Source organism: Acinetobacter halotolerans (genome assembly GCF_004208515.1).
In the GTDB taxonomy this organism is placed as follows: Bacteria; Pseudomonadota; Gammaproteobacteria; order Pseudomonadales; family Moraxellaceae; genus Acinetobacter; species Acinetobacter halotolerans.
Genome location: NZ_SGIM01000002.1, coordinates 230,687 through 288,357, shown reverse-complemented (window position 1 = coordinate 288,357; position 57,671 = coordinate 230,687). Strand labels below are relative to the sequence as shown.

The window sequence follows — 57,671 nt, the reverse complement described above, 5'->3', positions numbered from 1 at the left end:
ATAATATAGTCTACTATGTAAAAAATTTATATCATTGTCGACTAAATGGTTGTAACAAGAGTTATAAGTATTATAGTTTTTTTACTTTAAACGCTAAGTAATTGATATATGCTATTTATTTAGCATTTTCAAACATATTTTTTAACCATTAGGCTACAAAGCAGCTAGAAAGATTTCAAGACAACTCAAAAAGTACACTATTCCATAAAATATCAATATCCAACAACACCCTTCTTTTTAAATATCCCAAGCTTAGAACATGATTTTTCATAAATATAACGTTTAAAATTAAAACAAAGTATAAATTCTTATTAATTGAGTTTGTTGATGCGCACACATATCAGCAACACTTAAATCTGAATTATATTTATTTTTAGAATAACCCTATTAAAAACTTACTTATCAAATAGCATTAATTCTATAAATTTAATTTATATTCAACCATCACTCACTACGCAATAAATACAAATACAACCAATCTAAATATAGTCTTTACTCAAAATAACATTTTTTTAAAAGATTATAGAATGTATCTATTTTAAGGACGCGCAAAGATGAACAATACATCCCATGAATATCCTGCTTCAGCTCCCGCACAAGAGCAACAGCATCAACCTGGTAAACAAACACTGATGCACCCTATCCCAGAGGTTATCAAAACAACACATCAGGGAAGTAATAAGCTTAAAGACAAGGTCGCTTTAATTAGCGGTGGAGATAGTGGCATAGGTCGCTCTATTGCTGTTTTATTTGCAAGAGAAGGTGCAGACGTTGCTATTGTTTACTTAGAGGAACAAGAGGATGCAGATGAGACAAAGCAGTTAGTAGAAAAAGAAGGTCAACAATGTTTGTTAATTAAAGCGGATATCACCGATCCAAATGTTGCCACTGATAGTGTCGACAAAGTGATCAATGAGTTCGGTAAAATAAATATTTTAATCAATAATGCGGCGGTACAATTTCAACAAAGCAATATAGTGAATATCAGCGATGAACAACTAGAAACAACTTTTAGAACCAATATTTTTTCCATGTTTTATTTCACCAAAGCAGTACTTCCTCATTTAAATGAAGGAGATAGCATCATTAACACCACCAGTATTACCAGTTATCAGGGTCATGATGAATTAATTGATTACGCCAGCACCAAAGGCGCGATTACAACCTTTACTCGGAGCTTATCCAATAACTTGATGAAACAGAAAAAAGGAATTCGCGTAAATGGGGTTGCACCTGGTCCGATTTGGACACCATTGATCCCGAGTAGTTTTGACTCAGAAACTGTGGCAGAGTTTGGTAAAAATACGCCAATGGGAAGAATGGGACAACCCAGTGAAGTCGCCCCTGCTTTTCTATTTCTAGCTTCAGATGATGCCAGCTATATTACGGGACAAGTGATCCACGTCAATGGTGGTGAAATCGTCAATGGTTAAGTAAACAATCAACCTCGGCTCAGAAATTTTTATAAAAATAAGAGACCTACAATGAAACAACACCTTGATACATCGCTTCTCCAGCAACATGCTTTGCTCTTTTTATTAAAATTTTTAAAAGAGCAAAATTATCGATTTACAGTAATTACTCCACTAACCCACGAACGTATTATAAAAAGAAAGGAAGGTTTATCATCAAGGTTTACAACACTTAGAGATATTTTTGGATGGAATCTGCCTTTCGCTCCTGAAGATTTAGACCCTCAACTCTTTGTCCTCTTGGAAAAAGCAGATCTTATCCGCATTGAGAACAACCAATGTTTCAGTAAAATCCGTGTTGCATCATTAGAGGATGAATTATTTATTCATTCTGCTTTTCCAACCGTAGAAAATGATGCCGTGTTTTTTGGCCCCGACACCTATCGATTTTATTATCATCTTAAGCAATATTTACTCACTCAATCTCCATCCTGCCAACGAGCTGTAGAGTTATGCTGTGGGACATCAGCTGTCGCGATTTCAATTGCCAAACGCTTTCCCTCAATTTCTGAGATATTTACTGCGGACATTAACCCTAAGGCCTTGTTTTATAGTCAGGTAAACCAACAATTTAATGGCTTAGAAAATATTTATCCTATTCATAGCAATTTATTTTCTAATTTAGAGGGGAGTTTTGATCTTATATTTGCCAATCCCCCTTATTTGATGGATATCCAAGAACGGCAGTATCGGCATGGTGGAAACAATTTAGATGGTACAGAATTGTCCTTCAACATTCTAAGAGAGGCCGTAAAAAGACTTGCCCCGAATGGTAGCATTTTTCTATATACAGGAATTTCAATCAGCCAATACGGCAATAAATTTTTGGAAGCCATTCAAAGTTGGATCATCAATTATCCAACTTTGAAATGTACCTATGAGGAAATCGATCCTGATGTATTTGGCGAAGAGTTAGAACAACCGAACTACCAACACATCGAAAGGATTGCAGTCGTTCTAGTCAAAATAACTGCAATCTAGTGTTTATCATCATACCAAATCAACTAAGCTGGAATCGCCTCTATCAGCGCTTCTCTTGACCAAATTCGGTGATGTCGTAGAAGATGTTTTAGTTTTTCTGCGACATGACGAAAATCGTCCTGTATAAGCGTTCCTTCATCAGGGCTTAACTCAAGTTGATCCAACAATGCTGATTTATCTCCTAAAAAGACCATAGGCTTTAAATGCTTATAAGCTTCAAGTAAATAATGTTTGGTCACACCATCTGCGGAAACCATATTCGAATTATCACCATCTACGATAATGACAGCATCATATGCAATCGAAGGTTCGGCTTTCTGCATCCCATCAGATGTGATTTCTTCATCTCGCATACCTTTTACTGGAGCGGGCATTGGGGTTAGTAAATGAGCAATCACCTTCTCTTTCATCACCCAATTCTGAATCGTACGCACGCTTTCAGCATTGACGTTATCATGAATTAATACCGCTATTTTTCTGCCTTTAATATCTTCGGGGATAAAAGCTTGCATAGAAAGTCGTTCGGACTTTTCGATCATGGCATGTTTGAAATTCTCGGCCAAATCAGGCACTTTTATTCCTAAATTTTTGCCGACTTGTTGCGCTAAATCTGTATCAATATTGGCCAAAATAGATTGCACTTCTCTTTCTCTAATGTGTTGACGTTTAACCTTACTTAATTCAAAGGTATAAGCGTCCACCACGTGTTTCTGTTCATGTGGCGCTAAACTTTGATAATACAAACGTGCTTGAGAAAAATGATCGGAAAATGATTCACTACGCTGACGAATTTTATGACCATCAACACGTTCCTGATAACTCTCGAAACCACCATTCTGAGTAGCAACAGGAACTTCAATCGGCCAATTATTGTCAATTGAGTTAGGTTGATAAGATGCCTGCCCCTTATGAATTTCAGATTGATGCATTGCATCTCGTTGATGATTGTGAAAAGGACATACAGGCTTATTAATCGGAATTTGATGGAAGTTCGGTCCACCTAAACGACTCAGCTGCGTATCGGTATAAGAAAACAAACGAGCTTGTAAAAGTGGGTCATTGCTAAAATCTATACCAGGTACAATATGACCTGGACAGAATGCAATTTGTTCTGTTTCAGCAAAAAAATTGTCAACATTACGATTAAGTACGAATTTTCCGAGCGGTGTTATCGGCACTAATTCTTCTGGAATAAGTTTAGTAGGGTCAAGCAAATCAAAGTCAAAGCTCATTTCATCTTCTTCTTCGATGATCTGCACGCCTAACTCCCATTCAGGATAAATGCCCTGCTCAATAGCTTCATATAAGTCCCTGCGATGAAAATCAGGATCTTTGCCTGCTAATTTTTGTGCTTCATCCCAAACAAGTGCATGCACGCCTTGTTTTGGAGTCCAATGAAATTTAACAAATCTTGCTTTTTCATGTGCATCGATCAATCGGAAAGTATGCACACCAAAACCTTGGATCGAACGTAAATTACGTGGAATAGCCCGATCGGACATTGCCCACATCACCGCATGAGCAGATTCGGGTACCAATGATACAAAATCCCAAAAAGTATCATGTGCACTCCCGCCTGTTGGAACTTCTGTATGTGGTTCTGGTTTGACTGCATGAACAAAATCAGGAAATTTAATGCCATCTTGAATGAAAAAAACAGGCGCATTATTACCAACTAAATCAAAATTACCCTCTTGGGTATAAAATTTGATGGCAAAACCTCGGATATCACGAACGGTATCCGCAGAACCACGTGGGCCTTGTACGGTCGAACACCGTACAAAAATAGGTGTTTGAATCGTCGGATCAGTTAAAAATCCTGCCTTTGTAAAACGTTCATTCCCTTCATATGCCTGAAAATAGCCATGTGCACCGACACCTCGAGCATGCACAATCCGTTCAGGAATACGTTCATGATCAAAATGAGTGATTTTTTCTCTTAAAATAAAATCTTCGAGTAGTGTTGAACCTCGAACGCCAGCCTTAAGACTATTTTGATTATCGGAAATTTTCACACCTTGATTAGTCGTCAATGCTTCATTGGTTGCATCTGTACGGACCTGATCAAGTTGAGCTGTTTTCTCTGTCGTATTGCACTTATCTGGAGTTTGACCTGCTAAGGCACTTTTCGTTTCAGTGTTTTTAGTGTTGTCATTCATGTGGCGACCTATTTACAGTTAGCTAGAAAATAAAAAGTTTTGATGAATCGTTATCGGTTAAGTGAGCTGGTTAAATAAGGGAATAAAAGTTCCGTATATTTTTGCGTACTCCATAACCCTATAGTTTTGTGATGAGTATCTGGAGCTAAAAAAGGTGTCAACTTTGAAAGCTTAAGGGCCAGATTACTGGTCTGACTAACTCTTGTTTGCAAGCTTTCCAGTTCCCCATCTGAGATATAACTAAATAAAAAATCATGGATCGGCTGTTCTCTATCAACGTGTTGGTGATAAGAAAGAAAAGTAGATGCGTACTGTTCTCCCGCAATCCAATCATGAATAATTTGCTTTTCTGTGGGATTAAATACCCCATACATCTTTCCATCTTGATGGCTAATCAATTTCCAGAACAAACTTTCTTCAGGGGCTTTATTAAGTTTGATCCATTTTTTTTCTATCAATTGATTGATAAAACTTCCAATTTCATCAGGATTGGAAAGCCATTGATTGATAGATTTACAGCCGATTTGCTGCTTGTCGTTATGTACTAACTGCCCAATTAAAGCTTTCCGCTTTAAAATTTTATGAACGAAATCTTCTAAGTTGAGATTGTTAATAATTTGCAGTGAGGTAATTCCATGTTGATTTAATGCATAACCACGTTTTAGTTTATTGATAAAAACCGCTTTATCCTTAAATTTTTTATAAAAATTTTCTAAAGTTTTTAAAGACTTATGAGCATGACCATTATCAAGATTATCAATCGTAATATGTAAGTTAAAATATTTTGAATCAATCCCTAATTCTTTAAGCTCATAATTAGTGATCAGAAGATGCAAAGGCAATTTCTCATAACCGAAGTTAAATCCTACGATTTCTGGAATAAATTCTGGGGGTGCATACCCTAAAGCCAATTGAATTGCGGCATGGTGGTAGTATTCATCATCGAGAAAAAGCTCAAAATCATCTAAACCAAGAACTCTTAAAAGATCATCATAAATACATACATGATTGGATTTAGCTGAACCTAGTCCCAATTCCTCCAAATAAATCAAAATAAGATCATGAAATGCAGGATCATTCCAATAATTCACAATACTATATAACCAAGAGCCATCAACTTTTTTTATTGGTGAGACTTTAATCAGAAATTCAAAGGCTTGACCTATATTTTTAAAATATTCTCGCTGTCCACCTAATTGTCTTCGGCTTATATAATCTTGATAGGCATTACCTGTTTTTTTATTTTCCTCTAGATACCAGTGCTTTATATCACCGATTTGATCGGGAAAATGAACATCATCTAAACATACTTGTTCAAATTCCATTTTTAATAAATTGACAGACTTCTTCTCTTTTTCAATGTTAGCAATATTCCCGTCAAGGAAAAAAGAAACTAACTCATAATAATTTTGATGATCATCCTGTATCAAATCAAGTAACCTTTTTTTGACGACAACTGGCATTTTCACTCTCCAAGTTGAAAACATAAAAACAAGCTTACGGCTTACTATCTTTATTCATACCGATTTTTTGTTAAAGCACGTTAACAGGAAAACATATTATTTTAAAAAAAGCTTTTTATTCAGACATATATAAAATAGTAGAATTACAATCCAATATTTTGAATTATTTAAAATGGAAACAAATAAAATAAATGCTCAATAATTTAATCAATCGTTAAAAAGGTGATCAAATAATGTTAAAGACAACATGTAACATATTGGCGAAGAAAAAATTAACAATATTTTTCTTTGAGAGTGCTTCTGCCGGTTATTTGTCTTACCAATTCTCACTCAACCCACTTTCGGGAAATATCTTAATCGGTAGCTTGGTCTGCTATGATTTAAGTGTTAAAGAAGACTTACTTAAAATTTCATCCAAATTAATTCAAAGGCATACCGCTGAATCAATGCAAGTCACTAAAGAAATGATTAAAAAAGGGAAGAAAAAAATTAAAGCCGATATTTATGTTTCATGTACAGGATTATTGAAAAAAGGTGGATCTGAATCAAAGGAAAAACCTGTAGGAACATTCTTCTATTGCATTGATTATAAAAACAAGATTTATAGTTTTCGAACTGAATATAAAGGAAAACCAGAAATAAAACTACAGAACCTATTGATAGATATATGTAAAAAAATTGAAGAAATCATAAGCTGAGAATATAATTTTTTGATTTGTTTCATCCTGTAGTACAAACATGAACTTATATTAAATAATGTTTTTGTTTCTAAGACTGTTATATCTACAAGTCTCTATTAATTAATTAGTTAATATAAAAAAACAATTACATTTAAATATAGTGAAACATGCTCACCCACTTCAAAATAAAAAAATATGTTTTACTAAAACCATCTGATGTACTCAGATAATTTTATTATAGTTAAATGAGGTATACGATCATGAGTAATACAAATAATCAACCGAATGAAGAACGTAACAATCAGCAAAGAAAACAACCAAATGATGATAATCGCCAGCAACAACATCAGCAACAGCAACAAGACAAGCGCGATTCTCAACAACAAGGTTCAAACCAAAAAGACGCTAATCGTCAAGGATCGAATCAAAATAATCAACAAAAGTAATATTTGATTATTTTTAGATCTGAAGAGATTTAGGAGAATAGTTAAATATTCTCCTAAATTTTATATTCATTCGATTAGTGATTCGGAGAATTCTAATGAAAGAAGTAGATATTACAAATCAACATCAGCAAAATCCACGTGTTACTATTGATCCAAATGATCATTGGCGTAATAGCTATGTCACTCGTCCCTATTATCAAGAAGCTCAACTTGATACACCAGATTTAGATTATGACCGAGATTTTTCAAAAGCTTATGAGCTTGGTAATCGAGCACGCTCTGAATACGACCGTGATACTCAATTCGAAGATGTCGAAGGTAGTTTAGAGAAATCATGGGAAGAGCTAAAAGCTGAATCTAGGCTAAAATGGGAACATGCTAAACAAGCGGTTAAAGATGCTTGGGATAAAATATAAATCTGACATGTTGTAAAAAATGAGCTTATTTTTTAATAAGCTCATTTTATTTATGTAATATAATAATATCTATAATAAAAATGGTAGTAAAAAATGGAAATACTAGACATCTTTATACATGATACAACATGGGATTTTATCCTAGAAATAATTATCCGTTGTTTTTTCATGTTTATTTTTATCCTCTTCTTCTTAAGACTATCTGGTAAACGAGGCATCCGACAACTCTCTATATTTGAACTAGCTATCATTTTAAGTCTCGGATCAGCGGCTGGTGATCCGATGTTTATGGATGACATACCGCTTATCCAAGCATTTGTAGTCATGAGTACAATTATTATTCTTTATCGACTAGTGACTTGGGCGATGATGAAAAACGAAAAAATTGAAATACTCTTAGAAGGAGAATCACTCTGTATCATTGAAGATGGCATGATGGTGATACACGATATAAAGAAAGGAAAGTATTCTCATGATGAGTTTTTTGCTGAGATGCGTCAACAGAGTGTAGAACATTTAGGTCAAATAAAAGTTGCTGTTTTGGAAACAGATGGTTCCCTGAGTATTTTATTTTATACAGAGAAAGAAACCAAATGGGGCTTACCTTTGTTTCCAAAAGATTATAAAAAATCTGAATATTTGAGTCCAGAAACCTTCTATTCTTGTATGAATTGTGGCGCAACGCAGCATTTACTGCATTTAGAACAGGAATGTCCACGTTGCCAAGCGAAGAGCTGGGCTAAGTCCTTATCTACACCCCATCTTCATTAATCCATTTTATGTTGTAGTTTCTTTATATTGAAAATATAAAACTATTGCATCTTCATCTGTTTTTGTTTTATCTACAATATTCCCTAAATCATCATAGCAATAGCTAGGTTGAATAACTTTATCCTTTATTGGTTGTTTTATTTTTTTAGTGGGAATCGTGACTTTTTCTACAAAACTCGCAAGCCACAATATATATTCATCTTTATTTTTACTCTTTGGTAAAATACTTATATCAATATTAATAGGTACATTTTGTGAGTTCATCAATAATTCTTCAAAATCTATATAATGATGAAGCATCTTAAAATTTGTATCTTTTACTGTATTTCTTAACTCAATCATCAAATTATTAAGATCCTCAACTGGATCATCAGAGAATCCTTTTGATACTTTTAAATTACTATAAATTTTCTCTGCTAATTTTAAGTACTGAGGCATTTGTTAATTCCTTTATTTTATCCTTCATGAATTTTCGCAGGAATTAAAGTAACCCATTGTTAATATTGTTTTAATTTATGAAATAAAATCTCGTAGAAGAAACATAGAAAGTACACTGAAAGAGCTCTAGGTATCGCAAATAAAGATTATTGTGACCAACATCACATATCGTAAATTTATATAAAGATATTGAATTACTTTTTAACACCAAAAATAGAAATCTTAAATTAATTGTGGTTAAAAACTTCATAGAAAATTCTTAACCACAACATCCTTAGAATTGTTAGTTTTTAATTAGAAGGAGTTCTACTTGATAAGTTCGTTTGAGTATTATCATTTGTTAAACCTGCTTCATCACTTTCATTCATCACAGGAGCAGAACTACCATGTTGTAAATCATCATGTAACTGAGCTTCCCTAGAATGATCCATTTCAACTGGTTCCGTTTCTAAAGCATGGGGAGTCGTTGTCTCCTCTCGACTCATCGTATCAGCGTCTTTATTTTTTTCGCATCCAGCTAAACTGAATACAAAACATAATGCTAAACTTTTTAATAATAGATTATTCATCACTTTGTACCTCTATTTTGTCTTTGTTAATAGATAATAGGTTCTATACTTCTATAACCCTGACTATTTTCCATAAGCTAATATATTCCTTTACTCCATAAATAAAATTTTAGCCACTTATTTAAGTCTATCTTATTCTAGAATCACTTTTATCATCTACCATCACCTCCAACTCTTGCCAACAAGGTTCCTTGTCATTAGTAATTTAAGAATATGTTTTTGAAGGTTCTTGACCTATGCTTTATGAAATAAACTATCTTTGGGTTCTGTTACTTCATATAACTTTAAAAAGTATATATCTATATCATAAAAATCACTGAGATAGGAATTCATTAAAAAAGAAGCTTGGTTTAAGCTTCTTTTTTAATCTAAATTTATTTCATAAATTTACTCAAAACTTTTTTCCCTTTGACCTCTTCATTTAAATCATGAGCATCACTTTTTTTATCATCAGACAATCTACTCTTATCCTTGTGAGATTTATAATAACAACCCAAAGCGACACCTGTTCCCAAAGTAAGAATCGTTTTTAACATGAGATACCTCTTTAATGCATTTGAAGACTTATATTAGTAGCATTTTTATTGTAATCTTTAAGCCCCTCTTCTATAGCTTTTCTTTAAAGAATGAAAACTTATGTAAAAAACATCATTATGGAAAACAAATATCAATACAAATCAAAACTTTAAATTTAACACAAATTTATTTCCAAACATTACTAAACATCTTTATTTAATATAAAAACAATTTTATAAATAAAAAACATCACAAAAAAAAATTTAACTGTCTAATCTATTTATCAGATAGCAGATAAGAAAGTGAGTAATAAATGTCTAAAATAAAGTCTTTTGAAGAAAAATCAATTCAAGATTTAGAAAATTCCATTAATAAATGGTTAAGGGAAGAATTTTCTAACCATAATCTCAAGGTAAATATTAAAAATATAAGCCATTGTCATACTTACAATAATTCAGAAATACTCGTTACTGCTCTCATTGCTTATGAATATAAATAGTTTATTTTAAATTAGATACTTATCAGCTCATGAAACATTAATACAACATTATATTCTATAATTATATAATATTTACAATCCTTTTTTTTATGTAAACAATTCCTTCTAATCGATACTTTTAATAAATATAAAAAACAACATGATAGCAAAAAAAACTCTATTCATTATTGTCTGCTTACAACTTTCGTTTCACAAAATCATCATTACTCACACGAGTCATCATAACAAATACAATCAGTAACCTAAAAACCTTCATAATTTCTAAATGATATGGACTTGGCAGGAGCAAGAAATGCCACAATTTTTACGTATAGCTGAAAAAGTCTATAGAAACTTGCAGGAAAAGAAAGATACGAACAATGATCCCATAGAAAACCTCAATACATTGATCATCGAAATTCGTAAAGAAATTAAAGGAACTAAATTAAAACTACTTTACAACTTTATTGATTTTGAGGAGTGTTTAAATAAGCCTAATCAAGAATGTAAGGTTCAGTTAGATATCAGTTTAATTCCTAAAATTAAAAATGAAGATGAATTCATTTTATGGTTGGCAGGTTTTATTGAAAGAATCACTACGGATGGTAAGAGAAAAGCACCTCCTCCTCTCAGAAGTGATATCCCGCCAGAATTTCAATTCAACGCTACACAAAAAAAAGATAAACCCCTTTTAAACATTAGGGAGTACTCAAAAAGTGTCGAACAAATTGATACTTATTTTAAATCGGAAGAATATACAACTGGATTAAACAAAGAACAATAATTCAATTACTAGAAGTGTGCCCTTGACCGATCACACTTCTTTTTTTTGACTAAATTTTAAATTGATCTACTTAGTTTTAATTAAAAAGCTACTCAGCTACTCAGCTACTCAGCTACTCAGCTACTCAGCTACTCAGCTACTCAGCTACTCAGCTACTCAGCTACTCAGCTACTCAGCTACTCAGCTTGTTATAAAGCAAAATATTCTAGATAGTTACTCCAACCATTAATCTTACGTTATATTTTAATATCTAAAAAAGTAGATACATTATAAAGCATCTGAATAATTAGTTATAATTTTATACTACCCACTCAAACCTAATATAATCTTATTATTCGTTGTTAAAATTACATCTAAAATTTAAATTAAAAAAAATATTTTATCATCCACACAACTTTAATAAAATTTTTTTATCACTATAATAACAAGCACTTGAAAAATTAATCATAATTGTAAGAAAAATTTACTATGTATCATAAAAATTACTAATGTAAATTATGTTTTTCTTGTGTTTGTTTATTGACAAATCAACTATTTTGTTAAAGACAAACCCGTATAATAAGCATAAGTTTATTAATAGAGATAATAAAATTGATTTATAAATCAAAGAAAAACGAATCAAGCTCGGATAATTTAGAGAATTTACGCGCTGATTTAGCTCTGGATCATAGAAAAAAATGTCTATTTTTAGATATAGATGGGACTTTATGTGATTTCAAAATAAATCCAAATGATTGTTTTATTCCATCTAATACTTTGTTTATTCTAGATAAGATTTTGTCTTATAACATTCCTGTAATTGCTGTGACTGGTAGGGACTTTCAGTCTGCCCATAAACTATTTAAGTATATTAATCTTCCAATTGCAGCACTGCATGGATCAGAAATATATCTAAGCCACGAGAAAAAAATCATTAATTCAAAAAAATCTCTTGAAATCTCTCATATCTATAAATTGCTTGTTGATTCCTGTAGTCCTTATCCACACTTTTTTATTGAAAATAAAACTACTTCTATAGCTTTACATTATAGAAAATGTCCAGAACTTCATGAAAATGCAAAAAAAATAATATTGGAAATTCATGAGCTTTTTCCTCATTTAAAGTTAATTGAAGGAAAATTTGTTTTTGAATTAATTTCCGCTGAAGCAAATAAAGGATTAGCTATAGGAAAAATTTTAGCTCTTTTGAATCAAACCGAAATTTTTACTCCAATTTTTATTGGTGATGATCAGACAGATGAGGATGGATTCTATTTTGTGAATCACTACAAAAATGGAATCTCGATTAAAGTTGGCGATGGTCTTACACATGCCAAACATCGTCTTAGAGATATTAATCAAGTATATGATTTTTTCAGCATATTTTTAGAACACATACAAAATGATGGCAAAAACAATTTAAGTAGTAATAACTTAAGTGGAGAAAAAACATGTCTAAATTAATTATCTTATCCAATCGTGTGAGCATTCCTAATGCACAAAAACCTTCAGCAGGTGGATTAGCTGTGGCGATACAAGATGCTTTAGATGATGTAGGCGGTATATGGCTAGGATGGAATGGAGAGACTGTCCATACGAAAGAACAAATAAATTTTGATGTGCATCGTAAAGGTCGGATTGATTATGTCACCTGTCCTTTAACTGAAAATCAATACGCAAGCTATTATGCGGGATTTGCAAATAATGCTTTGTGGCCAGCTATGCACCATCGTTCAGACCTGATTGAATACAAACTTTCGGACTATGAGGGATATCAGCAAGTAAATTATTTATTTGCTAAGAAGCTTGCTGAAATTTCTGAACCCGATGATACGATTTGGGTTCATGATTATCATTTTTTAAGTGTAGCAAAATATTGTCGTGAATTAGGGATGCAAAATAAAATTGGTTTCTTCCTTCACATCCCTTTTGCTCCTTTATTTATTTGGCAAAAAATTCCGTCTGCTCCGCAATTAATTGAGAACTTATGCCAATATGATGTGGTAGGTTTGCAAACTGAAAAAGATCAGAAAATTTGTATGCAAGTCTGTACATCGTTATTGAAAGCACAAAAAATTCAGCGCGATTTATTGAGTTTCCATCAACGATTAACAACTATAAAGTGCTATCCGATCGGCGTAAATCCTGCCGCTATTCAAAGAGCTGCTCAACAGTTTGTCGATACAAAAGATTTTCTAACCCGCACTATTGAAGTTAACTCACCCAAAACGATTATTGGTGTAGATCGTATTGATTATTCAAAAGGATTACTGGAACGCTTTATCTCTTATGCCGAGTTTTTAGAAAAATATCCTGAATACAAGCAACATATACAACATTTGCAAATTGCCTGCCCTTGTCGGTTAGAAGTCCCCGCATATCAACGTTTATTTGAGCGTTTTAAGATTAAAATAGATCTTATTAATCAGGAATTTGCACAAAATGGATGGCAACCAATTGAATGTTCTTACGATGCTATAAAACATCATCACTTGATGCAAATATATCGTCAAGCAGATGTTTGTTGGATTAGCTCAATACGGGATGGAATGAATCTCGTTGCTAAAGAGTTTGTGGCTGCTCAAGATCCTGCAAACCCTGGTGTATTAATTTTATCCAAATATGCTGGAGCAGCGGAACGGATGGCAAAAGCCATTCTGGTAGATCCAACAGATAAGTTAGCTATGGTAAACGCTTTAAAAACAGCTTTAGAAATGCCAAAGCAAGAACGTATTTCACGTTATAAGCAACTTATTAAAGGTTTAAAAGATTTTGATATTAATGATTGGCGGAATGCATTTTTAAATGATTTACAATACGAAACCTCTTTACAAGATTTCAAACAAATGGGCCTACGTAACGTTAATTCTATTTATCAAAACTTGTAAACACTGCATCATTCAATGAACTGGCAATATCGTCCTATTGCCAGTTCATGATCTTTTATCGAATGTAAGTAAATCGATTCAAATATAAAGTCATTACGAGTAAAGCTGACAATCCCATAAAAACAGTACTTAAACCAATTAATTCTCCAATCATCCCAATAAAAGCAGGCCCTACTAAAATGCCGGTGTAAGCTAAAGTAGAAACACAAGATAATGCTGCTGTTTTGGACATTAACGTTTGACGACCCGCACGTGAAAACATGATAGGTACAATGTTAGAGCATCCCGCACCGACCATCGTATAACCAATCAATACCAACCACCAATGAGAGGCGACACTAACCAAACTTAAGCCAACAGTTGAAAAAATAGCACTGTAGGCCAGCAGTTTTTTCTCTCCAAAATATTGAATCAAAGCGTGCCCAGAGAAACGACCTATAGTCATTGCAATTGCAAAGAAGGTGTAAGCTAAACCTGCAAAAGCAGTATTGACTCCATACTCTTGAGTTAAATAAATCCCACTCCAGTCCATCGCTGCGCCTTCAGTCATAAAAATGATAAAGCAAACAAAACCTATTAGTATAATTAAGGGTTTTGGCAAGCGTTGGCGAATCGTCATTTTGTCTACAGATGTTTTTTCAGATTCAGTATTTTCAATTTCTTTGAGGCTCAAAGGTACAGCAAGTAAAGCAATGAACATCAGTAATACACTTATAACAATGGCACTCAAAAATGGTGAAATTTTAAATGTGAGCAAAGCTGTGATCGTTAACACACCTGCTAAACCACCTAAACTACACATTCCATGAAAGCCAGACATGAGCGATTTTAAGCTATTTTTTTCAACAACGACGGCTTGAATGTTTAAAGCTACCCCCAAACTTCCTGCTGCTGAACCAAATAGAAATAACGACACCGCCATCATCAACGGCATGTTCCATAAGCTTAAACTTGGTAATAATAAAGCAAGTAATAATAAAGCGATTCCTATCGGTACCCGACAACCAATAAGCTGCACAATCTTACCTGTTGCTGGCATCGCAATCATTGCTCCTAAGCCACTACATAGCAACAATAAGCCAAAATCAGCATGATTAAAATTCAAACGCTGTTGAGCAAAAGGAATTAAAGGTGCCCATGCAGCTGTGGCAAAACCTAAACTGAAAAAACTAATACGAGTTGAAAGACGTTGAGCACTTAATTGGATTTCAGGATCAATAAGAGCAGTTCTGGGAAAAAGGATCATTTAATACCATCCATACAAATTAACTCAGTTCTTCCATCACAGATAAATCTCCATAGAAAAACCCCTGCTAATCTATAGAGGACATCTATAAATTCACAGAGGCTTTTGTGGCGAAATTATACACAACTTAATTTTTAAAACATCTTTTTTTACAAAAAATATATCTATAAATATTAACCACTTATAACAACTTAAAAAATATCTCTTTTATCTTGATCTGAATGGTTACTTAAGTTTTTCTTAAACAACATGAAAATTTTTTCAGTCATATAACTGATGCAAGAGAGATACAAAATACATAACCTTAATAACGCGAATTTGGTCAATATTAAAAAACATATAACACTTTAAAATATAGAGGTTACTATGTCTGCAAACTACAAACCTATCCGTAAAGATCGGGTTCAATTTTTAAACTTAGATGAGCCGAATTTCGATTATAAATCTGAGCTTTATCCTGCAAATGACACCCCTATTTTAATCTCATCCAAAGGTAAAATAGAATGGAAATTAGCACGCTTTGGTCTTATTCCGTTTAAAGCTGAAGACTTTAATGAAGTCAAAAATATATATAATGTAGATGCTGAAATTGTTGTAAAAGAAGTGAACTTGCAACACGCGTGGAATAAAAATCAGTTCGCCTTGATTCCAGTAGAGGTTATATTTGAACCCAAATATATAGATGATAAGGCTCATAGCTACGGAATTTATCGTCAAGATAACATGCCCTTTACTATAGCCGCTATCTATGAATACGCCACAATTGGTGACAAAGAAATCTTATCGATGAGTATATTAACAATTAATGCGGATACCCATCCATTGATGAAACAATTTCGCGCTTCCGAAGATGAGAAAAGATCTTTCGTTGTCATACCTGAAGGACATCGCTTAGATTGGCTTAACTGTGATCATGAACAAGCGCTGGAGTTTATAATTGAATTCTCACCTGATGAATTCACTGCTGCGCCTAAATCAGAAATGCATAAGTACAGACCAGACCTTTATTGATACATGTAAGCTTCTAACTTTTAATCACTTTTATAATTTTAAAGTATTTTTTAATATCCATTCTAAAGCTCATTGAGAAAATGAGATAAGCCCTGCGGCGCTCGAGCGATTAGACGGCTACTCGTCGTAACACGAACCAAATTACTCCAAGTAATATGACAATACTGTTTGATAAATTTTTGAATGAGTAAAACATCTTCATGGCAAGGCGTTGGCTCAAAACCACCTGCTTGAATATAGGCATCGACTGTAAAACTTAGGTTAGCACCATGAATATGTTGATGATTCATTTGATCTTGATAATGTGATAAATATCGCTGCTTTTTTAACATGGATAAATGACTAAAATCATCTAACATCACAATCCCACAAATCGCATCAGTTGGTTGATGTTGCATTTGGCACACTAACCAGTCTGGATTCACATGACTGTCAGCATCCGTACAAGCAATCCAAGTTACCCCTTGGGTGATCAAATAACGTATACCTAGATCCCTTGCTTTACCTACGCATGCATAATTACACTCAATCCAATTTACTTGATACTCTTGCACTATAGATCGTGACTGATCCATACAACTATCTAAAACAACTAAAACCTCTACATGATAATCCCTCAACTCTTGAATCGCACGTTGAACTGATTGTAAACATGTAGGTAAATATTGCTCTTCATTATGAGCAGGAATCACGATACCTATTTTCATATCAAACCCTCCTGCTGCGCTAATGTGGAAGGATTAACTGTCCAAAGGTCTACCATAAAATCTGGATCGCTCAAGCTCAAATAATGTTGAAATGGCAAATTCTGTTTACAATACTGATGAACCCGAAAAGCATCAAGTTCAAACCCCTGAATTTCATGCCGCCAATGACAACATAAAATTTCTCCTGCCTCGCTTAAACTACATTTCAATTTTTCGATGAGCTGATGTAATTCAGATAAAGATAAGTAATAAGCCACCTCACTTATAATAATCAAATCAAAAACTTCGTTTGGAAAAGCCTGCGGTATGCGTCTGTTTTCTATTTTCACGTGTTTTAATCCGTTCAAACGCTGTGAGGCTAGCTGAACAGCGTAATCAGAAGCATCAAGGCATAAAAGCTGATCAGCCCTCTCTGCCAAATGCATACTTAAATGACCATTTGAGCACCCTATTTCTAAAACTTTTGGATAATGTTGTCTGGTCAATAATGCAAGGCAAATCTGTCTTTTCCGAGCTTCATACCAATGAAAGTCATATCCCCAAGGATCATCATTGTTACGATATAGCGCTTCAAAATACTGATTAGAATGAGTCACTGAGATAGACCTCATATGGCATCAAAAGACGATTAATTACTTCTGGAGACAACACTGCACCTCTCCCCGTACTTTCATCTGCTTCTAATTGAGTTTTAAACTGTAATATAGCCTGATGCTTTTTTGTTAATTGTTCCTCAGTAAGTTGATACGTTCTCGCCTGCTCCCAATCAATACGTGGATCAAACGGCGCCGCCCAGTGCCAAGCCCATATTAATACTTGTAAATAAAATAATCCTTGTGCTTTTGCAAAAGCATGGGTCGTTCTACCAACAGCTTCATGGTCTGGATGCCCATCAAGCATATAACTGCAAATAAGAATGTCATTTGGTTGAACGATTTTGCTTAGGCCATGTGATAGGTCTTGAGTTTGCAAATGAAGGTGCCCATCAGATAAATTTAACGCAATACGCTGGCAATAATCTGTAACTCCTAAGCAATTCAATGCAGCTAAAGTTTCTTGCGGGCGAATAATATCTAATTCATCTGGACTATATTTTTTAGACTGCGGATGACTTTGCGTTCCATTGCTCACTGCTAAAATCAAAATAGTGCAATTTTGTGCTCTGAGTTGCTGTATTAAGCCCCCGCAACCCAATATTTCATCATCAGGATGCGGTGCTACTATTATGATTCTTTTAGAATAAAATGATTCAAAATTAAGCTTTGGCAAAGGTTGCTTTTCAAATGCGCGTAACCACTGTGATTTGGATGTTCCATGACCAACAATGATACGATCGTCTACCAGTAGATGTGCTAAAGTTCCCATACACTCAACTCCCTCAAAGTCAGTTCAGCAATTTGTTCATAATCAAAAGCGGCATGACTTTGTCGAATAAATACTGGTAGATCCGCCATTAAATTTGCAAAAATGTGGTTTTCACAGAATGGGCGAGCTCCTAAAGCTTTTCCGACCAGCTCTATCACCCTCAAACAGCATTCCTCTGTTTGTGCTCGAAGTATTCTTATCTCACGTTCATGACTATGAGTCGGTTTATCATCAATACGATCGGCGATATAATGAAAATATTGCTTCGTCACAGCAAGTTTTTGAGATAATTCGCCTAAATACATTTTCTTAAATGAATTTGGACTCTCCTGACAGTTTTGTTGTAGAAAGCTCATTAAACGAGCAGCCGCACCATACCAGCAAGCAGCAACTCCTGCTGCTCCATGCCAAAATCCCGCTCGATCTAGATAACTATTGGGTTCACCAATAAGCCGAATGGGAGTGTTTTCAAAATATACTCGTCCCGTTTCAGTTGCTTGCATACCAATTGCTTTCCATTGAGTTAAATCTACATGAATAGACGGTTGATTTAATTCAACAACACCAAGTTGAGCTTGTCCTTCTTTATTTTTATAACTAATCAAAGCCTTTTGAACAAATTGGGCTCCAGAACACCAATATTTTAAGCCATTACAAAGATCATTTTTTACTTGTAAGGGCGTTGGTCCTTCAGCAGCCCATACTGCCCATATTTCTTTCGCCCCATCTTCAAATGAACCCAACTCATGCAAAATACTAAGTGCATCACAATGTGATTCAAAAAGTTTTGCTAGACTTAAATCAAAACCTGCAATTTGAGCGAAAGTCTGCCAACGTTGGTAAGTTTGTCCGGAAGTGGGATGCGGTAACCTATCCGTTAAACTTACTAAATGTCGGAGTGCTTCAAGACGTTGCTTACTTTTATCTTCAGATACGTTATTTTCGAGTTGATTCAATATATTCATGACTGAGATATTTATAGGTATTTTGATGTTCATTTGAAATAATTATTCACAAGTATTAATTCCAACATAAACGAAAGATCATGTTTATTTAAATATATAAATTGTAATAAAAAGTTATTATTAAGATTGTATTTTTCATTTCAATTTTTTATTAGAGAAGAATTTAAAGTGTTTTAGCCATGCATTTCAAAAAAACATTTTTTATATTTGAGATAATAAAATCTCTCAACAAAAACCATTATTTACTTTATAATTACGCATACATAATCATATATTTAAAAAATAATTAAAAAATATTATATTTATTTTACGGTTTATTCATATCTAATTTTAAGTTATTTCTAAAATTCTGATTCAGGGAGCTAAACCTGAATATTCTAGAATACAAAATGTACACCACTACCAATACATTGATTGAAGATAAATTGATTGGAAAACTTTTTTTTAATTCTTTATCCATTTTAGGATGCCTTTTTCTCAATCAGCTTAAATTTATTGTAATGGCAAACCTGAGAAAATCAGTGACTATTCATCCACGCCAAAAACTTTTTCACTTTTATTAATTTTTCATAATTCTATAAATTAAACAATTCACTACAAATTGCATATTTTTCTTTATTAGTGACTTCGTGTACCAACAATCCTTCAACCGTAAAAACAGCAATTTTTACTCTAGCCTCAATTCTCTCCTCTGCAACGCCAGACTGTCTTAACTCTTGGCGTAATAGATTTTCAACAAGAATATGAAAACGCTCATGCCAAATATAAATTTCTGGAGAAAAATGCAATCGTGCATGTACCGTATTGACAAGTTGTTTTACCAATTTAAACTGATCAATTACCCACACTATGCGCTCAACAATATCTTTTGTTTGAAGTTCAATATATGCAGAAAATCGATCGATAAGTTCAGTATTTAGAATATTAACCAATAATTCATCTTTATCTTTGAAATACCAATAAATTGTGTTTGGTGCAACTCCTGCAATAGCAGCAATTCGGCTCATAGACGTAGCTTCATAACCCTCATTTAAAAATAAGGTACGTGCCGCACTAATGATTTCTTTTTGTTTCTCTTCGCGGTCTTGTAGGCGTTTATTACGAGCCATCACTATCTCCAATTTCTTAACTTAAAAAATTTATAGCTAAGAAGACCATTTATCGGTTTTATTTTACACCATCTTGAATGTCATTCAAGAAATGTTTAAATTCAACTTAATCTTGAATGGCATTCAAGAAAGAAGGGAGAAAGAAATATGAAGAAATATTTTACAGAAGAAGATTTGCTACTACTTTCACTACATGAACTTCTCGATTTGTTTCAGACACTTGATTCACCAAGTATAGAAGAGATGAATGGTGAATACGCTGCATGTCTATTAGCACAACCCAATTGGGTAGCAGACACGATGGGGCAAATCACTTTAAACAACCCTTTTCGTCGATGGCTTAGTAAGGCTTTTCGACCTATAGATGCCACTACAGGTCGCGGTTATAACACTTTTTTACAAGGACATCGCATTGTTCAGTGTTATCCAATGCTGACAATGATAGCCCCCTCTCGCTTCGACAACCAACCCGCGTATCAACTTATTTATCGACAATTTCACTCCATCTGCGGCAGTATCAATATGGTAGATGAAATCAGAAAGGTTACACCTGATTTATATCTTGGCATTGGTACGTATGGATTTACAAATAATCAACGTCTTATTCCTTATCCGTTTTTGTTAAAAGGACCTCATACACCCTATAGAGGTGATATTGGTCGTAAGCGGAATGGCTTTAAGATTAGTTCACGTGAAATTCCAAAACTAGCCTCTCATTAACATAGGTAAGTAAAATGACCATAAAAAATCGTACCGCACTCATTACAGGTGCTTCTGCTGGAATTGGCAAAGCATTTGCACATCATTTAGCAAAAGAAAGATATTCTTTATTATTAGTCGCACGTCGTGAGGAACGCTTACATGAACTAGCGGATGAATTAGTAAAAAAATACAATATCAAGTGCAATATTTTTGCTGCGGATTTAAATGATCCATCCGCACCAGCTGCGATTATGTCTTATGCAGAAAGTTTGGGAATCACAATAGATATTCTAATTAATAATGCAGGTCTGTCGGGCAAAACTGCATTTGCAGAAACGCCTTGGTCAAAACTAGCAGCAGAAATCCAATTGATGATCACGAGCGTGACAGAACTTTGCCATAGAGTATTACCCCAAATGCAAAAAAATGGTTGGGGACGAATTATTAACCTTTCCTCACTCGCAGCATTTTCGCCACCTGGAGCAAGCCTTCTATACACTGGAATCAAGCATTATATCTTAGATATTTCTCAATCACTGGATATGGAGTTGAAACCTCAGGGGATTCATGTCACAGCACTTTGTCCTGGATTCACACATAGTGAATTCCACGATGTGATGGGTACTCGTGATGCAGCGAATAACCTCCCCTCAGTCCTTTGGCAAGAACCTGAACAAGTCGTCAAAGAAGGCTGGGATGCAGTCATGAAAGGTAAACCTGTATGCGTACCAGGTTTAGTTAATAAAGTGATTGCGAGTAGTGTTCGTCCTTTACCCATGTCACTGCAATACTTTCTTGGTAATCACATGAACCCTTTTAAAGAATAAAAGTTAGCAAAATCAAAAAATTAACATTAATTGTATTTTGTACACTTTTAACAGTAAAGATTAGGTGAGAAAAGCATGTCGAATCGTAATTATCCAAATACATCAGAAGTAAAAACTATAGCTCAGAAATCCACATTCTTGGTGGATGGTACTACTTGTGCCGCAACGCTACATACGCCAATAAAATCGGTTAAAAATGAATATCCAGCAATTCTGATGGTCGGAGGATGGGGAAGCATCCAAGAAGGATTAACAACTCCATTCGTTAATCAATTTGTTGCAGAAGGATATGCAGTAATGGAATTTGACTATCCAAGTTGGGGGTTAAGCGGTGGCTGGCCACGTCAGGATATTAATCCATGGACACGAGTAAAAACTGCCAATGCAGCTCTGGCGCATCTAAAAAGTCAAACTCAGGTGGATGCCCACTCTATCTATTTATGGGGGACATCATTTGGTGGTGGTCATGTAGTTGATCTTGCGTCACAGCATCCTGAATTACAAGGTGCCATTATTCAAGTCCCGATGTTAGATGGTTTGGCAACTGTACGTGCAGTGCCACTCAAAAGATTAGCAAAATTCATCAGTTATGGCTTTTTAGATTTGATCAAACTGGGTTCTCCACTCCATATACCGACCTTATCCAAAACTGGAGAGTTTGGCTCTATGGATAGGGATCAAGCTTGGGAGGCTCTCCAGATAGTACTGAAAGCTAATAACGGCAAAAAATATGATAATCGTGTAACAGCTCGTTCTTTGTTAAAAATGGGTTTCTATCGACCTTGGACACGATTGAAAGATATACAAATACCCATGCTGATCATAGGTGCAACACGTGATACGGTCGCTCCTTTTGTACCTGAAAAAATAAAAAGTGCTTGTAACCCCTTGCTTCAGGTAGTTGAGATGGATGCTAATCATTTTGATCCTTATTTCGAACCATATTTCCCTGAGACTATCCAGTATCAATTGAATTTTTTAAAAAAATACAGCCCATTGAGGCATCTTAAAATTTAAATTACATGGATGGAATGTGTGCTGATTAAAATCGTAATGATCGGCCTCCATGCTTCTTGAGAATGGCGACAAAAAATTTGAAAAACGCTATCAGAATTAGTCCTATATTCTTTATATTCATTAAAAAAGGTCAGGAATCCTGACCTTAAAGTTGTTATTTATTCATATTTTTTTTGATAAATAAGTATTTTCTTACAAAAGGTAATATCAAAAGTAGTCCAGACATCACCCATAACCCCATACTAATATTACTATCCCATAAGATACTTAACTCACCATGGGAAATAGAAAGCGCACGGCGTAGATTTGACTCCATCAATTCACCAAGGACAAAACCTAAAATTAAGGGTGCCAATGGAAAATCAAATTTCCTCAATACATAACCAACAACGCCTAAGCCTATGCAAAGTAATAAATCAAAGATCGTACTATGAATAGCATATACGCCTACGAAACTAACAGTTGCAATCACGGGAATAAGAATATAGTTAGGAATATTGAGTAACTTGGCAAAAAAGCCAACCAACGGCAAATTCAGAACTAGAAGAATAATGTTCCCAACCATGAGTGAAGCAATCAGTGCCCAGACTAATACTGGTTGCTCTGAAAACAATTGAGGACCCGGCGTAATATTATACAAAGTCAAAGCGCCCATCATAACAGCAGTCGTACCCGAACCAGGCACACCCAAGGTTAACATAGGAATAAATGATCCACAGGCAGCAGCATTATTCGCACTTTCAGGAGCAGCCAATCCTCTTAGATCACCCTGCCCAAATTTACCTTTTTCACCAGCCAGTTTACGTTCCGTGGTATAGGCCATAGCACTCGCGACGCTGGCACCCGCACCCGGTAAAATTCCTGAGAAAAAACCAATGAATGAGCTTCGTATGATGGTTGCTAAAGAACTCATAAGCTCTTTAAAGTTGAATAAAGACCTCTTACCTTGAGCGAGTACTACTTTTCCGATGGTTGTTCTTTCAAGTAACAAAAGGATTTCACTGACACTAAATAAGCCGATCACAATTGTTGTAAATGCGATGCCATCACTTAAACCAACACTATCAAAAGTAAAGCGATATACACCTGTAATTGCATCCATTCCAACCGTTGATAAACCTAACCCCATTAAAGCCATAATTAATGTTTTAAAAGGTTGTGTACTCACTAAGCCTGTTAAACACACGATCGCAAAGACCATCAAAGCGAAGTATTCAGCAGGCCCAAATGCAATTGCCCAGTTTGCAAGAATAGGTGCAAAGAAAACAATTCCAATAAAGGCAACCAAGCTTCCAATAAATGAGCTTACGGATGAAAGTGATAGCGCAATGCCCGCTTTGCCTTGCTGTGCTAAAGGATAACCATCCATAGTGGTCATTATCGCACCTGCATCACCGGGAACATTAATCAAAATTGCTGATATTCGCCCCCCATATTCGCAACCGAGATAAACTGCGGAGAGTAAGATCAAAGCACTTTCCACAGGTAAACCCAACGCGTACGCAAACGGTAAAAGTATGGCAACACCGTTAATAGGCCCCAAGCCCGGCAGCAATCCCACAATCGTCCCAATAAATGCACCAATAAATGCGATTAATAAGTTCTGTGGCTGCAATGCAACTTCAAAACCGGTCATTAAAAAACTTAATATGTCCATAAAGTTGTCATCCTTAACCCAACAGTCCCATTGGTAATGGCACATCTAATACACGGTCAAATAAATAATAAGTTGTAATACCTAAAACACAGGCGGTGATAATGGTGGGAAGTGTTTTCCCTTTAAACAGTTTTCCGAGCGCGATCGTCAGTAGTGTTGTTGCGATAATGAATCCCAACAACTCAAATAAAGCGGCATACAAGGTCAATGCAAGTGCACACAATGCAATTTTAAAAACTAAATGTTTGCTCCAACCCAGCTCAACTGGTTCAAACATAATCGAGGGTCTAACCGTCAAATAAGCTGCGCTTGCAGTGATCAGTCCCATAATCAAAATTGGAAAGGCTCTAGGGCCAACAGAGTCATAGGAAATTGGAGCATCAAAGTTACTTGCATAAATCACCAAACCCAAACCACAAAGGGCAATAATCCCCGTTAGGATACGTTCTGATTTCATCACTATTCCTTAACACAACAAAAAGTACCAAACCTGTGGTCTGGCACGTATTCATTGATTATTTTGATAATTTATATTCAGCAGATAATTGACGCATTTGGTCAGTTTGCTTATAAACATAAGCTGTGATTTGGTCCCCAGTCAGTGCAAATGGCAAAAGATCTTGATTATTACGAACAGTTTCGAATTTTTTGTTTTCCATCATTTTATCGAATGATGTTTTCCACCATTGATAAGCATCATCACTAACTTGAGGACCCATGTAGAAACCACGGATCACAGGCCATTCAATATCATAGCCTTGCTCTTTCGCAGTTGGTAAGTTTGAAAATTTGCCTTGTAAGCGCTCATTTGCAAATACAGCAAGCACTCGTATTCTTCCCGCTTCTAAATTTGAACTGACTTCACTAATATTTCCAACTGCCACTTTGATATGCTGACCTAAAAGTGCAGTTAAAACTTCGCCCCCTCCCTCTAGAGCAACAAAGCTCATATCAGTTGGGTTAATTCCTGCCTTTTTGGCAAGCATTGCTGATTGCATCCAATCCTGACCACCTACACTTCCAGCACCACCAAAACTAATTCCCTTAGGATTTTTTTGTAGATCCTTTATCAGATCATCTAAAGTTTGGTAGGGAGAATCTTTATGCACGGCGACCAGACCATAATCGACGGCAACACCTGAAAGCCATTTCACATCTTTCTCTGTGAAATTTCCAAATTTACCTTGGGCCAAATTCAATAATGACCCTGTGGAAAATGCAATCACTGCCTCATTATTGGCAGGGTCATTGCCTACAATTTTATTATAAGCAACCGCTCCGACACCGCCGGGCATATAAGTCACACGAATTGGATCATTCAAAACCTCAGTTTCTTTAAAACCTGATTGAATCAATTTGCAAGTCATATCCAGACCACCACCAGGCTTTGCAGGGGCAATACATTCAGGACGTTTAGGCTGCCCTACCTCTTTTGCAGCACTACCTGTATTACATCCAGTAAAAATCAAGCTCGAACATGCCACTAACGCGAATGAAAGTTTTTTCATTGTAAAAATATCCTTTGAGTCATCCATTACAGTTTTTCCGACTACCATTTGGGACCTCCATGGTCTTTGTTTGGTCTGAGTGATTTGAAGTTTTTTTGAAATTCTTTTTTAAACAGTGAGTTTTGACGTAACAATAGAAAAATGAAGCTTCAACCCAACCGAAACTGGCGTTATTAGTAACTTTTTATAGATATAAGCTAATACCGCGAATACGATAATTCGTATGCGTTTCTAAACTAACTTTTGTCTTTATATGATCAGTATTCACAGCAAATTTATGTGACATCGCACATTCACAAGCATGCAAACATTTCTGGTATAACGCAGCATTCCCGCTGCCAACAATGAGAACATCGTCCATTGATCTCTTCCCTCTCAAATTTTCCTTACTTTAATTTGAAAAAGGGAACTTCTGTGATAGCGAAGAATTAAAGGGGTATTTAATTATTTTAAATAGTGTTTAATTTCATAGTGTTCCAGCATTAGATAAGACCTGCACAAAATCAAAATAAAATATTGTTTTAATTAAAGTAATATTAAAAAATCCGCAAAAACTATTTTTTAAAAAATATGACCTGAGTCTTTAAAACTAAGTAATTACATTCTCTCTGCTCAAGATCAATATTTTTTTGCTTGAATAATCATTAATTTCGTAGACACTGTTAAAGTTATATTACTTGATCTGTTGAGTAATATTTTTTGAAAATTTAACATGGATGCTTAGAGAATTTTTTTCATGGAAATTAAACAAATAAAATACTTTTTAACAGTGGTTGAAGCTGGAAGTATTGGAAAAGCTGCGCAGAAACTTGATATTGGTGCATCAGCTATTAGTCAGCAGATCAGTAAGCTTGAGCAAGAATTGAGTATACGTTTATTACAGCGGAATGCTTTTGGAGTATCACCAACACCAGCAGGACTTGCATTTTTAAAACATTCACAATTAATTCTAAGACAGATCAACTTTGCAATTGATGCGGCGCACTCAGCAAGACTTTCAGGTCATGTCAGTATTGGTTTGCCACCAACAATTACGGCCTTGTTGGGGATACCCTTAATGAAATTGATGTCAGAACGCTATCCTGATATCCGTCTTGAAATGATAGAAACCTTATCAGGTAATCTGATACAAGCAATTAATTCACGTCAACTTGATCTCGCTATTATTTTTACCAATGAAGTAGACAGGCAATGGTCTATACAGCCCTTGGTTAGAGAGCAAATGTATTTAATGGGACGTAGAGAGGTCTTAGAAAAACATCATCTTAATGACTGTATCAACAGTGGTGTGATTCAATCTCAACACATCGGTGATATCCCCTTAGTTCTACCTCGTCAAAGACATAGTTTGAGAAAGTTCTTGGAACATAAGATTGGGGTAGTGAACGTTGCCTATGAGATTGATGGCTTACATTTACTCATGGATAGTCTTATTCATCTGGACTTGGTAAGCATTCGTCCAGGGAGTGCTTGTCTACAAGAATATAAACATAAATTACAACTACTTAAAATCGTAGAACCAGAAATTGAACGTATCAATTATTTAGTAAGTCTCGCCGAAGAACAATTGTCTCCTGCCGCATTAGCCGCAAAATCAGCCATAAAAGCTTGTGTTAAAACGCTTATACAAAATCAAAGCTGGCCATGTTCTGAGTTAATTCTCTAGAACGCCATTAATTTTTTTAAACACCTCATTAGTTTTAGCTTCTCACTCCTGACTTTTATTTAGGTTTACATTCTTGATTGAGTAATAGACTTATTTCTAAATATCGATGTCATGTTCATCGTAAACATAAAGCGTCACTCTTTACTCAAAAGATTCTTTTTAATCTCATTTAAGTTGAATCTATTTGATTAGGCATAAGATCAGTCAAAGTAAAGCATAAGAATATAGAACAAGGAGGTTTCTAAATGCCAATATATAAACACCCCAGCTAGTTTCTAACCCGTATCAGATCTCATACTAATTTTTATCTTGTGCTATTCCATAACAACAGCGCCATGTTATGACGATGCTCAGAAAATAGTATTTAAAACAAAAAATTCTTTATTTATCAGTAATGTGATCGATCTAGTCATTTTCCATACTACGTCCAATTTAAGTGATATTACATGAAAAAATCTCCAATCTTAACAATTGTTTGCTTAGCAAGTTTTGGCTTCGGTTCAGTTGAAGTTTATGCAGATACACTCAAAGTAATTAGTTCCGGTGGGTTTTATTCTTCTATGGAAAAACTCATCCCTCTTTTTGAGGAAAAAACAGGTCATACGATTGAGTTGTCTTCTGGTTCATCGATGGGAACGTCAACCACCTCTATTCCAAATCGATTAGAACGTGGTGAACAATTTGATGTCGTCATTCTCGCCTCTCCAGAACTAAACAAACTGATTGATAAAGGTTATCTTGACTCAAATATGCATGTCGATTTAGTGAACTCTAGAATTGGTATGGCGATTCCTAAAGGTGCTAAAAAGCCAGATATCAGTTCTGCTGAAAACTTTAAAAAGGCATTATTGAATGCACGTCAAATTGGGTATTCTGCGAGTGCAAGCGGAACACATCTTGAAAAAGATGTTTTTCCGAGTTTCCCGCCTGTTGAATACAAAGTAATTGCCAATAAAGCTGAAAAAGTTGTAGGTGATCGAGTTGCGAAACGAATAGCTGAAGGACAATTCGATATTGGTTTTCAACAAATTAGTGAAATCAAGCCCTTCACTGGTAAGTATGGACAAGTCAAGTTAGTTGGACCTATTCCAGCCCCTTTTCAAAAAGTAACTATATTCTCAGCGGGTATGGGAAAAAATTCTAACCATAAGGAATTAGCGAAGGAGTTAATCCAATTTGTAAAGTCACCGCAAGTAACTCAAATTATTGATGATCAAGGTTTAGAACAAATCAAATAAGATTTTTAGATCTTATACAATATCCTTTTGTACTTTGAATCTAAGCTATTTAACTCATAAAAAATTCCATCTCTGGTATAGGTGGAATTTTTATAGCTGAACTAGGCCCCCTCACCAATATCACTTTTTTCCTTACCTTCTCTGTTGCCCAAACATATAAAGCAATTTTATTTTTTGTTGTTAATTTCCTCACTCATCCACGCAATCCTTTTTCTCAATCAGCTCAAATTTGTTAAGATGACAAACCTGAGAAAATCGTAATACATTCTCAAACACTGTTGACTCAATTTTGACATAAAAAAGGGATACTCAAAGGTACACTTTTTTCTTAGATTAGGTCAGATTTAAACAGAAGTTGTTAGAATTGGTTAGACAGCCAAATTTTTTAAAGCATGAGATTTAGTGTTTATTTTTAAGGATTTTTATACATGAACAGCAAAGAAATCATGGCTGATCTCTCTTCCCACACCCCTATGATGCAGCAATATCTAAAAGTAAAAATGGAGCATCAACATGCCCTGCTGTTTTATCGTATGGGAGATTTTTACGAACTATTCTTTGAAGATGCTCGTCTTGCTGCCAAGCTGTTGGGTATTACGCTAACCCATCGTGGTAAAGCTAGTGGTGAACCTATTCCTATGGCTGGTGTACCTTATCATGCGGCAGAAGGCTATCTTGCGCGTTTGGTTAAATCAGGTCGAACGGTTGCCATTTGTGAACAGGTCGGTGAGGTTACTGGAAAAGGTCCTGTGGATCGGCAAGTGGTTCGTATCCTAACACCGGGTACTTTAACCGATGATGCTTTACTTGGTAGCTATCAATCCTCAAATCTTGTTGCGCTATGTATCCAACAAAATCAAGTCGGCTTCGCTTTACTAGACCTCAGTGCTGGTATTTTTAAAGTTCAACAACAAGACTATAAGCCAGAACAGCTTCCCATTGAACTAGCTCGCTTAATGCCAAGTGAAATTTTGATCGATGAAGATTTAGTTGATCAAGATATTATTGAACAGATTAAAAAGAATATTGACTGCCCAATTACCAAGCGACCAAATGTTGATTTTAATTTAAATAACGCACAAAAAACCTTATGTGATCAGTTTTCTGTCTCGACCTTATCTGGTTTCGGATTAGATCCCATTCCGCTAGCAAAGGCTGCCGCTGCGGCATTGATTCACTATGCAAAAGAAACACAAAAAACAGCGCTGCCTCATATTCGCGCGATTCAAATAGAACAAAGCACCGATTTTATAGCCCTCGATCCAATTACGCGTCGTAATCTAGAAATTATTGATCCTTTATTTGACCATGGTACATCCTTATTTCAACTGGTGAATGACTGTCAAACCGCCATGGGTGGACGCTTACTCAGCCGAACACTCATGCAGCCCATTCGTGATACAGCCGTTTTAGATGCCCGCCTTGATGCTACAGAACAGCTTTTAAAGGGATACCATGAAGCACCGATGCGTTTAGTGCTAAAAGAAATTGGTGATATCGAACGTGTTCTAAGTCGCGTTGCCTTAGGCAGTGCCCGCCCGCGTGATTTAGTCCAACTACGTCATGCCTGTGCACAAATTCCTTTTCTACGACACGCATTAGCGCCTGTTTTACAAGCCAAACAATCTAAATTATTGACCCAACTTGATCATGAGCTTGGTGACTTTAAAAGCTTGTATCAGCAGTTAATGGCAGCGATTGTAGAAAATCCACCGGTACTCTTGCGTGATGGCAATGTAATTGCAGAAGGCTATGATGAGGAATTGGATGAACTCCGCAAGATCCGTGATCATGCAGGTCAATTCTTAATTGATTTAGAAATTAGAGAACGTCAACGTACTGGAATCAATACACTTAAAATCGGCTATAACCGTGTCAGTGGCTATTATATAGAACTCACTCGTGCTCAAGCAGAACAAGCACCAGCGGACTACATCCGTCGTCAAACCCTAAAAAATGCTGAACGTTATATCACCCCTGAACTGAAAAGCTTTGAAGACAAAGTACTTTCTAGTGAGTCTCGCGCATTAGCACGTGAAAAACTGTTATTTGAGTCATTGTTGGATGAATTACGCCAAAACATTGCACATTTACAAATGATGAGTGCTGCAATTGCATATATTGATGTACTAGCCAACTTTGCCCATCAAGCACGATTAAACAATTGGGCTCGACCAGAATTTAGTCCTGAAACAGGGATTAAGATTCAAGCAGGTCGTCATCCTGTAGTAGAAGCTTTAAATAAAACACCGTTTACCCCAAATGATACATTTTTAGATGCACAACATCGCATGGCGATCATTACTGGTCCAAATATGGGGGGTAAATCGACATTTATGCGTCAAACCGCGCTGATTAGCCTTCTTGCCTATTGTGGAAGTTTCGTTCCCGCAAAATCTGCAAAACTTGGTCCAATTGATCGTATTTTTACCCGTATTGGTTCAGCCGATGATTTATCAACTGGAAAATCAACGTTTATGGTCGAGATGACCGAAACCTCACAGATTTTGCATCATGCCACCAACCAGTCCTTGGTGTTAATGGATGAGGTTGGTCGTGGAACCAGTACTTATGATGGCCTTTCTTTGGCTTGGGCATGTGTACTTGATTTGACTAAGCGTGTGAAATGTCTATGCCTTTTCGCCACCCACTATTTTGAGCTGACTGAACTTGGCAGTGAAACAGGTATCGATAACTATCACGTTACTGCACAGGAATTGAATGGTAATTTAATTTTATTACACAAAGTTCAGCATGGCCCCGCAAGTCAAAGTCACGGTTTACAAGTTGCAAAATTGGCGGGTATTCCAGCAAGTGTGATTAAAGAAGCGCAAAAGCGTTTGAAAATTCTTGAAAAGCAACAACATCATATCTTGCAAAAGACAGTGCAAACAGATTTATTCAGTTCAATTGATCCTCAAATAGAAACCCAAGTGATTGAGAAAATTATTGAAGTGGAAGTCCATTCACCAGCTTTAGATTTGTTACAACGCATTGATGTAGATGATCTTACGCCCCGTCAAGCACTTGAACAACTCTATTCACTAAAAGCAGCACTGAGATCCTAAAGACATTTTCCCAGAACAACTGAATGAGACTTGTTCTGGGAAAAAAATTTATGAATAAGATAAACCGCATCGTTATATCATCCACCCTATCATCAGAATAAAATGAGTAATCAATCGAAGGGACAAATGCTGAATTTTGTGCTCAGAAAACTACAGGTTTCAGAAATCGATTTAATCTGGCAACAGATCAGTCGTCGCGAATTAATTACTCAAATGTACGTGCAACACAAACAACATTTAGACATAGTCGATTGTTTTTATGATGTTGAGAATTGGGATGGCTTTCATCTAGATAATGATCCACCTTTATTAAAACAAATCCATCAACAAGGTGGATTATGTGTCGGGTTATTTAATTCACATGATCAGTTAATTGGTGTTCAAGTCGTATCCAATCAACTTATTACAGATTATCCTGAAGCAAAATTATTGCAATACTTTTATGTTGATGCAGATCACCAAGGTCAAGGCATCGGGGCACTGCTCATGCATTCCGCAATAGAATCAGCACAGCAATTGGGTGCTAAACAACTCTATATTTCAGCAACACCAAGTAAACGAACGGTAGACTTTTATCTCAAACATGGTGCCCAACTATTAGCGCAACCGGATCAACATCTATGGGAATTAGAACCAGAGGATATTCACCTGATGTGTTCTATAGCGTCATTTATCAAAAACAGCGCACAATGAAATCCTAAAGGGAAAGATCAAAACAACTGATTAAGACAAATACTTAATCGTATTATGTCTTTAAAAATCAACGAATCAATAGAACATATTTATTTTTATCAACATGTTACCCTGTTTTTCATATGTATAAATAAACAATATCAATAAAAGCAATTGTTTGTTCACCCCATTTTTGCCTACAATAGCCCATTCCAAACAAAAACCGTATTTTTAGGTAGCTGTCGCCATGACCTTTGTTGTCACTGAAAATTGTATTAAATGTAAATATCAAGATTGTGTTGAAGTTTGCCCTGTCGATTGTTTTTATGAAGGCCCGAACTTCCTTGTCATCAATCCAGATGAATGTATTGACTGTGCGCTTTGTGAACCTGAGTGCCCAGCAAATGCGATTTTCTCTGAAGATGAACTACCTGAAGGTCAAGAAATCTTTATTGAGCTCAATACTGAATTATCTGAAAAATGGGCGGGTAACAATATCACTCAAATTGGTGAACAACCTGCCGATCGTGAAGAATGGAATGGAAAACCGAATAAACTGCAATATTTAGAAAAGTAATTGAAAAGGCCAGTTTTACTGGTCTTTTTTAATACTTGAATCACACATTTCTTTGCAATTGACCCATTATGTATACGTTATTTTGCATTAAAATAACGTGTCTTTAGATTGTGAACTGGCTTTTATGTTGCGAAATAAATTACAGGGTTTCTTATCGTTTTTTATCATCCCTGTGATGATGGTCGGCTGTGTCAGTTCAAAAACAGAAGTAAGTAAAGGCAAAAGAATCCATATTCCTCAGGAAAAAGTCACTTTTACACGACCAACGCCAGATAAAGTAGAGCCAGCTTCCTATCGTCGATGGTTGGCACAAGGCGAAAACTATGCTCGTGTTCGTGAATATGAACAGTTTTTAACACGTAATCAAGTCGCTCACATTATCCCAAGTTTTGAATTATTACGAACCGCAAGAGATTGGCAGAAATGTGGTCGCAATGAGTATGCTGTGCCAAACCGTGAATTGTGGGGCAACTCTCTTTCAACTTTGCGTGTATTTAAATATCTTATTTCTGCAAAAATTTTAACCGATTTTGAAGTGACCTCTGTCTATCGTGATTTACCTTTAAACGAATGCGCTGGCGGTGCAAGTTCATCTAAACATTTATTTAACTCTGCCATCGATTTTCGTATTGGTCCTGAATACCCTCAGCCGCAGGATTATGCATTTATCGAACAATCCAAATTTAAATTATGTCAGTTTTGGGTTCAGCATGGTCAAAGCTTAAATCTTGGTATTGGTCTATATCGCTCAGGTCAGATTCATATTGATACTCAGGGTTATCGCACTTGGGGCCCAGACCTAACACGTAACAGCTCAATGTGTAACTTTTAGAATAAAAGATCACTTTCAGTAAAGAGATCTAAATGATCTCTTTTTTTATTCAGTAATCAAATTGCACTCTGAGCATAAATGTTTAAAATGCTGCAAACAGATTCAAAGGTAAGCCTGATTATGCAACAGATGTGGACCGACATTGATGACTATATCAATTCACATTTAATCCCCTCAGATCCTAAACTTCAACATGCATTAGACAATACCGATACGCAAGGTCTTTCTAATCATTTGGCTGTTGCACCGAATCAAGGTATGTTCCTGCAAATGTTGATTCAAATGAATCAATGTAAACGTGTATTAGAACTTGGAACTTTTGCCGCTTATAGCACAATTTGGTTGGCGCAAGCATTACCTGCTGATGGTTACCTACTTACGGTTGAAGGACGAGATAGCCATGCGGCCATCGCCCAAGAAAATATTGATTATGCCGATATGCCTACCCAGATTGAACTTAAAAAAGGACGCGGCGCAGATATCATGAATCAACTCATTGCAGAATCCAGTGAGGCATTTGATTTGATTTTTATTGATGCAGATAAACAAAGCTATCCTGAATACTTGGAACTCAGCTTGAAGTTATCTCATTCAGGAACGATTATTGTATTGGATAATGTGATTCGTTCAGGCGCGATATTGGATGAAAATAATAAAAAACCAAGTATTGAAGGCATTCGGGAAACCTTCGCTGCACTCAAAAATCATCCTCAGCTTTTATCTTGTACAGCACTACAAACAGTGGGTTCAAAAGGACATGATGGCTTCGCAATTGCGATTGTAAAGTAAAGATCAAAAAACGAACTGATTTTTTTAATTATTAAATATCAAATAGATACAAATTTACATAGTGCTTTTCCATATAGTTATCCACAGTATTTGCGGATAACTATATGGAATAAAATGAATTACTTAGCGACCAATAACGGTACATTTGCATTTCTAAATATCGAAGTAGTAATGCTACCTAAGAAAAATTGATGAATTTTACTATGGCTGAAAGCACCTAATACGATTAACTGCACATTATGTTCCCTTTGATATTCCAAAATATTTTGTGCAACATCGCCATAACGATAAATAGGCATAACATCCAAACCTGCATCCGTTAAATACTTTGCTGGCTCAGTAAGCATTTCAGGATGATCACCCACATAGAGCAGATGGCATTGTAATTTTTTCAACAAATCACTTTGAGCAATGCGTTGCAACATTTTCTGACAGGTTGGTGAATATTCATATGCAAAGATAAAACGTTTAGGAGGTTCGAAATGCTCTCCAACTGTAATTACAGTACAATTTGCACCACGTATAAAGTTCTCAACATTACTCCCAATGGGTTTATTTTTCTCCGCAGCTCGCTCGCCAACACGACCAATAATCACCACATCATTTTCATGAAGAAGATTAAAACTTTGTTCAAGAAAATCACCTTTTTCTTGAATTTTGCTACTGGTTAAACCGTATTGTTTCTCGATTAACTCCGAAATATGATTGAGTAAGTTATTACTATAATCGAGAGCTAACTCACTTTGCTTCTGTTCCAACTCAGCAAGCTCTTTGAGCAACATCGCATTACTCTCAAAGCCAATCACACCGCTGATTTCACCTAAATGATAGCTTGCAGGATAATAATCCAAGATTTGCAACAGCACTAATTCTCTTTGGGTTTGTTTCGCAACCCAAACTGCGGCCTCAGCCACAGCATCAATACAAGGTGAAGAATCAATACATGCAATTACGCGATTCATGTTGGCCTCTCTTTAGGTTTGACACCTTAGGTCTTCTACTTATTTTTAACTTAACACAGATAAAAGCAGGATAGGTTAAATTTATGTATAGAATCTCATACGCTTTTTAATGCTTTTTATTCAGTTCTATAACGAATCAATTTTGCTGGATTCCCTGCCACAATAGCATAATCTTCAATATCTTTGGTGACCATACTATTCATCCCAACCACAGCATGGTTTCCGATTTTGACCCCATCTTTGATTCCCACATGCGCACCTAACCAAACATCTTTGCCGATCTCAATGCCCTTGGATGTCACGGGTTGCTGGTAGATTGGACGATCCAGTTCCATCCCATGATCAAAAGCATATAAATGGCTATAGGCCGCTATTCTGACTTGATCCTGTAGCTGAATCCCTGCGCGCCCACCATCCAAAATACTATGATGGTTTATTGCAACCTCATTGCCAATAACTAAAGGACCATGCAAGGTACAATCAGCGGCAATGAAAGTATTATCACCAATGGTAATTTTGCGTCCTGGCTCAGCAAAAATATGTGCCAATGGTGAAATAAAACAATTCTGACCAATCTCAACTGTTTCCATTTCCATCAAATACGCTTGATATTCATCTTGCCATGCTTCAGCCCATTCACGTTGTTTAGGCTTGAGCGACCAATACAACCACGGCATATAATTGAGACGATGTTTATGCTGCTCTCTATATTTTAATAAAGGATCATTCATCAAGTTGTTGCCTCTCTACCCCTTTCAATTACTTACTCCCTGAGAGCGAGGAACACTGTTCCGCAAACTCGCAAGAGAGGGCTTGTAAATTCTAATCTTCAACATGTAAATGCTCACGCCCTGAGAGCGAGGAACACTATTCCGCAAGCTCGCAAGAGAGGGCGTGCAAATTCTAGTCTTCAACATGTAGATGCTCACGCCCTCTAGTAACATCTTGAAGTTTTTGTCTTAAAGGTTCAATTTGATGAAGTTGTAGCCGTGCCTCAATGAAAACACCATTTTCGGTATAACTTTCTTGGTATTCGATGTGTTGCTGCATAAGTTCATATTGAATAATTGCCCATTCATTAAACAAACAACTCAACTGAATTTGTTTCTTTTCAATCAATTCAATTTTTTCAGCCAATAATAAACATTGACCAGCACAACCACCATAGGCACGAACCAATCCACCTGTTCCCAATTTGATGCCCCCATACCAGCGGTTGACCAGCACGATCACATTGGTCAAATCATTGCCTTCAATGCTTGCCAAAATTGGACGTCCAGCCGTACCAGATGGCTCACCATCATCATTAAATCGAACATGATGTCCAATCTTCCATGCCCAACATTGATGGGTAGTGGACGGATCTTTTGTTTCTATTAAAAAGTCTTTCACCTGTTGTTCATTTTCAACAACTGTTGCAATCGCTTGAAATCGACTTTTTTTTATTTCTTCTTCAAAAGTTACAGTGTTCGCGATCGTGAATGGCATAAAACATAAATACAAACTTAAAAAGTGATTATAGCTTTTTACAATACAAATAAAAAACCTCGCATTCTCAGCGAGGTTAAATCAAAAAAGGTCAATTTCTAACGTTCACGCAGTGCTTCTTTAGCTTTATTGAATGGTTTAAGCAAATAATCCATGACTGTTTTTTGGCCAGTACGAATATCTACTGTCGCAACCATACCTGGGGTAATACTAAACTCCTTACCCGCTTTATTATAAAGTCGATCTGAATCAGTGCGAATATAAACACGGTAGTAAAATTGATCTTGCTTTACTTCATCACGAATAGTATCAGGTGAAATAGTAATGACTTTACCCTCCAATCCACCATACACAGCATAATCATATGCAGTGATTTTCACCAAAGCATCTTGGTTAGGACGAATGAACGCAATATCTCTTGGTGAAATACGTGCTTCAATTAATAATTTATCCTCTAAAGGTACAATCGTCATCAAACTACCATTTTGAGGAATAACCCCTCCTTCTGTTGTGACAGAAATTTCTTTCACTACTCCGCGAACGGGTGCTCTAAATACTGCACGTTGTAAACTATCGCTTCGTCCTTTAACCACTTGTAGTTGAGTTTGAATATCGGTATTGGCTTTGGATAACTCTTCGCGTGCCTTTACATAGTACTGATTACGAATATCATTGATTCTATTTTGTAAATCGTTTGCTTCACGCTTTAAGCGTAAGACTTCAACTTCGCTGGCGGCCCCTTTTTCAACTAACGGTGCAGTCATGGCCAACTCTTGTTGTACCAATCTAAGTGCTTGTTGATTGCCTGAAATGGCCTCTTCTAAGTTCATGCGTCGTGAGTAATAAAGTGCCGTTTCTTCTTTTACCAGTTTAGGCTCTTTCAAAACCTCTTCTGGAAAAACCAAAGCTGTATTACCAACTTCGGCACGTAAACGCGCTGCTGTTGCTTGTGCAGAAATCAGTAAAGATTGTGATTCACCCACATTTGAAGCAAAACGGGTAGGATCTAATTGAGCTAAAACTTGTCCCTTTTCAACTATATCACCTTCCCTAACAGTGAGTTTAGTTAAAATACCACCTTCAAGTGATTGAATAGTTTGCTCTTTTGAAGATGGAACAACTTTACCTGTACCAGTGGAAACTTCTTCTAAACTAAATACCCATGCCCAAACGAGCAGTATCACTAAACCAATACCAATCAACCAAACTACTAGTGAAGAACCTGGCAACTTAGGTTCCTTATAACTCACGTTCATAGGACGACTGCTGGTTTGTTCTTGCTCACTCATGAATTATCCTCTTTATTTTATTAAACTGTTTTTTGTTTTACGGATGATTGTTGCAAGACTTTATCAGCTGGTCCATCCATAACAATTTTGCCATCATTCATCACAATAATTCGATCAACCAACTCCAACACCGCTCGACGATGCGTAGCGACGATTAAAGTACGATAGCTTAACCACCCCTTTAAATGATCTATCAATTGTTTTTCTGCGACATCATCAATAGCAGCGGTTGGTTCATCAAGGAGTAAAATATTAGGCTCACGAATGAGTAACCGCGCTAATAACAATGCCTGTCTTTGTCCTCCAGAGAAGCCGACCCCGCCCTCTAAAACCAAATGGTCCAAACCTTCTTTCTTTTCATGGACGAAACTCAATGCGCCCGTCACTTTTAAAGCTTTTAAAATATCTTCATCGCGTGCTAAAGGTGCACCTAAAGTCAAGTTCTCACGAATAGTTCCATAGAAAAGATAAGCATTTTGGTTGAGCAATCCCATGTCACGACGAACATCGGCAGGATCAATCAAACTCATATCTAAATCATCTAAGTGTACCGAACCTGAGTTTGGAGTCTGCATTGCAGAGAGAATTTGCAATAACGTTGATTTTCCAGCGCCATTGCGTCCAAGAATTGCAATCCGCTCTCCTGCCCGAATCTTTAATTTTTGAATCGCTAAACTTGGTCGAGGATCATCTTCACTATATTGGAACACCACATTTTTCAGCTCATAGTCACCATGTAATACTTCTTTATGTACTAAATGTGCATGATCTGCTTGATCAACTGGGCGCTGCATCAATTCATCTAAACTTTTCTTTGCCACTTTTGCCTGTTGGAAGCGGCCAAGAATGCCTGTGATCTGTGAAATTGGGGCCAACATCCTTGAGGATAAAATTGAACAGGCAACCAACGCACCTGTGGTCATTTCACCTTCCATCACAGCAAAACACCCAACTAATACAACGATGGCATAGGTAAGCCCTTGTAACTTCTGCGTCCAAGCTGTCAGTACGCCGACAATTTTACGTTGCTGCATACTGATATCAGCAGAAATCTCGTTCATATGATTCCATTGATTTTGGAAACGAGATTCTGCACGTAATAACTTAATATCTTCGATCCCTTGTACAGCCTCAACCAAAATTGCATTACGAATTGAGGATTCACGCATGCCCTCTTGTGCGAGTTTAGCCAGTTTCTTTTGTACCAAAATTGCTGGCAAAATCATGAGGGGAACGATAAATAACATCACCCAAAATAAGTTCCCACCAATAATTGCGAAAATAAACAGGAATAAAAAGAAGAATGGTAGATCAGCAATCGCACCCATCGTGGTCGAAGTGACCAACTCTCGTACACCTTCTAATTCACGAATTTGGGAAATAAATGTACCTGTCGATTTCGAACGTTCACTATTTTTTATTCTTAATGCATGGCCAAAAACGCGATCAGAAATGCGTAGATCAGCACGTTTTCCAATAATATCTGAAATGTATACCCGTGAGATACGTAAAACAAATTCAAAGATTGCCGCAATGAGCACACCACCCGCAAGCACCCAAAGAGTCGGTATCGATTGAGATGGTACAACGCGGTCATAGACTTGCATTGAGAAAACGATGGTTGCCAAGGCTAGAACGTTTGCAATCAATGATGCAAACATAATATCGATATAACGCTTCCAATCACTTAAAACGATTGACCAAAACCAGCTTGGTTTATACGGTTTGATATATTCATCAATACGCGCATCAGGAACAGATTGTTCAGGACGTAAGATAAACACATTCTTGACAATATGTTTTAAAGCCCCTACAGCAAACTTTTGTGATAAACCTTGATCGCCACTAAGTTGAATACTGACATGTCCAGAAGCATCGGCTTTATCAATGACCCCCACTTGTCCGTCTGCCAATTCAACTAAAATCGGTAAACGCCAAGGATTAATCACGTCATCGCTAAATTTAACCCTTATTAAGTTCAAGCCAATTTGTCGACTGATTAAAGTCAAGACTTCATCAAGATTCTGATTTTGATTCCAATCAAGTTGTAATCGAATACGCTCTTCTGAAGGTTCGATTCGATAATGCTTTGCAATCGTTAATATCGCCTGTAACCAAGGCTGATAATCTATTTTTGTCATCATGGTTGCACCTCAAACCCTTGAATTTTTATATTATTCAGGTCATAGGCTTGACGAGAACGTCCTGTGGCTGAAATATATTGAGCAATACTACTGTAAATATCATAACGTGCCATTTCTACCTCTGAATTAGCACTATGAATTGCTTGTTCAGCGTTTAATAAGTCGACCAGTGATCGTGTACCCAATTTATATTGTTCCTGATAAAGCTCGCGTGTCCGCACAGTGGTTGCTTGTTGTCCTGCTAACACTTGCATTTGACGTTGCTTATTTTCAATCTGTTCTCGACTGGTTCTAATCTGATCCAGCACTTTTAAATAAACTGTATTGACCTGTGCTTTTGCAGCCTCTTCTGCAAAACTAGCAGCTTTAATTCTCGAAGACGTTGCTCCGCCTTGGTAAAATTGGCTACTTGCTTCCAACATAATAGCACTGTCAAATCCACCATTTTTATCATTATTGGGATTTCGCCCATGTAATGCTTGGCTTAATTCACCTTTTACAGACAAGGTCGGATAATTACTAACTTTGGTTTGTATTTTCTGACTACGCGCAACTTCAATTCCAGCCTGTGCTGCAATCATTTGAGGAATGGTATTAAATTGCGGCTCTACATATAAATCTGATTGTTTAATAAAATCATCAGTAATTGCCCATTGGACATTACGTGCATCAAATCCCAATAATGTATATAAATGTTGCTGATACTGACTGAGCAAAGACTGTTGTGCAATCAATGCTGATTGAGCAGATTGTAAATAAGATTGAGCTTGTACAGGGTCTGCTTGACTACTGATTCCCGCATTTGCTCTTAAATTAGCAATTTCCTGAATACGTTTAACACCGGCAATCTGCTGATTGGCAATTCTGATCAGCTTTTGATAACGCTGAATATTAATAATCGTTTGTGTTACATCTAAAGAGATATCATCAATTTTAACTAAAACATTCGCTTGCTCTACCATTAACTTTGCTTATTCAGTGGTAACGCCAGACTTCACTTTGCCAAAGTCATACAGCATTTGAGAGGCATTTAAAGCTAATATTTGTCGCCCCCGCTCCCCTTTTCTAGTCAAATCACCTGTATTTACTCCTCCCGAAATTTGCGGATAGAACCCCGCTTTCGCTACATCTATATTTGCATTCTGTGCTGCTAAAGTTGCAAGCGTTTGCGAAATTTCAGGATTACGCTGAACTGCAATCTGTATTGCATCTTTTAACGTTTTATTTTGGTTCTCCCACAATGTAGTAGGAACAACATCCATTGGGCGGCCCGATCCAATGACAGGTAATTCAGTTGGTGATGAATGAATAGAAAAATCACTCAACTTCTTCATATTTGCTGTTTTAAACTCATCATTACTTTTAGGCGTAAAGAGTTGAGACAAATTATTCTTGAGGGAATGATACTGTTCACTGGGTGTCGAAGCATGTGTAACAGGTACAGATAACGTTGCTAAACAAAATAGCCACTTTAAATCTATACATGTTTTACGTGATCCATCATCTATATCTATATCTTTCTTAATACTCATATTCTTGTCATGTAATTATCGTTTAAAGCGCCTTCATTCTACTCTTATTTTTGTAGAAAATACCACGTATCAGATGCCAATTTTTCGACTGATAAGTGTTTATTTTTTGTAAACTAGTTCACACTTTTTCCAGCATAGTATTTAGCTAAAATACGACATTTTATAGAAAATTAAATATTTATCAAAAACATAAGGGAAAGCCACCCTATTCCAATATTAAACCCGAATTTCTCTTAGCATCCCAGTTATTACTTTCATAAAAAAAGAACCCAAAAGGTTCTTTTTTAAAGCTCAAATTATTTTGTTAAACAACAAAATCATCACCTAAATAAACTTTACGTACTTGCTCATGATCGAGGATTTCTTGTGGTGTGCCTTCTGCGATCACCGCCCCCTCACTCACAATATACGCCTTTTCGCAAATTGCCAAAGTTTCTCTCACATTATGATCAGTGATCAGTACACCAATCCCTCTGTCTTTAAGCGTCTGAATAATGTCTTTAATGTCTCCGACAGAAATAGGATCGACACCAGCAAAAGGTTCATCCAATAACATAAACTTGGGATCCGCAGCTAGAGCGCGCGCAATTTCAGCTCGACGACGTTCACCGCCAGAAACACTCATGCCCAATGAATCTTTAATATGATTAATTTTAAAATCATTTAATAATTCACTCAGACGTTGCTGGCGTTGTTGCTTGTTCAAATCTTTACGCGTTTCCAAAATCGCCATAATGTTTTCAGCAATAGTCAACTTTCTAAAGATCGAGGCTTCCTGCGGTAAATAGCCAATGCCTTTACGAGCGCGCTCATGCATAGCGAGATCCGATAAATCAAGATCATCCAAATGAATCTCGCCTTTATCCATCTGAACCAAGCCAACAACCATATAAAAGCTCGTCGTTTTACCCGCACCATTTGGTCCAAGCAATCCGACGATTTGGCCACTTTGCATGGTAAAAGAAACATCTTTAACCACCCAACGTTTGCTATAGTTTTTCGCCAAATGTTTAATACATAAAGTTTGTGTTTGTTGCACCGATTGTTCCATTAATCACGCGCCCCTGGAAAACTTTTTGAACTTGATGGTGGGATAATAATCTGCACGCGATTAGTTGAAGAACCCTGCGCTTCAACGTCACCTTTATTCATACTATATTTTAGACTATCACCACGAATACTTGAGCCATTCTGATAAAGATAGGCTTTCCCTGATAAAGTGAGGATACCAGTGTCTGCATTATAGACAATCTGCTGAGCTTCACCACGCGCTAAACCTTTATTCGTATCAATTTGCTGCTGAAATTTCGCAAGTTGACCTTTAGCCGTAATGGTCTGAATTTCTTTTTTACTATTTAAGGTTGCAATAATTGAATCAGCTTGAAGTTTCATCGTTCCTTGCTCAATCACAACATTTCCCGTATATGTGGTGATGCCCGTTCTATCATTATATGTAGCACGATCAGCGACCAAAGAAAGTTGTTGATTACGATCAGATGGTAAAGCAAAGCTTGAACCAGAAACCAACGCGGCCACAGCAATACACGTAAACTGTTTTAAGAAAGTAAAACGATAATTAGAATTAAGAGCTTGGCGCATACTTTCCTCGAACTTTATAAAATTCATATTGACCATCATTCAAATTTGCTTTTAGACCTTGGCTCACAAATTCAGCTGTTGGGGATTGAACAATGACTTGGTGTTGGGTTTCTAATTCTCTTGTTTTTGGGTAACCCGTGATCTCATCGGTATGGAATTCCATATTGCCCTGATCTGACAAGTTTGTGACAACAACATCTCCAGCCAATACAATCTTACGATTTTCATCATAACCATTTGCACGTTGGGCCGAAAAAGTAGCATCAGCTTTCCCTTGTTTGTACATAACAGCTTTCAGTTGATCAAGCTGCGACGTTTTTTGTAGCATATCTTGCTGTAATTGCTTAACTTCAGCACGAATGTACAAATTACCCTGTTCATCAGTTTGTGTTAAATGAACACCCTGCGCTGAATAAGTCATATTCTTCGCTGAGTCCACATCCAACTTTTTTGCCTTGCCACTATAATAATAATAGCCACCACTTACTGAAGCGACCACAATAGCAACAATATATAAAACTTTGGTATCCATAAACAGGGTTACCTAACCTTTGAGCAAATCAACGCTATTAAGTATATTAATGTGGTACCGCAAGATATTTTTCAAGCAGCTCTTGGTAAACACCTTTTGCCATCAACAACATATCACAGACCTCTCTTACAGCCCCACGGCCACCCATTGCTTGTGTTACCAAATGGGCACGTCGACGTACTTCTTCATGTCCATTAGGAACTGTAATACTCATACCCGCAATCGCAAATGCAGATAAATCAGGCCAATCATCACCCATATATAAACAGTCTTCAGGTAAGATATTGAACTGTGCACAAGCTTCACGTAAGGCCGCACCTTTATCTTCACGCCCTTGGAACACCAAATCCACACCCAAATCTGACATACGTTTTTCAACTATATGGCTTTTACGACCAGTGATAATAATCACTTTCATGCCCGCTTTTTGAACCAATTTCATCCCTAAACCATCGCGAATATCAAATGATTTAATCTCATCACCTGAATTGGTTAAGGTTACAAAGCCATCGCTTAAAATCCCATCCACATCAAGCACCAGTGCTTGTAAATGACGTGCTTGTTCTTGTAAAGCATATGATGCCATGGCTTAATTTACTCCAGCTTCAATAAGATCGTGCATACTAATAACGCCAATTACTTTTTTAGCATCATCAACAACAACGAATTGGTTAATTTTTTTCTCATGCATTTTTTCCAATGCTTCCACTGCTCGAGCTTCTTGAGAAATCGTCATCGGATTTTCGGTCATTACAGCGGATACAGCAGCATTCACATCAAAACCCTGTTGTCGATCGATCATACGACGTAAGTCACCATCGGTAAAAATCCCCAACAATGTATCTTGATCATCCACCACAGTGGTCAGACCCAAACGTTTATCAGAAATTTCATACAACACCTTATTCATCGGTGTGTCAGGGTGAACTTTTGGTAACTCTGCACCTGTGTGCATCAAGTGTTTCACATGTAAAAGTAGACGTTTGCCAAGTGCGCCCGCAGGATGTGAACGCGCAAAATCGTCAGCGGTAAATCCACGCGCTTCCAATAAAGCAACCGCCAAAGTATCACCCAACACAAGTGTTGCGGTCGTACTCGATGTCGGTGCTAAACCTAAAGGACATGCTTCATCCGCTAAACCCAGCGTCAAAGCAATATCCGCATTTTGTGGCATTGGGCCTTTATCATCACGACTAATGGTTATCAAAGGCACTTCTAGATGCTTGATCAATGGCATCAACATCATAATTTCATCACTCTTTCCAGAGTTTGAAATCGCGATTAGGACATCACCACGCACCAACATGCCTAAGTCACCATGCCCTGCTTCACCAGGATGCATAAAGAATGAAGGTGTGCCTGTTGAAGCAAAAGTCGCTGCCATTTTGCGACCAATATGACCGGATTTTCCCATACCGGTGATCACGACACGACCTTTGCATTGTAATAAGATTTCACATGCACGATCAAAGCGTTCATCAATTTGTGTGGCAAGCACTTCTATGGCTTGTTGTTCAATACGCAAAGTTTCCAATGCGCTTTTTTGGAAATTTATGACTTGTGACATGTGAGTTTGACTCAAAGTAATGCTCAATCTACTTGATAGTAGATGATTTTAATCAAAAGAATACGGCAGATTCTAGCATAACTGTGAATTATACACGTTTCTAAATGTATAAGTTTTCGATGAAGATGGAGAAAGATAGAACCAGTCAAATCAACCATAATAAAAACCCAAACCCACAGCATCTTTTTTCTCCAGACAACTTTATGAAAAATGATGCATACGTTATGATGTAACGCTAATTTTGTAGAGTGTTTGAAAACCCTTATGCAACCTTTTGTTCTATATAACTCTGAGCAACGAAAAAAAGTTGAATTTGTCCCACGTAACGAAGGTCAAATCGATATCTATGTCTGTGGTATGACCGTATACGATTACTGTCATATTGGACATGCTCGCGTTATGGTTGCATTTGACTACATTATTCGCTTCTTGCGTAGTCAAGGTTGGAAAGTTCGTTACATCCGCAACATTACCGATATTGATGACAAGATCATTGCACGTGCCAATGAAAACGGTGAAAGTATTCAAGCTCTCACTGCTCGATTTATTGATGCGATGAATGAGGACGCAGCAAATCTAGGCTGTATCGCACCAGATGAAGCACCAAAAGCAACTGAATACATTGATCAAATGCAAACCATGATCAGTACTTTAGTGGACAAAGGTGCGGCTTATCCTGCTGCTAATGGCGATGTCTATTTTGAAGTAAACAAATTTAATAAATATGGTCGTTTATCAGGTCGCAAATTAGATGATATGCAAGCGGGTGCGTCTGAACGTGTCGATGTAGAAGTCGACAAGAAACATCCATTTGACTTTGTGCTTTGGAAACATGCCAAAGAAAATGAACCTGCATGGGCTTCACCGTGGGGCAATGGTCGTCCAGGCTGGCATATTGAATGTTCAGCAATGTCGACTTGCTGCTTAGGCAATCACTTTGACATTCATGGTGGCGGTTCTGATCTCATGTTCCCTCATCATGAAAATGAAATTGCTCAAAGTGAAGCAACAACTGGCGAACAATATGTAAATTATTGGATGCACGTGGGTTTCATCAATGTTGATGGCGAGAAAATGTCTAAGTCTTTAGGCAATTTCTTTACCATTCGCGATGTGATGGAGAAATTCCATCCTGAAGTGATCCGCTATTTTATCGTGTCGTCGCATTATCGTAGTCCAGTCAACTTTTCTGATGTAGCGTTAAAAGAAGCAAAAACTGCCCTTAGCCGTTTTTATCATTCCTTTAAAGCCTATCAGCAGACCTATGGACAAAAAATAGTTGATACACTAGAGCAAAGTTTTGTTGAACGTTTTAACAATGCGATGTGTGATGACTTTAATACTGCTGAAGCGATGGCAGTATTATTCGAACTCAATAAAGAATTGAATCGTGCTGTAAAAGAACAACAAGCTGAACAAGCCACTGTCCTTTACTCCACACTACGCAACTTAACCAATGTTTTAGCTTTAGTTCAACATGATGTAGATGAATTCTTAAAATCTGACATTGGTCAAGAAGCGCTTTCACTTTCTGATACCGATATTGAGGATTTTATTCAACAACGTGTAGATGCAAAAAAAGCCAAAGACTTTGCCAAAGCTGATGCAATTCGTCAATCTTTACTCGATCAAGGTGTAGTTCTTGAAGATAGCCGCCAAGGTACGATTTGGCGACGCGCAAACTAAATTAGTCAAAAAGTAACCAACCAATAACTTGGAGAGTTGACAGTTTTGTTAAACACTCTATAATGCGTCCATATTGCGGGAATAGCTCAGTTGGTAGAGCATAACCTTGCCAAGGTTGGGGTCGGGAGTTCGAGTCTCCTTTCCCGCTCCAGATTCAAAGAAAGGCACTTATTGAAAGATAAGTGCCTTTCTTCTTATATATTTGATACATTTCAGTTTCATATTAACCATCCTGTTTTACCAAAAATTAAATAACACTTACACTCCCCTACTATTATTTCCTTTTAAAATCCCATAACTTGGATATCAATATTTTCACAAGGTTGTATCTAAGATGAAAAAGTCAATTATCGCAATTTCTCTCACATCACTCTTTTTAGTCGCTTGTAATAAATCAGAAACACCTAAAGATGACCACTCAACTCCTCCTGCAGTAACAACAGAAGCTACATCTGAGCCCATGATTGATCATGAACACACTGCGGAAAACTCTTTAGATTGGAATGGTACTTACAAAGGTGTATTGCCTTGCGCTGACTGCGAAGGTATTGAAACCAAGCTAGAGCTGAATTCAGATAAAACTTTTGAATTAGAAGAAACCTATCTCGGCAAAGGTGATGGAAAGGCTTTTGAAAGTAAAGGTAACTTCAAGTTTGATAGCAACAACACCTCTATCATTGAATTAGACAAAGCTGGTGATAGCCGCAAATACTTTGTTGCCGAAGGCTACTTAAAAGCACTTGATTTAGAAGGTAATGAAATCACTGGTGCACTCGCAGATAAATACCAACTCAAGAAAGAAGCTGAATAATTTTATCTACACTTAAATGCTCTCAATAAAAAACCCTGCTTTATCAGCAGGGTTTTTTTTGAATCAAATCAGGGCTTAGCCACCGAATTGGTTCATAGTGTTTTTAGCATCATCACCAGCTTTCAAAGCATTGTCGCCAGCGAAGATTTCTTTATGGTCATCACCGATGTCAGAACCAGCCATTGCTTGGTGTTTAACACATGCGATACCACCGCGGATTTCTTTACGTTGTACGCCAGCAACATAAGCCAACATACCTTCAGAACCGAAGTAACCTTGTGCAAGCTCATGAGTAGAAAGAGCAGCAGTATGGTAAGTCGGAAGTGTGATCAAGTGGTGGAACACACCCGCTTCACGAGAAGCATCTGCTTGGAAAGTACGGATTTTAGCATCAGCATCAGCAGCCAATTCAGTTTCATCGTACTCAGCGCTCATTAATTTAGCACGGTCGTAAGCAGAAACGTCTTTACCTTCAGCAACCCAACGATCGTAAGCTTGTTGACGGAAGTTTAAAGTCCAGTTGAATGACGGGCTGTTGTTATAAACAAGCTTCGCATTTGGAACAGTTTCACGTACACGGTTAACCATGTGAGCGATTTCTTCAACGTTTGGAGTCGCAGTTTCGATCCAAAGAAGGTCAGCACCATTTTGAAGGCTAGATACACAGTCAAGTACAACACGGTCAATTTGAGTGTCAGCACGGAACTGATATAAACCAGAAGCTAAACGCTTAGGACGGTGTAATTTGCCATTACGTTTGATCAAGATTTCGTCTTCTTGAGCATCAGCAATATCAATTTCAGAAGTTTCTAAGTAGCTAATGTACTGAGAAGCGATGTCGCCTGGCTCTTTAACCACTGGGATTTTTTGAGTTAAGTCAGCGCCTTCAGAGTCAGTACGTGCAACGATGATACCGTCATCAAGACCCATTTCTAAGAATGCATAACGTAATGCATGGATCTTAGCGATGAAGTCTTCATGTGGAACTGTTACTTTACCAGCTTGGTGACCACATTGTTTCGCGTCAGATACTTGGTTTTCGATTTGAAGTGCACATGCACCTGCTTCGATCATTTTCTTAGCAAGTAAGTAAGTTGCTTCTTCGTTACCGAAACCAGCATCGATGTCCGCAATAATTGGCACAACGTGAGTTTGGAAACCATCGATTTGAGCAGTGATTTCTGCAGCTTTAGCAGTATCACCAGCTTCATTTGCTTTTTTCAATGCACGGAACAAATCGTTCAATTCTTTCGCATCAGCTTGACGTAAGAATGTGTAGATTTCACCAATTAACGCAGCAACAGAAGTTTTTTCATGCATAGATTGGTCAGGAAGTGGACCAAATTCTGAACGAAGTGCAGCAACCATCCAACCAGAAAGGTAGATATAACGACGTTCAGTTGTACCGAAGTATTTTTTGTTCGCAATCATTTTTTGTTGCGCGATAAAACCGTGCCAGCAACCTAATGATTGAGTATATTTGCTAGAGTCAGCGTCATATGCTGCCATATCACGACGCATAATAGCAGCTGTATATTTAGCAATATCTAAACCTGTTTTGAATTGGTTTTGCATTTGCATACGCGCAGCATCTTCTGGGCTAATATCGCGCCAAGTGTCACCGAATTTTGCTTTTAGTTCGCGGATTGCATCAATCGCTGTTTGATATGTAGTCATGATATATTCCTTTGAGGATTGGCATCGAATGATTGCTAAAAATCATGCTTTTCGCAGTCTAGATTTCAAGCACTTCATCAACATGTTTCACAGCTTAGTCTTTGCAAACAAATTTATCCAATATTCTAGGTTAATCTTCAGTATTTTTTTAAAAAATACATGGATATGGACCTATTCACAATAACATATAACCACATTAAAGCATTGTTTTAAATTATAATTTTTCATCACCAAGATTTATCAACAATGTATCTATGGTGGAGTAGCACAAAATATCCTCCCTATTTGTATCATCAAAAGTCTACCAATGAGACTATTTATGAGCTGCTCATGTTGATCATTTTTATTATTTCCACTCAAACACGCTGCGAATTGACTGCTTATCAATAGAGAATTATGCTTATTGTAGGTGAAATCATTCAGTGCTGCGCAATTGTTTTTATATCGCATTAAGTTACGCAAACAGCTTTAAATATGTCATAATCAAGCACAATTTAAAGATTTTATTTTCGGTATTTTTTTTATGAATCTGGAACGGGTCGATCTCAATTTATTAATATATCTTGATGTACTTCTTCGTGAAAAAAATGTCACACGTGCCGCGGAACAACTGGGTGTTACCCAACCAGCAATGAGTAATATTTTACGTCGTTTACGTAATTTATTTAACGATCCTCTGCTGATCCGTTCATCAGAAGGTATGACCCCGACTGAACGTGCTTTAGAATTACAGCCTCGTATTCGGGATGCATTGTCAGACCTTTCGATGATTCTGGAGCCACGTACCGAGTTCCGACCATATACCAGTACTCGCGTATTTCGCATTATGACATCTGATTATGCTGAGGCAACGTTAGTTCCTCGCTTAGTCAAAGCATTGCGATCTGAAGCCCCAAATGTTGTACTCGATTTTTTAACTCCTAGCGATGTGTCATATCGAGACATGGAACAAGGTAAAGTCGATTTAGCCATTAACCGTTTCAATGAGATTCCTCAAAGCTTTCACCAAGTATTGGTTTGGCGTGATAGTTTTAGCTGTATTTTGAATGACAAACACCCTGCTGTTACCCACCTTAACCTCAAAAGTTACTTAGATGCTCAACATATTTGGGTTTCCAAAACAGGCATGGGTGTTGGCTTTGGTGTAAACCCAGACAAACAAGCAGGTTTAGGTTGGATCGATCAAGCTTTAGAACGTATCGGTCAACGTCGTAAAATTTCAGTGTTTACTCGACATTATCAAATGCCTGCACTATTAGCACAAAATGTTGATTTGATCGCGACCTTACCAACGCGTATGGCACAGCTTCAAACACAAAACCCACGATTGGTTATAAAAGATCCTCCATTTTATATCCCTGAGTTCGAACTAAAAATGGCTTGGTGTCCTTTACTTCATCATCACCCAGCGCACCGCTGGTTAAGACAACTAATCTTATTTGTCGCGCGCCAAATGATTGAAGAAGAAAACCGTGAGTTTTTATTAAACAACTCACAGTTTTCACAATACTAAAATAAGCTCATTACCTTAAAGTCATTTCACTTTAAAATATGAGTAGTGCTGAGTTAATCTAAAGATTAACTCAGCGTCTTTTTTATGTTAAAACATTATGATAATTAATAATGATGAAAATCTAGGTGACGTGTGAGTCTCGTACAAAATATCATTATCATTGCCATGCTGATTGTTGCAGCAGGCTTTTTATCACTCACTGAAATCGCGCTCGCAGGCGCTCGCAAAGTTAAACTTAAAATTCTCGCAGAAGCTGGAGAACATCGCGCTCAAAAAGTGCTAGACCTACAAGAACAGTCTGCTGATTTCTTTGCCGCCTCACAAATAGGGCTAAATGCGGTTGCTATTTTAGGTGGTATTTTAGGTGAAGCAGCCTTTCGCCCTCATTTCGTTGAGCTGATCAGTCGTTTCTATACAGGACCATGGTTAGAAAATATTGGTTTCGCCCTGTCCTTTACTTTCGTTACGTCTCTTTTCATTCTATTTGCCGATTTGATGCCAAAACGCCTGGCAATGATCGCACCAGAAAAAATTGCGATTAGTGTCATCGATCCGATCCAAATCTTTATTAAGGTCTGCAAACCCTTGGCTTGGGGTATCAATGCAATCGCAAACTTGTTATTCCGTCTATTTAAAGTAAATACTGTCCGAGATGATAATATTACCTTTGATGATATTTCCGCAGTTATGGATGCTGGTGCCCAAGCAGGTGTTTTACAAAAACAAGAGCATCATTTCATTGAAAATGTATTCGAACTAGAAGAACGTACGGTTCCCTCGAGTATGACCACACGAGAAAATGTGGTTTATTTTACGCTAAAAGAAAATGAAAGTAGTATCCGCCAAAAATTAGCTGAATACCCTTATTCAAAGTTTTTGGTCTGCAATGAACATATCGACCAAGTCATTGGCTATGTCGATACCAAAGACATTTTGGTCCGTATTTTAAATAATCAATCTTTGCTACAACTGAATGAGTCCACGATTCGTACAGTGCTCATGCTTCCAGATACCCTCACCCTATCAGAGGTACTGGACCGATTTCGCTCAACTAAAGAAAAATTTGCAGTCGTTATCAATGAATATGCATTCGTGGTCGGTGTCATTACCTTGAGCGATATTATGATTACGGTAATGGGCGATTGGGTTACACCATTGGAAGAAGACCTACAAATTATTAAGCGTGATAATCATTCATGGTTAATTGATGGTAGTACCCCGATAGAAGATGTGAAGCATGTTTTGGAAATAGAAGAATTCCCTGAAAATGAGAACTATGAGACGATTGCAGGCTTTATCATGTATCGCTTACGCAAGATTCCCCGCCCTGCTGATGCTGTAGAATATGCAGGTTTCAAATTTGAGGTAGTCGATATTGATCACTATAAGATTGATCAGCTGCTTGTGACTCAGATCCTATCAAGCCTAGAAAGTGAATCCTTCTCAATTCCAGAAGATTAAAATCACACTGAATTAAAAAGCCCATTGACTGGGCTTTTTTTATTTTGTAGCAAACCAAATTAAGATGACCAAAATAAAGAAGATCAAAACAAAAAGTTTGATTCCCCCTCGACTACGTTGGGCCAACTGTTCTTGGATACGCGCCTGTTCTTGCGGATGATCTTGTAAATATTGATCCACTAAATCTTTCGATTCTTTTAAGCCTAGGCCCGTTTTCTCACGGGTAATCTTAATGGCATCAATTAATTTACCTTCTCGCAATACCTGTAAAGCCTCTGGCGGAATCTTCGTAGCTAAACGCATAAAATCAACAATCCTTGTTATTTTCAATGAGAGGATTCAATCACGACACTGCGTTTATGATGTTTTAATTGCCACCATAAAGTGAAATTAACTCATCGAGTGTTGCTTGATAATGAATCGAGATGTCCTCAGCTAAAATCTTGTAGGCATTATCAAACTGAACCATTGGCCAACCTTCCTTCCAAAATGGGAAAATATTGTGCAAACCTTCAGTGACAATTGCATCTTCACGACTAATTGCTTGAGCCACTTGCGAAAGTACTTGTGCAGTTTCAGCACCATCAATCGCAAGATAATCAATACCACGTACTTTTAAAATACGAATTCGATCTTTTTTATAACGGATTTTCTTTGCTTGGCCTGCGTTAAGACCCAATGCCAATGTTACCGCTTCAACAAATTTATCTTCAAAACTTGTGTGCAATGCCACCAATGCCTGTTTATGTGCTTCTTGGCGACCTGCTTTACCACCATTAACGATCATCTCTTTGGCTTCAACATCAAGCTCATCTTTTCTCATAGACTGTAAAATGTCTAAAATTTCGATATCGCTTAAAGATTCAGGAGAGTGCTCAGTCATGGGAGTCCTTGGACAAAAATATAAAGGGCTATTGTCGCATAAAAGCGATATCAAAGTAGGATAAAATTAAATACGATTTTAGATACAAACCACAAAAAAGAAGCCCGCTTTCGCGGGCTTCTTTTCAATCAATCTAAGCAATTATAGACGGACTAATGTCACAATCTTCTCAGCTGCATCTTCCACCGACTCAGCTACTACCTCAGTATCAGTAGCATCAACCGTTGTTGTAATGACTACCACACCTGTTTCACGTAACAAGTTGATTTGCTCAGCAGTTAAATTCGCTTTTGCAATCGCAACCACACCTTGTTGAATCAACAAGCTCTCTAAAGCATGCGCTTTTTCGATCAACTGTGCAGACACACCAATCACCGCAGGTTTTTGACCTAAACGAGCAGCACGATCTTCCGCTGTCACAGGATTGCTATGTGCAGTCCATTCCACTGCAGCTTCAACCATCCCCGCACCAACCGTGACATTGCTTAAACGGTCAATGAAAATGAATGAACCCGTGTAACGACTGTCTTGATATTGGTCAAACACCACTGGTGCATCAAACTCGACCACAACATCTGCAATTGCATTTAACTCAAGCTCTTCAACTTGAGTATGCTCAAGGGTATTTACATTAACACGGTAATTAATTGCAGTTACTTTCGCAGGAACAGTTTGCGTACCCACTTTCAGGTTATACAATTTACCTTTAACCAAAGGATGTTCTGTCATCCACACGACTGACGCACGCACACTACGTGAAATCAGTGGTTGTTCGCCTGCACGTACTAAAACATTACCACGAGAAATATCAATTTCATCATTTAACGTTAAAGTTACAGCTTGACCAGCAAAAGCATGCTCAAGATTACCATCAAAGGTCACAATCTCTTTAACCGTTGACTTTTTACCTGACGGTAAGGCTAAAATTTCATCACCAACGTTAATTCCGCCCAATGCGATCGTACCAGCAAAGCCACGGAAATCAAGATTAGGACGATTGACATATTGAACAGGGAAACGAAACTCTTGCTTATTTGATTCGCGCTTAATTTCCACTGATTCAAGAATATTCATCAAGGTTTGACCCTTGTACCAAGGCGTGCTTGTAGATGGATTAACGACGTTATCACCATTCAACGCAGAAATTGGTACAAACTGAATATTCTCAGGACGGCGATTACCAAGCTGGCTCACAAAGGCATCATATTCAACCTGAATCTCATTGAAACGTACCGCTGAGAACTCAACCAAGTCCATTTTATTAATCGCAACCACGATATTTTTAATACCGAGAAGACTTGCAATAAAAGTATGACGACGCGTTTGTGTTTGCACACCATAACGCGCGTCAATCAGAATAATCGCAAGATCCGCAGTAGATGCACCTGTCGCCATATTACGAGTATATTGCTCATGTCCTGGTGTATCCGCGATGATGAACTTACGTTTTTCAGTGGAGAAATAACGATAAGCGACATCAATGGTAATACCCTGCTCACGTTCAGCTTGTAAACCATCTACAAGTAAAGCAAGGTCAGGCGCATCACCCGTTGTACCGACTTTTTTACTGTCACGTGTGACCGCTTGCAATTGATCTTCATAAATCAATTTTGAATCGTAAAGCAAACGACCAATTAAAGTACTTTTACCATCATCGACATTACCGCAGGTTAAGAAGCGCAATAAGTCTTTTTGCTCATGCTGCTTTAAATATCCCAAGATGTCTTGGCTAATAAGATCTGATTGATGAGACATTGCTCAAAACTCCACATATTCTTTAGAAATCGGTTTTAATCTCCCTAAATCCCTCTTTAAAAAGAGGGACTTGCTTAAGGAAATTAGAAATAACCTTCCTGCTTTTTCTTTTCCATCGAGCCGGCTTCATCATGGTCAATCATACGACCTTGACGCTCTGAACTGGTTGCTAAAAGCATTTCTTGGATAATTTCAGGCAAGTTATCCGCTTCAGACTCAACTGCACCTGTCAGTGGGTAACAACCAAGTGTACGGAAACGTACCGATTTCATTTGTGGAACTTCACCTTCTTTTAAACGCATACGCTCATCATCCACCATGATCAACGTACCACTGCGTTCAACCACTGGGCGAACAGCAGAGAAATAAAGCGGAACCAATTGGATATTTTCCAAGTAGATGTATTGCCAAATATCTAACTCAGTCCAGTTAGACAATGGGAAAACACGGATGCTTTCACCTTTGTTAACTTTACCGTTATAGAGATTCCAAAGTTCTGGACGTTGATTTTTAGGATCCCAACGATGTTTTGTATCACGGAACGAATAAACACGTTCTTTGGCGCGTGATTTTTCTTCATCACGACGTGCGCCACCAAAAGCTGCATCAAACTGGTATTTATCTAAGGCTTGTTTTAAGCCTTGAGTTTTCATGATGTCAGTATATTTCGAGCTACCATGATCAAATGGGTTGATACCTGCATCACGACCTTCTTTGTTTTGATGCACGATCAAATCAAAGCCATGTGTTTTTGCCATGTTGTCACGAAATGCGATCATGTCTTTAAATTTCCAACCCGTATCTACATGCAGAAGAGGGAATGGAAGTTTTGCTGGATAGAATGCTTTTAATGCAAGATGCAGCATCACCGCAGAGTCTTTACCGATTGAGTAAAGCATGACAGGATTTTCAAATTCGGCAGCAACTTCACGAATAATGTGAATACTTTCAGCCTCAAGTTGTTTGAGGTGCGTTAATCTATTTTCAGTCATGTACACTTACCTCCTTATCCATGTTACCCATAAAATCTATAAGTGGTATTAAACCACCACTTGGAAGACCGTGTGGAGGAACGAGTGCCATAACAACTCCAATTTTTCATGATATCAATATGCTTACTAGTGGCTTATTCGCCAGCCAGTAAAGTTTATTCATTATAATAATTTAGATCGACTTCTTTAGCTTGTTTTTTCATATCAATATGCAAAATTGTGATATGCAAACATCAATGAAATATCAACAAACCCGAATAACGTACGCTAAATATTTTAGGATTCACATGATTTTCATCATGCAAAAAAAGAAGCCTAGATAGGCCTCTTTTTCTACAAATAACGCTTAAAAACGGAACATATTTCGCTCTAACGGAATTTCCACACCGACTGAAACACCACCATCGTTTCCATTCACATCAGAGTCACTAACCCAACCATTAATTTTTAATGGAATCGTTGGTTTCACATAATGTGTCCACGTCAGGTCCAAACCTTTAAGTGTGTCAGCTTTAGGAAATGCTGCATTGTTATCCTCAACTCGCTGAGTCTGGCTAACTTTTGCATACATTACGCGACCACTTAAACGGTTCATGGTATCAAAGCGAATATCACCGCCTACCGAATACATTTGCCCATCACCACCCATCGCATGGCCAAGTGGAAAACCATGTTGATAGTAACCATCTCTATATACTGTATGACTATACGAAATACCTTTTGCACTACCATTGGTACGTGTATCTGCCCACTCAGCATAAAGTTGGTAAGGCATGTTGTTATA

57 protein-coding genes, 1 tRNA gene and 1 pseudogene (1 of these 59 cut by a window edge) are annotated in these 57,671 nt (G+C 37.0%); 26 read left to right on the top strand and 33 right to left on the bottom strand.

Annotation, left to right across the window (positions count from 1 at the left end; genetic code table 11):
- The first annotated feature begins 554 nt into the window (after nt 1-554).
- Nucleotides 555-1,433: an SDR family oxidoreductase gene (locus EXE30_RS03465; RefSeq protein ID WP_130161213.1), complete on the top strand. Its 879-nt coding sequence runs from the start codon at nt 555-557 to the stop codon at nt 1,431-1,433.
- Nucleotides 1,434-1,484: 51 nt separating this feature from the next.
- Nucleotides 1,485-2,453, top strand: a complete 969-nt coding sequence (locus EXE30_RS03460; RefSeq protein ID WP_130161212.1) for a methyltransferase — start codon at nt 1,485-1,487, stop codon at nt 2,451-2,453.
- 23 nt (nt 2,454-2,476) lie between these two features.
- On the opposite strand, the gene katE is transcribed toward EXE30_RS03460, so the two are convergent.
- Nucleotides 2,477-4,612, bottom strand: a complete 2,136-nt coding sequence (katE, locus tag EXE30_RS03455) for a catalase HPII (protein ID WP_130161211.1) — start codon at nt 4,610-4,612, stop codon at nt 2,477-2,479.
- A gap of 50 nt (nt 4,613-4,662) precedes the next feature.
- A complete protein-coding gene (locus EXE30_RS03450; RefSeq protein WP_130161210.1) occupies nt 4,663-6,075 on the bottom strand; it encodes an iron-containing redox enzyme family protein in 1,413 nt (470 codons plus the stop codon).
- 233 nt (nt 6,076-6,308) lie between these two features.
- Here EXE30_RS03450 and EXE30_RS03445 point away from each other — a divergent pair, with 233 nt between their 5' ends.
- The 4 genes from EXE30_RS03445 to EXE30_RS03430 all read left to right on the top strand — a co-directional run bounded on the left by EXE30_RS03445 (nt 6,309) and on the right by EXE30_RS03430 (nt 8,388).
- Nucleotides 6,309-6,773 (top strand): CinA family protein, encoded by a 465-nt coding sequence (locus EXE30_RS03445; RefSeq protein ID WP_130161209.1) that lies wholly within the window; start codon nt 6,309-6,311, stop codon nt 6,771-6,773.
- Between the two features lie 242 nt (nt 6,774-7,015).
- A complete protein-coding gene (locus EXE30_RS03440; protein ID WP_005196089.1) occupies nt 7,016-7,201 on the top strand; it encodes a hypothetical protein in 186 nt (61 codons plus the stop codon).
- 95 nt (nt 7,202-7,296) lie between these two features.
- Nucleotides 7,297-7,617 carry a hypothetical protein gene (locus EXE30_RS03435; protein ID WP_130161208.1) on the top strand — a complete coding sequence of 107 codons (321 nt, stop codon included), beginning with the start codon at nt 7,297-7,299 and terminating at the stop codon, nt 7,615-7,617.
- 93 nt (nt 7,618-7,710) lie between these two features.
- Nucleotides 7,711-8,388 (top strand): DUF421 domain-containing protein, encoded by a 678-nt coding sequence (locus EXE30_RS03430; RefSeq protein ID WP_130161207.1) that lies wholly within the window; start codon nt 7,711-7,713, stop codon nt 8,386-8,388.
- A gap of 6 nt (nt 8,389-8,394) precedes the next feature.
- Here the strand turns inward: EXE30_RS03430 and EXE30_RS03425 are convergent, their stop codons facing one another.
- The 3 genes from EXE30_RS03425 to EXE30_RS15855 all read right to left on the bottom strand — a co-directional run bounded on the left by EXE30_RS03425 (nt 8,395) and on the right by EXE30_RS15855 (nt 9,931).
- Complete coding sequence (locus EXE30_RS03425; RefSeq protein ID WP_130161206.1) at nt 8,395-8,826, bottom strand: hypothetical protein; 432 nt, start codon at nt 8,824-8,826, stop codon at nt 8,395-8,397.
- A gap of 290 nt (nt 8,827-9,116) precedes the next feature.
- Nucleotides 9,117-9,395, bottom strand: coding sequence for a hypothetical protein (locus EXE30_RS03420; RefSeq protein ID WP_130161205.1), 279 nt, complete (start codon nt 9,393-9,395; stop codon nt 9,117-9,119).
- Nucleotides 9,396-9,769: 374 nt separating this feature from the next.
- Complete coding sequence (locus tag EXE30_RS15855) at nt 9,770-9,931, bottom strand: hypothetical protein (RefSeq protein ID WP_165382360.1); 162 nt, start codon at nt 9,929-9,931, stop codon at nt 9,770-9,772.
- A gap of 293 nt (nt 9,932-10,224) precedes the next feature.
- Here EXE30_RS15855 and EXE30_RS03415 point away from each other — a divergent pair, with 293 nt between their 5' ends.
- The 4 genes from EXE30_RS03415 (at nt 10,225) to EXE30_RS03400 (ending at nt 14,040) form a co-directional block, all read left to right on the top strand.
- A complete protein-coding gene (locus EXE30_RS03415; RefSeq protein WP_121928391.1) occupies nt 10,225-10,410 on the top strand; it encodes a hypothetical protein in 186 nt (61 codons plus the stop codon).
- Between the two features lie 292 nt (nt 10,411-10,702).
- Nucleotides 10,703-11,173: a hypothetical protein gene (locus tag EXE30_RS03410; RefSeq protein WP_130161204.1), complete on the top strand. Its 471-nt coding sequence runs from the start codon at nt 10,703-10,705 to the stop codon at nt 11,171-11,173.
- Nucleotides 11,174-11,764: 591 nt separating this feature from the next.
- Nucleotides 11,765-12,616 carry a trehalose-phosphatase gene (gene otsB / locus EXE30_RS03405; RefSeq protein ID WP_130161203.1) on the top strand — a complete coding sequence of 284 codons (852 nt, stop codon included), beginning with the start codon at nt 11,765-11,767 and terminating at the stop codon, nt 12,614-12,616.
- The gene (locus EXE30_RS03400) at nt 12,604-14,040 is read left to right on the top strand and encodes a trehalose-6-phosphate synthase (RefSeq protein WP_130161202.1); all 1,437 of its coding nucleotides are present in this window, start codon (nt 12,604-12,606) and stop codon (nt 14,038-14,040) included. Before otsB ends, EXE30_RS03400 begins: the two co-directional genes overlap by 13 nt.
- 55 nt (nt 14,041-14,095) lie before the next feature.
- On the opposite strand, the gene EXE30_RS03395 is transcribed toward EXE30_RS03400, so the two are convergent.
- Entirely contained in the window at nt 14,096-15,286 is a 1,191-nt protein-coding gene (locus tag EXE30_RS03395) for an MFS transporter (RefSeq protein ID WP_130161201.1), read from the bottom strand.
- A gap of 366 nt (nt 15,287-15,652) precedes the next feature.
- Here EXE30_RS03395 and EXE30_RS03390 point away from each other — a divergent pair, with 366 nt between their 5' ends.
- Entirely contained in the window at nt 15,653-16,297 is a 645-nt protein-coding gene (locus EXE30_RS03390; protein ID WP_130161200.1) for an SOS response-associated peptidase family protein, read from the top strand.
- Nucleotides 16,298-16,359: 62 nt separating this feature from the next.
- Here the strand turns inward: EXE30_RS03390 and EXE30_RS03385 are convergent, their stop codons facing one another.
- From EXE30_RS03385 to EXE30_RS03365, 5 genes are all read right to left on the bottom strand, one after another.
- A complete protein-coding gene (locus tag EXE30_RS03385; protein ID WP_130161199.1) occupies nt 16,360-17,004 on the bottom strand; it encodes a glycosyltransferase in 645 nt (214 codons plus the stop codon).
- Nucleotides 17,001-17,600, bottom strand: coding sequence for a class I SAM-dependent methyltransferase (locus EXE30_RS03380; protein ID WP_130161198.1), 600 nt, complete (start codon nt 17,598-17,600; stop codon nt 17,001-17,003). The genes EXE30_RS03385 and EXE30_RS03380 overlap by 4 nt, the downstream gene beginning before the upstream one ends.
- On the bottom strand, nt 17,587-18,369 hold the full coding sequence (locus EXE30_RS03375; protein ID WP_130161197.1) for a PIG-L deacetylase family protein: 783 nt from the start codon (nt 18,367-18,369) through the stop codon (nt 17,587-17,589). The genes EXE30_RS03380 and EXE30_RS03375 overlap by 14 nt, the downstream gene beginning before the upstream one ends.
- Nucleotides 18,357-19,367 carry an acyl-CoA dehydrogenase family protein gene (locus EXE30_RS03370; RefSeq protein ID WP_130161196.1) on the bottom strand — a complete coding sequence of 337 codons (1,011 nt, stop codon included), beginning with the start codon at nt 19,365-19,367 and terminating at the stop codon, nt 18,357-18,359. The genes EXE30_RS03375 and EXE30_RS03370 overlap by 13 nt, the downstream gene beginning before the upstream one ends.
- Before the next feature lie 542 nt (nt 19,368-19,909).
- Nucleotides 19,910-20,443, bottom strand: coding sequence for a TetR/AcrR family transcriptional regulator (locus EXE30_RS03365; RefSeq protein WP_130161195.1), 534 nt, complete (start codon nt 20,441-20,443; stop codon nt 19,910-19,912).
- A gap of 147 nt (nt 20,444-20,590) precedes the next feature.
- On the opposite strand from EXE30_RS03365, the gene EXE30_RS03360 reads away from it, so the two are divergent.
- The 3 genes from EXE30_RS03360 to EXE30_RS03350 all read left to right on the top strand — a co-directional run bounded on the left by EXE30_RS03360 (nt 20,591) and on the right by EXE30_RS03350 (nt 22,989).
- Complete coding sequence (locus tag EXE30_RS03360) at nt 20,591-21,163, top strand: hypothetical protein (protein ID WP_130161194.1); 573 nt, start codon at nt 20,591-20,593, stop codon at nt 21,161-21,163.
- A gap of 14 nt (nt 21,164-21,177) precedes the next feature.
- On the top strand, nt 21,178-21,972 hold the full coding sequence (locus tag EXE30_RS03355; protein ID WP_130161193.1) for an SDR family NAD(P)-dependent oxidoreductase: 795 nt from the start codon (nt 21,178-21,180) through the stop codon (nt 21,970-21,972).
- A 75-nt stretch (nt 21,973-22,047) separates the two neighbouring features.
- The gene (locus EXE30_RS03350) at nt 22,048-22,989 is read left to right on the top strand and encodes an alpha/beta hydrolase (RefSeq protein WP_130161192.1); all 942 of its coding nucleotides are present in this window, start codon (nt 22,048-22,050) and stop codon (nt 22,987-22,989) included.
- A gap of 154 nt (nt 22,990-23,143) precedes the next feature.
- On the opposite strand, the gene EXE30_RS03345 is transcribed toward EXE30_RS03350, so the two are convergent.
- From EXE30_RS03345 to EXE30_RS15850, 4 genes are all read right to left on the bottom strand, one after another.
- Nucleotides 23,144-24,646, bottom strand: a complete 1,503-nt coding sequence (locus tag EXE30_RS03345) for a tripartite tricarboxylate transporter permease (protein WP_130161191.1) — start codon at nt 24,644-24,646, stop codon at nt 23,144-23,146.
- 13 nt (nt 24,647-24,659) lie between these two features.
- Nucleotides 24,660-25,106, bottom strand: coding sequence for a tripartite tricarboxylate transporter TctB family protein (locus EXE30_RS03340; protein WP_165382359.1), 447 nt, complete (start codon nt 25,104-25,106; stop codon nt 24,660-24,662).
- A gap of 55 nt (nt 25,107-25,161) precedes the next feature.
- On the bottom strand, nt 25,162-26,202 hold the full coding sequence (locus EXE30_RS03335; RefSeq protein ID WP_130161189.1) for a Bug family tripartite tricarboxylate transporter substrate binding protein: 1,041 nt from the start codon (nt 26,200-26,202) through the stop codon (nt 25,162-25,164).
- A 136-nt stretch (nt 26,203-26,338) separates the two neighbouring features.
- Nucleotides 26,339-26,515, bottom strand: coding sequence for a hypothetical protein (locus tag EXE30_RS15850; RefSeq protein ID WP_165382358.1), 177 nt, complete (start codon nt 26,513-26,515; stop codon nt 26,339-26,341).
- A gap of 375 nt (nt 26,516-26,890) precedes the next feature.
- Here EXE30_RS15850 and EXE30_RS03330 point away from each other — a divergent pair, with 375 nt between their 5' ends.
- The 7 genes from EXE30_RS03330 (at nt 26,891) to EXE30_RS03300 (ending at nt 34,996) form a co-directional block, all read left to right on the top strand.
- The gene (locus EXE30_RS03330; protein ID WP_130161188.1) at nt 26,891-27,820 is read left to right on the top strand and encodes a LysR family transcriptional regulator; all 930 of its coding nucleotides are present in this window, start codon (nt 26,891-26,893) and stop codon (nt 27,818-27,820) included.
- Nucleotides 27,821-28,266: 446 nt separating this feature from the next.
- Nucleotides 28,267-29,058: a substrate-binding domain-containing protein gene (locus tag EXE30_RS03325; protein ID WP_130161187.1), complete on the top strand. Its 792-nt coding sequence runs from the start codon at nt 28,267-28,269 to the stop codon at nt 29,056-29,058.
- A 428-nt stretch (nt 29,059-29,486) separates the two neighbouring features.
- Nucleotides 29,487-32,126 carry a DNA mismatch repair protein MutS gene (gene mutS / locus EXE30_RS03320; protein WP_130161186.1) on the top strand — a complete coding sequence of 880 codons (2,640 nt, stop codon included), beginning with the start codon at nt 29,487-29,489 and terminating at the stop codon, nt 32,124-32,126.
- A gap of 126 nt (nt 32,127-32,252) precedes the next feature.
- Entirely contained in the window at nt 32,253-32,819 is a 567-nt protein-coding gene (locus EXE30_RS03315) for a GNAT family N-acetyltransferase (protein WP_130161320.1), read from the top strand.
- Between the two features lie 226 nt (nt 32,820-33,045).
- Entirely contained in the window at nt 33,046-33,375 is a 330-nt protein-coding gene (fdxA, locus tag EXE30_RS03310) for a ferredoxin FdxA (protein ID WP_004668754.1), read from the top strand.
- Between the two features lie 124 nt (nt 33,376-33,499).
- Nucleotides 33,500-34,207 carry a D-Ala-D-Ala carboxypeptidase family metallohydrolase gene (locus EXE30_RS03305; protein WP_130161319.1) on the top strand — a complete coding sequence of 236 codons (708 nt, stop codon included), beginning with the start codon at nt 33,500-33,502 and terminating at the stop codon, nt 34,205-34,207.
- Nucleotides 34,208-34,327: 120 nt separating this feature from the next.
- On the top strand, nt 34,328-34,996 hold the full coding sequence (locus tag EXE30_RS03300; RefSeq protein ID WP_130161185.1) for an O-methyltransferase: 669 nt from the start codon (nt 34,328-34,330) through the stop codon (nt 34,994-34,996).
- 119 nt (nt 34,997-35,115) lie between these two features.
- Here the strand turns inward: EXE30_RS03300 and EXE30_RS03295 are convergent, their stop codons facing one another.
- From EXE30_RS03295 to EXE30_RS03245, 11 genes and pseudogenes are all read right to left on the bottom strand, one after another.
- On the bottom strand, nt 35,116-35,958 hold the full coding sequence (locus tag EXE30_RS03295) for a universal stress protein (protein WP_130161184.1): 843 nt from the start codon (nt 35,956-35,958) through the stop codon (nt 35,116-35,118).
- A gap of 116 nt (nt 35,959-36,074) precedes the next feature.
- Nucleotides 36,075-36,689, bottom strand: coding sequence for an acyltransferase (locus EXE30_RS03290; RefSeq protein ID WP_130161183.1), 615 nt, complete (start codon nt 36,687-36,689; stop codon nt 36,075-36,077).
- Nucleotides 36,690-36,861: 172 nt separating this feature from the next.
- Nucleotides 36,862-37,446 (bottom strand): IMPACT family protein, encoded by a 585-nt coding sequence (locus EXE30_RS03285; protein WP_130161182.1) that lies wholly within the window; start codon nt 37,444-37,446, stop codon nt 36,862-36,864.
- Nucleotides 37,447-37,544: 98 nt separating this feature from the next.
- On the bottom strand, nt 37,545-38,735 hold the full coding sequence (locus EXE30_RS03280) for an HlyD family efflux transporter periplasmic adaptor subunit (RefSeq protein WP_130161181.1): 1,191 nt from the start codon (nt 38,733-38,735) through the stop codon (nt 37,545-37,547).
- 20 nt (nt 38,736-38,755) lie between these two features.
- On the bottom strand, nt 38,756-40,879 hold the full coding sequence (locus EXE30_RS03275; protein WP_130161180.1) for a type I secretion system permease/ATPase: 2,124 nt from the start codon (nt 40,877-40,879) through the stop codon (nt 38,756-38,758).
- Nucleotides 40,876-42,411: pseudogene (locus EXE30_RS15955) on the bottom strand (TolC family protein). The gene EXE30_RS03275 and the pseudogene EXE30_RS15955 overlap by 4 nt, the downstream one beginning before the upstream one ends.
- Before the next feature lie 304 nt (nt 42,412-42,715).
- Nucleotides 42,716-43,462 (bottom strand): LPS export ABC transporter ATP-binding protein, encoded by a 747-nt coding sequence (gene lptB, locus EXE30_RS03265; protein WP_130161179.1) that lies wholly within the window; start codon nt 43,460-43,462, stop codon nt 42,716-42,718.
- Nucleotides 43,462-44,010, bottom strand: coding sequence for a lipopolysaccharide transport periplasmic protein LptA (gene lptA, locus EXE30_RS03260; RefSeq protein WP_130161178.1), 549 nt, complete (start codon nt 44,008-44,010; stop codon nt 43,462-43,464). Before lptA ends, lptB begins: the two co-directional genes overlap by 1 nt.
- Nucleotides 43,994-44,542, bottom strand: a complete 549-nt coding sequence (gene lptC, locus EXE30_RS03255; RefSeq protein ID WP_130161177.1) for an LPS export ABC transporter periplasmic protein LptC — start codon at nt 44,540-44,542, stop codon at nt 43,994-43,996. The genes lptA and lptC overlap by 17 nt, the downstream gene beginning before the upstream one ends.
- A gap of 46 nt (nt 44,543-44,588) precedes the next feature.
- Nucleotides 44,589-45,128: a KdsC family phosphatase gene (locus tag EXE30_RS03250; RefSeq protein WP_130161176.1), complete on the bottom strand. Its 540-nt coding sequence runs from the start codon at nt 45,126-45,128 to the stop codon at nt 44,589-44,591.
- 3 nt (nt 45,129-45,131) lie between these two features.
- Entirely contained in the window at nt 45,132-46,109 is a 978-nt protein-coding gene (locus EXE30_RS03245) for a KpsF/GutQ family sugar-phosphate isomerase (RefSeq protein WP_130161175.1), read from the bottom strand.
- Nucleotides 46,110-46,373: 264 nt separating this feature from the next.
- Between EXE30_RS03245 and cysS the strand changes: the two genes are divergently transcribed.
- From cysS to EXE30_RS03230, 3 genes are all read left to right on the top strand, one after another.
- Nucleotides 46,374-47,795: a cysteine--tRNA ligase gene (gene cysS, locus EXE30_RS03240; protein WP_130161174.1), complete on the top strand. Its 1,422-nt coding sequence runs from the start codon at nt 46,374-46,376 to the stop codon at nt 47,793-47,795.
- 75 nt (nt 47,796-47,870) lie between these two features.
- Nucleotides 47,871-47,946 (top strand) — tRNA-Gly (locus EXE30_RS03235).
- A 183-nt stretch (nt 47,947-48,129) separates the two neighbouring features.
- Nucleotides 48,130-48,606, top strand: coding sequence for a copper resistance protein NlpE (locus tag EXE30_RS03230; protein WP_130161173.1), 477 nt, complete (start codon nt 48,130-48,132; stop codon nt 48,604-48,606).
- A gap of 75 nt (nt 48,607-48,681) precedes the next feature.
- On the opposite strand, the gene EXE30_RS03225 is transcribed toward EXE30_RS03230, so the two are convergent.
- Nucleotides 48,682-50,283 carry an isocitrate lyase gene (locus EXE30_RS03225; RefSeq protein ID WP_130161172.1) on the bottom strand — a complete coding sequence of 534 codons (1,602 nt, stop codon included), beginning with the start codon at nt 50,281-50,283 and terminating at the stop codon, nt 48,682-48,684.
- Nucleotides 50,284-50,806: 523 nt separating this feature from the next.
- On the opposite strand from EXE30_RS03225, the gene EXE30_RS03220 reads away from it, so the two are divergent.
- Both EXE30_RS03220 and EXE30_RS03215 read left to right on the top strand, forming a co-directional pair.
- Nucleotides 50,807-51,796 (top strand): LysR family transcriptional regulator, encoded by a 990-nt coding sequence (locus tag EXE30_RS03220; RefSeq protein ID WP_130161171.1) that lies wholly within the window; start codon nt 50,807-50,809, stop codon nt 51,794-51,796.
- Between the two features lie 132 nt (nt 51,797-51,928).
- The gene (locus tag EXE30_RS03215) at nt 51,929-53,257 is read left to right on the top strand and encodes a hemolysin family protein (protein WP_130161170.1); all 1,329 of its coding nucleotides are present in this window, start codon (nt 51,929-51,931) and stop codon (nt 53,255-53,257) included.
- Nucleotides 53,258-53,296: 39 nt separating this feature from the next.
- Here the strand turns inward: EXE30_RS03215 and EXE30_RS03210 are convergent, their stop codons facing one another.
- From EXE30_RS03210 to EXE30_RS03190, 6 genes are all read right to left on the bottom strand, one after another.
- Complete coding sequence (locus EXE30_RS03210) at nt 53,297-53,560, bottom strand: ribosomal protein L7/L12 (RefSeq protein WP_130161169.1); 264 nt, start codon at nt 53,558-53,560, stop codon at nt 53,297-53,299.
- Between the two features lie 64 nt (nt 53,561-53,624).
- Complete coding sequence (locus tag EXE30_RS03205) at nt 53,625-54,140, bottom strand: hypothetical protein (RefSeq protein WP_004668792.1); 516 nt, start codon at nt 54,138-54,140, stop codon at nt 53,625-53,627.
- Nucleotides 54,141-54,281: 141 nt separating this feature from the next.
- Nucleotides 54,282-55,895 carry a sulfate adenylyltransferase subunit CysN gene (gene cysN, locus EXE30_RS03200; RefSeq protein WP_130161168.1) on the bottom strand — a complete coding sequence of 538 codons (1,614 nt, stop codon included), beginning with the start codon at nt 55,893-55,895 and terminating at the stop codon, nt 54,282-54,284.
- Nucleotides 55,896-55,978: 83 nt separating this feature from the next.
- A complete protein-coding gene (gene cysD, locus EXE30_RS03195) occupies nt 55,979-56,887 on the bottom strand; it encodes a sulfate adenylyltransferase subunit CysD (RefSeq protein WP_121928410.1) in 909 nt (302 codons plus the stop codon).
- Nucleotides 56,880-56,978 carry a hypothetical protein gene (locus EXE30_RS16180; RefSeq protein ID WP_004668798.1) on the bottom strand — a complete coding sequence of 33 codons (99 nt, stop codon included), beginning with the start codon at nt 56,976-56,978 and terminating at the stop codon, nt 56,880-56,882. The genes cysD and EXE30_RS16180 overlap by 8 nt, the downstream gene beginning before the upstream one ends.
- 255 nt (nt 56,979-57,233) lie before the next feature.
- Nucleotides 57,234-57,671, bottom strand: partial view of a capsule assembly Wzi family protein gene (locus EXE30_RS03190; RefSeq protein ID WP_130161167.1) — the 3' end only. Its footprint extends 1,014 nt past the window's final position; 438 of the gene's 1,452 nt are visible here — the last part of the coding sequence; the start codon falls outside the window, past its right edge; the stop codon is at nt 57,234-57,236.

Coding starts and splice junctions, on each gene's coding strand:
- EXE30_RS03435 (WP_130161208.1), top strand. CDS start 7,297: ATGAAAGAAGTAGATATTACAAATCAACATCAGCAAAATCCACGTGTT.
- EXE30_RS03350 (WP_130161192.1), top strand. CDS start 22,048: ATGTCGAATCGTAATTATCCAAATACATCAGAAGTAAAAACTATAGCT.
- EXE30_RS03295 (WP_130161184.1), bottom strand. CDS start 35,958: ATGAATCGCGTAATTGCATGTATTGATTCTTCACCTTGTATTGATGCT.
- katE (WP_130161211.1), bottom strand. CDS start 4,612: ATGAATGACAACACTAAAAACACTGAAACGAAAAGTGCCTTAGCAGGT.
- EXE30_RS03460 (WP_130161212.1), top strand. CDS start 1,485: ATGAAACAACACCTTGATACATCGCTTCTCCAGCAACATGCTTTGCTC.
- EXE30_RS03290 (WP_130161183.1), bottom strand. CDS start 36,689: ATGAATGATCCTTTATTAAAATATAGAGAGCAGCATAAACATCGTCTC.
- EXE30_RS16180 (WP_004668798.1), bottom strand. CDS start 56,978: ATGGCACTCGTTCCTCCACACGGTCTTCCAAGTGGTGGTTTAATACCA.
- EXE30_RS15850 (WP_165382358.1), bottom strand. CDS start 26,515: ATGGACGATGTTCTCATTGTTGGCAGCGGGAATGCTGCGTTATACCAG.
- EXE30_RS03210 (WP_130161169.1), bottom strand. CDS start 53,560: ATGCGTTTAGCTACGAAGATTCCGCCAGAGGCTTTACAGGTATTGCGA.
- EXE30_RS03425 (WP_130161206.1), bottom strand. CDS start 8,826: ATGCCTCAGTACTTAAAATTAGCAGAGAAAATTTATAGTAATTTAAAA.
- fdxA (WP_004668754.1), top strand. CDS start 33,046: ATGACCTTTGTTGTCACTGAAAATTGTATTAAATGTAAATATCAAGAT.
- EXE30_RS03285 (WP_130161182.1), bottom strand. CDS start 37,446: ATGCCATTCACGATCGCGAACACTGTAACTTTTGAAGAAGAAATAAAA.
- EXE30_RS03225 (WP_130161172.1), bottom strand. CDS start 50,283: ATGACTACATATCAAACAGCGATTGATGCAATCCGCGAACTAAAAGCA.
- mutS (WP_130161186.1), top strand. CDS start 29,487: ATGAACAGCAAAGAAATCATGGCTGATCTCTCTTCCCACACCCCTATG.
- EXE30_RS03390 (WP_130161200.1), top strand. CDS start 15,653: ATGTCTGCAAACTACAAACCTATCCGTAAAGATCGGGTTCAATTTTTA.
- EXE30_RS03410 (WP_130161204.1), top strand. CDS start 10,703: ATGCCACAATTTTTACGTATAGCTGAAAAAGTCTATAGAAACTTGCAG.
- EXE30_RS03220 (WP_130161171.1), top strand. CDS start 50,807: ATGAATCTGGAACGGGTCGATCTCAATTTATTAATATATCTTGATGTA.
- EXE30_RS03355 (WP_130161193.1), top strand. CDS start 21,178: ATGACCATAAAAAATCGTACCGCACTCATTACAGGTGCTTCTGCTGGA.
- EXE30_RS03445 (WP_130161209.1), top strand. CDS start 6,309: ATGTTAAAGACAACATGTAACATATTGGCGAAGAAAAAATTAACAATA.
- EXE30_RS03280 (WP_130161181.1), bottom strand. CDS start 38,735: ATGAGTGAGCAAGAACAAACCAGCAGTCGTCCTATGAACGTGAGTTAT.
- EXE30_RS03330 (WP_130161188.1), top strand. CDS start 26,891: ATGGAAATTAAACAAATAAAATACTTTTTAACAGTGGTTGAAGCTGGA.
- EXE30_RS03400 (WP_130161202.1), top strand. CDS start 12,604: ATGTCTAAATTAATTATCTTATCCAATCGTGTGAGCATTCCTAATGCA.
- EXE30_RS03325 (WP_130161187.1), top strand. CDS start 28,267: ATGAAAAAATCTCCAATCTTAACAATTGTTTGCTTAGCAAGTTTTGGC.
- EXE30_RS03345 (WP_130161191.1), bottom strand. CDS start 24,646: ATGGACATATTAAGTTTTTTAATGACCGGTTTTGAAGTTGCATTGCAG.
- EXE30_RS03385 (WP_130161199.1), bottom strand. CDS start 17,004: ATGAAAATAGGTATCGTGATTCCTGCTCATAATGAAGAGCAATATTTA.
- EXE30_RS03360 (WP_130161194.1), top strand. CDS start 20,591: ATGAAGAAATATTTTACAGAAGAAGATTTGCTACTACTTTCACTACAT.
- EXE30_RS03430 (WP_130161207.1), top strand. CDS start 7,711: ATGGAAATACTAGACATCTTTATACATGATACAACATGGGATTTTATC.
- cysN (WP_130161168.1), bottom strand. CDS start 55,895: ATGTCTCATCAATCAGATCTTATTAGCCAAGACATCTTGGGATATTTA.
- EXE30_RS15855 (WP_165382360.1), bottom strand. CDS start 9,931: ATGTTAAAAACGATTCTTACTTTGGGAACAGGTGTCGCTTTGGGTTGT.
- lptA (WP_130161178.1), bottom strand. CDS start 44,010: ATGCGCCAAGCTCTTAATTCTAATTATCGTTTTACTTTCTTAAAACAG.
- cysS (WP_130161174.1), top strand. CDS start 46,374: ATGCAACCTTTTGTTCTATATAACTCTGAGCAACGAAAAAAAGTTGAA.
- EXE30_RS03335 (WP_130161189.1), bottom strand. CDS start 26,202: ATGGTAGTCGGAAAAACTGTAATGGATGACTCAAAGGATATTTTTACA.
- EXE30_RS03420 (WP_130161205.1), bottom strand. CDS start 9,395: ATGAATAATCTATTATTAAAAAGTTTAGCATTATGTTTTGTATTCAGT.
- cysD (WP_121928410.1), bottom strand. CDS start 56,887: ATGACTGAAAATAGATTAACGCACCTCAAACAACTTGAGGCTGAAAGT.
- EXE30_RS03230 (WP_130161173.1), top strand. CDS start 48,130: ATGAAAAAGTCAATTATCGCAATTTCTCTCACATCACTCTTTTTAGTC.
- EXE30_RS03365 (WP_130161195.1), bottom strand. CDS start 20,443: ATGGCTCGTAATAAACGCCTACAAGACCGCGAAGAGAAACAAAAAGAA.
- EXE30_RS03300 (WP_130161185.1), top strand. CDS start 34,328: ATGCAACAGATGTGGACCGACATTGATGACTATATCAATTCACATTTA.
- lptB (WP_130161179.1), bottom strand. CDS start 43,462: ATGGAACAATCGGTGCAACAAACACAAACTTTATGTATTAAACATTTG.
- EXE30_RS03395 (WP_130161201.1), bottom strand. CDS start 15,286: ATGATCCTTTTTCCCAGAACTGCTCTTATTGATCCTGAAATCCAATTA.
- EXE30_RS03370 (WP_130161196.1), bottom strand. CDS start 19,367: ATGAACATCAAAATACCTATAAATATCTCAGTCATGAATATATTGAAT.
- EXE30_RS03450 (WP_130161210.1), bottom strand. CDS start 6,075: ATGCCAGTTGTCGTCAAAAAAAGGTTACTTGATTTGATACAGGATGAT.
- EXE30_RS03205 (WP_004668792.1), bottom strand. CDS start 54,140: ATGACTGAGCACTCTCCTGAATCTTTAAGCGATATCGAAATTTTAGAC.
- EXE30_RS03440 (WP_005196089.1), top strand. CDS start 7,016: ATGAGTAATACAAATAATCAACCGAATGAAGAACGTAACAATCAGCAA.
- EXE30_RS03375 (WP_130161197.1), bottom strand. CDS start 18,369: ATGGGAACTTTAGCACATCTACTGGTAGACGATCGTATCATTGTTGGT.
- lptC (WP_130161177.1), bottom strand. CDS start 44,542: ATGGATACCAAAGTTTTATATATTGTTGCTATTGTGGTCGCTTCAGTA.
- EXE30_RS03315 (WP_130161320.1), top strand. CDS start 32,253: ATGCTGAATTTTGTGCTCAGAAAACTACAGGTTTCAGAAATCGATTTA.
- EXE30_RS03415 (WP_121928391.1), top strand. CDS start 10,225: ATGTCTAAAATAAAGTCTTTTGAAGAAAAATCAATTCAAGATTTAGAA.
- EXE30_RS03245 (WP_130161175.1), bottom strand. CDS start 46,109: ATGTCACAAGTCATAAATTTCCAAAAAAGCGCATTGGAAACTTTGCGT.
- EXE30_RS03275 (WP_130161180.1), bottom strand. CDS start 40,879: ATGATGACAAAAATAGATTATCAGCCTTGGTTACAGGCGATATTAACG.
- EXE30_RS03250 (WP_130161176.1), bottom strand. CDS start 45,128: ATGGCATCATATGCTTTACAAGAACAAGCACGTCATTTACAAGCACTG.
- EXE30_RS03465 (WP_130161213.1), top strand. CDS start 555: ATGAACAATACATCCCATGAATATCCTGCTTCAGCTCCCGCACAAGAG.
- EXE30_RS03305 (WP_130161319.1), top strand. CDS start 33,500: ATGTTGCGAAATAAATTACAGGGTTTCTTATCGTTTTTTATCATCCCT.